The sequence below is a fragment of the Photobacterium sp. DNB23_23_1 genome, assembly GCF_052873815.1.
In genome coordinates, this window is record NZ_JBNNXT010000004.1 from 1 (window position 1) to 57671 (window position 57671).

Sequence of the window (57671 nt, forward strand, 5' to 3'; positions counted from 1 at the left end):
AAGTGGGCTTGGAGCATAAAAATTCCCTCCAGTTGCTGCCTACTTTAAGTGTAGCAACAACTTAAGGGAACATAGCGAAAGTAAAAGTACTCCCATTGAAAACCTGCTAGCAAACTTTCGGAGCAAAAAAAGCCAGGTACACAGCCAAAAAAAGGGGCCTAGCGGCCCCGACCAAAAAGTTACAACGGTTAATTCTAGTAAGGGAATAACTCGGTTAGCTTTTTGATAGTCCTTCAAGCCAACGAGTAAGTAGATTAATCGAAGCTTGCTGACGGTAAGCTGACGTTGAGCGCTGATCGTCAATTGGCTGGATGATTTCACGATAACAGTCAGTCACCTGAGCAATAAAGCCCGGTTTAGCGAGCGTATCCAGTGACAGGCCGATAACCAAGGACTCCAGCTCGCGGCTGCGAACCACTGTTGGCCCTACAGCGCCAAATGCCACCCGCCAATCTTCAAGTACGGGGGCTTTCTTCGGAAAACGCTTTATCCGCGCCAAACCAGCGACCGATAACTTACTGAGCGCATTGGCCGCCCGAGTTCCGACCTTGTGATAGAACACTTCGGGTAAATCCAGCTGTGGGATCACGATATGGGTGAGCATTTCATCCGGCTTCAAGGCAGTTACCCGTGGGGCCAAAATGAAGTCTTCCAATCGCATTTCCCTTTGTCCACGCATTGATGACAACACGACTCGTGCATCAAGCAAGTACAAGGCTGGCAAAGAGTCAGCCGCAGGTGAGGCATTACAGATATTACCAGCCAATGTTGCGCGATTTCGCAACGCTGGCGCGGCTATCTTGGCGACACTCTGCCGCAATACCGATGGCACTAATGCGTGCTGCTCAATATCCGACAATACGACCCCTGCACCAATATACAGGGCTTGCCCTGCATCACTGGCTTTGTCATTAGTGGCCCCTTCATGATCAGAAACCGTAATGTATTGCAGCTCTTCGATAGCATCGACAAACAGGACATCTTGCTCGAATTTTGGCGACATCCCCGCCCTCACACCATGTTGCACCATCAGATCAGTACCGCCGGAGAACAGCATCAGTTCGCCCATCGATAAGGTATCAAGTGCTTGTGCCAAAGATTCTGGCCGGTAGATATTTACCATAAGCCTTCTCCTTTCTCGGCTGCGATTCTGGCCGCTTCAACGATCATACCGTAGCCCGTACAGCGGCAGAGGTTGCCAGAAATAGCGGTGCGAATAGTGTGATCGGTGGGGTTAGGATCAACTTCAAGTAAAGCATAGAGCGCCAATACCATTCCCGGAGTACAGAACCCACATTGCACTCCTTTAGCCTCAAGCAGCGCATTGATCACGCACTGACCCTTTTCAGTCTGCCGTAAGCCTTCAAGGGTCATGACATCGCCGCCCTGAACTTGGCCTATAGGCATCATGCAAGCATTGACCAACCGTCCATTAAACAGCACAGAACATGCGCCGCACTCCCCTTCCCCGCAACCTTCTTTGGTCGCAGTATGAGCCATTGTGCCGCGTAGGGTATGAAGCAGCGACTGCATCGGTTCGACGTCGACAACGACAAGATGGCTATTGAGGTAGAATTCAATCTTCATTGATAGGCTCTCCTTTGCCAAAACCCGTTGCTTTGATTTGATTAGCTTTAAGCTGAGTCACCTTTAGCTGTGGTGTATTACCACTAGCAAGCGCCTCGCACACTTTTTCAGGCGTGACCGGTATCGACGAAAGTGGCATACCAATGGCATTCTCAACCGCTGCAGCAAATGCTGCCGCGCCGCCATTGTGAGTCAACTCGCCGCCCCCTTTTGCACCATTTGGCCCATATGGGTAGGGGTTATCGACAAGATCGCTACCAATGGCAGGAACATCGAGCGCTGTCGGGATCACATAGTCTGCCATTGAACGCTGGGCAAAGACGCCATCTTGGGTCATTTCTAGCTTCTCGCAACTGCCATAGCCCAACGCCTGCACCAAACCACCTTCGATCTGGCCTCTGAAGATCGTACTGTCGATTGCCTTGCCGATGTCATACACCGCCCAGGCACCAGTAATGTCAGCTTCACCCGTCGCCAAATCGACCTCAACCTCTACCACATTGGCCCCGTAGCTAGTTGCTTGGTAGGCATTTCCTTGATAGGTATCCTGATCCCACTGGTGATAATCAGGTTTGCAATAAACTTCTTCTATTTCTTGTGATTCACCTTCTATCCACGATTTTTTCAGCTTTTTCGCTGCTTTTTCGAGGATATAGCCAACAATCAATATAGAACGAGAAGCCACTGTCGGACCAGAGTCAGGCACGATGCCAGTATCGGGCACTGCGACTTGAACATGATCCAAAGGTTTATTGAGGGTATCTGCCACGATCTTGCGGAAAGTCAGGCTCAAACCTTGGCCAATATCGGTATTGGAGGCGAGGATCTGCACCGTACCGTCAGGCTCTTTAAGCAGTTTGACCTTCGCCCTGACTAAGGTGTCTTCCAAATCGCCAGCAAAACCACAACCGTGCTGGAATATTGCTAAGCCGATGCCTTTGCTTTTGCCTTTACGGCGCTCAGGGTGTGTTTGTTCTATCTGGCTAAACTCGGCGGATTTGCGCTGATAATCCGACATATCGAGCACTTTTTGCAGCATCTCATCCAGTACCAACTCACCAAATATTTCAGCACCAGTCAGAGAGTGGGATTGAGATGTCAGCATATGCTGCTGCTTGAAGGCTAGCGGATCAGCACCAAGCTGTTTGGCGACATGATGAATATGGGTTTCCATGCAGAAGCAATTTTGTGGCGAACCAAAGCCTCGGAATGCACCTGTTGGAACCGTACTGGTGGCCCAGGCATGGCCTTCTACCCGGACGTTGGGAATGTCATACACATTGGTTGCGGTCGTAATGGAGCGTTGCAGCACAATGCCCGACAAACTCAGGTATGCTCCGGCATTAACATCGAACTTGATATCCATAACAACTATGTTGCCATCGGCATCAACACCGGTTTTATAATGAAAAGTGACAGGGTGACGTTTTGAGGTGGTCGCAATGTCCTCGCCACGCTCAAAGATGAGCCTGATAGGTTGCTGTAGCTTCTCGACGGCGACGGCTAATGGCGCTGCCAGCACATCAGGAAAGTCTTCCTTACCGCCGAATCCACCACCGGTTGGACACTGAATAGCCCTGACATTGTCATGGCCCAGTACCACTGCCATAGTATGGTGAACATACCAAGGGCACTGCATCGACCCCTCCAAAACCACTTTGCCATCCTGCGGATAACAAACTGCTCCTTGGGTTTCGAGATAGATATGCTCCTGATAGCCCGTCGAGCAAGTCTCTTCAATGATAGTGACCGCATTGGCGAAGCCTGCTTGGATGTCACCCTTGGTCAGCGCATGGGTGTCCAATACATTGTCAGTTGCGTGGATGGCACCGTCTTTCAGCGCCTTGGATTGCTCTAGGGTATAGGCTGGTGCCAGTGGCTCATAATCGACCTCAATGTCATTGAGCAGTGAATCGACGACATCGGGATCAGGACCAACGACCAAAAAAATCACCTGACCGACAAACCGCACCTCTTGATCAGCAAAAGCCGGCCAGTCGATTTCGACAATCGGCAGCACATTCTGTCCGGGGACATCATCTGCGCCAAAAATATGGTAGCCGTCAGGCAGGGATGGAAGTGTTACCGATTTAATCCGCCCGCGAGGGCAAGAAGAGCGGTAAAACCGCCCTTCTAATAGTCCCTCGTAATGGCGATCGGCAATATATTTCGCAGCTCCTGTGGCTTCCTCCCACTTAAAGCGCGTATTGACCGTATCCATAACGGGATCTCACATTAGTCTAACTTATCCATTGTTTGCCATAAACGTTTGGCAACCTTTCGTGCCTCTGCGTAAATAGGCGCGACATCGAACGGGAAAGCACGATCTTCATAAACGAAACGTCCTTCAACCACTACGCTGTTCACATTGCCGGCATTGAAACCAAAGGCAATATGTCCTGCTAGGTTGTCCGCAACCAGAGGTGTCGGGCTGGTGTAATCAAGGATGGTTAAGTCCGCTTTATTTCCAGCATCTAGGCGACCGAATTTAGCGCCGAAGTTACGAGCCAGAATTTCATTACCGTTCCATAAATGACGTAGGAAACTATCAGGCCATAACGGACCACCCGCATCACGATGCTTGAAGAAGGCAAACTTCAATTCTTCAAACATGTCGGCACCAATACCATCAGTACCCAACGCGACATTCTGGAAGCGTGTCAGTTTGTCGTTATACCCCACGTTGTTGTTCATATTCGAACGGGAGTTATGGACCAAGAAACCGTTTTTACCATTCAGAATGGCAATGTCCTTCTCAGATAAGAACAAACCATGCGCCAGCAACGTCTTCTCGTTGATCAAGCCGAAGCTATCTAAACGCTCAACAATGTCTTGACTATAGTGGTGATGGCTATGGGTCACGTCATAGCGATCTTCTGCCACATGAACATGGATCCCACGACCCGTTGCCTGCACCGCTTCGGCCATCATAGACAAGCCGTCATTGGTTACGGTAAACGGAGCATGTGCACCGATATGGGCTTCGACCAAGTAAGGTTCCTCACCCTTCTCCTTAGCACTGTCAATCAACTGAGCAAACGCGATATTTTCTTCAACGCCGGCCACCATTTCTTTCATGCCGTGGTTACGGTCAGTCGTTTCGAAGCAGGTCATGCCACGCAAGCCAGCCTTCATGAACCCTTTGCGCAAGGTGTTCAGAGAGCCCGCGATATAGTTTGGCGATGCATGGTGATCAATGACCGCCGAACAACCGCACTTGATCGCTTCCAGTGAACAAATCAAGCCGCTGTAGTACACCGCTTCTTCATCCAATGCCCGATCCATTCGCCACCACAGGTTCTTCAGTATCGAAATGAAATCAGGACTTGGCTTGATATCCGCCATGATCCCGCGCGCCAATCCCGAGTAGAAGTGATTGTGGGAGCAAACAATACCCGGCATAACCAGTTTGCCGTTCATATCCTTGACTACGGCACCAGGGTAGTTGGCAGCTAAATTGGCCCCAACTTCCTTTATTTTGTCGCCATCAATAACAATATCGACGCCTTCTTTGATCAGTGCAGGCTCAAACTGCACCGCTGTTGCGTTTCTGAGTACTAACATTCCCTGGCTCCTCACTATACGTCTACTTTGCCTAGCAGGTAGCTGTAGTTGGCTATGACATAATTGATAATCGTTGCTTCATCAGCTAGCGATTCTGGCATGTCCACATTGCCCTGCTCATTAATACGGAAGGAATAAATCTCACTGTAACTGCGAACCAACACTTCCTCACCATCGACGAAGAATCCGGCATTGGTGCTGTTAGTGAAATCTTCACGCAAGTTGAATAGCGTGAACTTGTCTTTGTAAGGCTTGCTATCCCATGGGCAGAACTGAGCACAGTTACCACATTCATTACAGTATGCATCTAGGTGTAATGTCTGGAATTGGTCACGGAAGCCTGGAATTGGCAGCGAAATATTGGCGCGGTTCGGACAGACATCGACACACTTGCTACAAATGTACGAACACTCCAAACAGCGTTTTGCTTCTTGATCGATGAATTCCTCACGGTCCGCTTCTTCCAGCTGGTTTGCTGCAATCAACTTAACCTGGATATCACCTTTACGAGCGTATACCGCTTCAACCTGAACATCAGATTTAGCTTCAAGTTGTTCATCGGCCTGTACTTCACGGGCCAAGATAGCTGTTGCCGCTTTACGGCCGCCTGAGATTGCCGACACAATTGATGATGGGCCTGTATGGGCATCACCCATCAAGAACACATTTTCAACCTCTGTTTCACAGCTATCTCTGTCTACAACTGGCCAGCCGTCTTCACCCATAGGGATCCCCATGCGAGAAAGCACTTCGCAGTTAGACTGCTCACCAACCGCAGTGATCAAGGCATCAACCTGAAGTTCAACTGTCATGTCTGTAGCAACAGGGCGACGACGTCCCTTCTCATCGGGCTCACCAAGCTCCATCACACGCGCGGTCAACTTACCATTGGCCTCAAACTGCTCTGGGTTGGTCAAGAACATGAACTGCACGCCATCTTCCACGGCTTCTTCATATTCTTCTTTGTAGGCAGGCATTTCAGCGATAGTACGGCGATAAAGAATCGTCACCTTCTCAACACCCGGTACTTTCAATGCAGCACGGGCACTGTCCATTGCGGTGTTACCGGCACCCACAACGGCCACATGTTTACCTAACTGCTGCAGTTCGCCATCATTGAAGCTGCGTAGGAATTCCAGCGACTTGTAAATATTGGTGTTACCACCAGCCAGTGCAATTGGGTTGCCCTTATCAGCACCTATACCCAAGCAGACATATTTGAAGCCACTTTGCTTAAGTACATCCACCGTCAGATCTGGGTTACAACCGTATTCAATATTGACCCCGTGATCTTTCACGAACTGGATATCGTGTTCAATCGCTTCAGCAGGAATACGGAACTGAGGGATAATATTCTTCACCACCCCACCGGCATTTTTCTCTTTCTCAAACACGGTGACAGGGTGACCCGCACGTGCCATGAAGTAAGCGGCAGAAAGTCCTGCAGGACCGGCACCGATCACCGCAACAGGGTGTTTGGCAGTATCTAGGCTTGGCTCATGCCATTTCGCCTTGTACTCATCCCAGCCTTTGGACAATGCGATTTTCTTCATCTCACGGATATTCAGCGCACCTTCATAATCACGGCGGGTACAGTTGTACTGGCACTGGTGATCACAGATATGGCCGGTGATAGAAGGTAATGCATTGCGGGCGTAGATGACTTCTAGCGCTTCGGTGTACTTATGTTCGCCCATCAAACGGATATATTCAGGAATATCCTGACTGATAGGACATGCGGTTACACAAGGTGCGACATAGCAGTCAGTCAGCGGTACCGCTTTCTTAACACTGATTTCTTCAGGACCACGCCACTGTTTCTGGACATAATCAGCATCTAATGATTTTGCCGCTAATGCCTCTAGCTTGACCAAGTCCACCTTGCCCATGCCCCACTCATCGCTGCCTTCCAGCTCTTTGGCACAATCTGACAGACGAAGGTAACCACCAGGCTTAAGCAAATCAGTGGCCATAGTAATAGGACGGATCCCCGCTTCGAAGATCTCACGGATATTGAATTTGCTTGCACCACCGGAGTAAGAAATTGGCAAAGTACCGTTGAACTCGCGGGACAATTCTAGCGCCACATTGATAGACAGCGGGAACAAGGCACGGCCAGACATGTACATTTCTTTATCAGGCAGGCGACCTTTTTTATTTAGAGTGCCTAGGGTATTGGTGAGCTTGACACCAAAGCCGATGCCTTTCTCTTTACCTAGGTCAACCAAACGGTGCAGCATGGCTTTAGCCGCGTCGATTTGGAGATCGTGGCTGAAAGACGCTTCGCTCAGTGCGACATAATCAAAACCAGCGTTGTCGAGAATGCCACGGACACGCTCAAAGCCCAATAACGTTGGGTTAAGCTTAACGAACGTATTGATCCCCTTCTCTTCAATCATATAACGACAAATCGCTTCAATTTCATGAGGAGGACAACCGTGCATGGTTGAAAGGGTAACGCCACGGGTTAACTGGGCAGGAATAGAATCGACCATCGCATTCAAGCGATCTTGTCTTTCTTCTAGTTGATACTCACGAATGAATTCAGGCTGTTGGATGAAGGCTTTCAGCTCGCTGATATAACCACCAAAATTGGGGTGATCGCTAGAGTCGAGCATATCGTGGATATATTTCTGCATTGGGGGTGTCTGGATCCCAGACAAGTCATAGCCAACACTCATGTTGAAGATAAATGACTTAGCCTCACCATCAGCTCTTGGCGCGAACACTTCTTCCAATAAATGCAAGGCTATCCACGCCTTTAGATACTCATCATACGCTTTGATCAGCGTAAATTCTGTTGACCACTCGGTGTTGAAACACTCATCTTCTGCATCAATACATGGCTTGGCAATCTCAAGCTGATCGAGCTTCTGGACGGTCTTCAGTTCCATGAAGCGGCCACCGGCCAACCATGATGTAATAATATTCTGGGCAAGTTGGGTATGCGGCCCAGCTGCTGGGCCGACAGGGGTTTCACAATTCTCTCCCCATACCGACAAAGACGAGTCGATCGCTTTACGGTAGAACTGCTTTTCTGGAATACCAAAGATAGACTTACTTTGCTTGTATTCACTGAACATCCGGTTAAGTAGCTCAGCGAACGGAACGGGGCGCATGATGTCTCCCATGATGGATCTCCTTGATGCTTCTTGTTCTTCTTGGCACATTTATTTGCGCAATGTGTAGGGCTAAAAATGTGTAAATACGTTATTGGCTATGGAGCAACTACTGCGCCAAACTTTTCAGGCCCTGCCAAACCGGCGATTTTATTAATTAAATTCGTGAGCAAAGTCGAAAGTTATCTACATTTTGTGACGGAAAACCAATAAATAAATTCAATTAAATGAATAAAGCATCAAGGATTAATTTATCACAAATGAGGATGATTATTGATTAGAAACAATTTTCTATCATATTAATAGATAGCTATCAGTTTGATATCAACAATAATGATAGATTTTAACTGCCATGGAAAAATAAAAATTTAAAGAAGATATAAATAAACTGTGAGATAAATACATTAACTATATCAGATTGAGAATAACGCCTATCTCAGCTATCAAGTTGATAGCACTAATGTGACGCTGCACACAATTCCTCATACGCTTGTGGCGTATCAACATCTAAATATATTTCGTCGCAGTTAAGACCCAAATATTTAACCGGGTAGCGAAATATAATTTTCTTCATCGACGAATGAATACTGGCATTGATAACCATGTTCTTTAATCGACTAGGGATCAATACCGGATGGCCGGGGCGCACGGAGGTGCCAGGAAATACCGTCCCTCCCCCTCTGTTAAACCACACGTCTCGGAATATGTGTGGCGGGACACAAGGCATATCACCATGAGTAATAAAGAAATACTCACTTTCTACATGCTTTACTCCCTGCTGAATAGAGCTAAACATACCCGCTTGATAAGCGTCGTTAACCACTATTTTCACCCGTGGATCAAACCTATATTTTTCAATAAGTTCTGCGCCACGATAGCCCACAACCAAAATAACGCGACGGCAAAACGAGAGCGCATTTTCGATACTTGCATCAAGGATTGTGTACTGTTGGTAAGGTAGCATGAGCTTCCAGTCCCCCATCCTAGATGATAAGCCTGCTGCAGGCATAACGCAGTCTAAACGTTCGGGACGTATTGATTTATCAATCACTTAACCTACTCCTTAACTGAAATTCATGGCGGTCATATGGCATGTAATACCCACGTACGATTAATAGAGCAAACTCCAGACCAATTTATCTTATCGGAGTTATATCAACGCCATTTGGCCGCACAAAAAAAAACATTATTTATTACTCTTGTCGGTGGCGGAGGAAAGACATCAACCGCTTTCTGGTTGGCCAGGATATTCAAACAATGGGGACATGCTGTTTGCCTAACAACCACCACGAAAATGTATTTACCCGAGGCCCATCAAACGGATTATATTCTCCCGCTAGATGCCATGTACTGCAATGAAAAAGAAAATGGAAAAAAAGTAAAAACACCTAATAAGTCTTTAGCACAAGATCAATTCTGTTTTTCTGATCCATCTATCACTTTTTGCTATAAATCTTTATTTACCGACGTATTAAAAACCGACAGATTAAAGGTATTAGGATTATCTGAAAAAGAGATTAAAAATATTAAAAATGATTTCCCCTTCACAGTTTTTATTATTGAAGGCGATGGCTCACGTTCATTACCCATAAAAGCCCCTCACGGGCACGAGCCTTGCATTCCCAGTTATTCGGATATGGTGATTGGTGTCACCGGCGCAGAAGCAATTAACCATAGGGCGATCCCTGAACACATACATCGATGGCATGCTTTTTCAGCCCTTACTCAGTGCCAACCCGGTGATGTGATTGACGCCCAAGTGTTGCAACCGCTGATTTCTCATCCGTTGGGGCTATTTAAATCAACGCCAAAAATAGCAGAGCAGATCTGGCTGATAAACAAAATGGATAAGGCAAATAATGCCGAAATGATAAGCCAAATAGCTGAAGAGGTGTTGATCAACAGCCCGCAACTGGAAACAGTTTGGCTAGCGGAGATGCAGGCGGAAACACCAATCAAAAAAGTAATTTTGAAGGAACAAGTAGCTATTGCTACCTGACTTCGTCAGTACAGAGGTCATTGAAAATGAACATCTTTGCCAAGGCAGCCCAATTAGAACAAGACAACGTTCCATTCGCTCTAGCCAATATTATAGAAACTCGCGGCTCCGCGCCGCGCCATTCAGGCCAAATGATCGTCAAGGCCGATGGCACGATCATCGGTACCGTTGGCGGTGGGATGATTGAGCGCTATGTGATCGAGCAAGCCTTGGAAGCACTAAGAGAAAGAAAACCCCGTGTCGTTAAAGGGCGTATGACCCGCAATGGCCCTGATGCCATGGACATGGACTGCGGTGGCGCTATGACGGTGTTTATCGATGTCTACGGCCTGCGCCCTAGCTTAATTCTCATCGGTGCCGGGCACGTCAACCGTGCCGTCGCCCAAGCAGCCCATGTGCTAGGTTTTGATATTTCAGTCGCTGACGCCTACGCCGACAGCCTCGCCGAGGAGCATTTCCCGATCGGTACTAAGCGTTTACTGGGCGATACCATGGAAGGGGCCATCGAGCAGCTGGATATTAACAAAGACAGCTATATTGTCATCGCGACTAACCACCAAGACCAAGATGCCATCTCCAAGGTAGTGGACTGCGAAACCCGCTATACCGGCCTGATGGCCAGTCGCCGCAAGGTACAGACGCTGTTTACCCATTTACGCCAAAGCGGTGTCGATGAGACCCGGATCAAAAACATCCACTCACCTATCGGCTTCAATATCGGTGCCGAAACCCCGGAAGAAATTGCTATCAGCATCATGGCTGAGATCCTCAAGGTGAAACATGAATCGGTTGGCGGCCAGATGAAAGACGATACCCGCCTTAACCGTAACAAGCTGGTTTTGCTTCGCGGGGCCGGAGATATCTCGACTGGCGTCGCCGTTCGCCTATTCAATGCTGGCTACAAAGTGGTGATGACCGATATCGCCAAGCCAACCATGATTCGTTGCAGCGTATCGTTTGGCCAATGTCTTTATGGCGAACCGGTGCAAGTAGAGGGGATCACCGCCTGTAAAGCCAACAACAAAGACGAGGTGTTCGACATCATCGACCGCAACCAAATTCCGGTCGTGATTGACGAAGACTGTAGCTCGGCTGATACCCTCAAGCCGACTTTCTTGGTCGATGCCATTCTCGCCAAGCGCAACATTGGTACCCAGAAAGACATGGCCCCTATTACTGTCGCCCTTGGCCCTGGTTTTACCGCTGGCAGGGACTGTGATGCGGTGATCGAAACCAATCGAGGCCACCATTTGGGCCGGGTTATTTACCAAGGTTCAACTCAGCCAAATACTGGTGTTCCCGGCAATATTGCTGGCTATACCCACCAGCGAGTGCTACGAGCTCCATGTGCTGGTGTCATGCATAACCATGTCAAACTCGGTGATCTGGTTGAAGAAGGGGATGTCATTGCCCATATCGGCGACAGCCCGGTCGTGGCACCACTGACCGGTATGATGCGCGGGCTATTGAACAACGGTCTTACCGTTCGCGAAGGCTTCAAAATTGGTGATATTGACCCACGAGGCCCTGAAGCGGATTACACCACCGTATCGGATAAGGCACGGGCAATTGCCGGCAGTGTATTGGAAGCCATGTTACATCTGGAGCAAAGCAGAATGAGTTAAGGGCTAGGGCCACTTGCAGTCTGGCTTGATGGATTCAGGCCAGATATTTTTACCCAGGTTTGATTTTCAAAACTATATCAACACTGGGTTATACGACAGGAAGAGATATAATTATGAAAACGACAGGCTATTTACATCACTTTGTCACCTCCTTTGTATTGATGTGCGCAGCAGCGCTGACGGTAAAAGGCTTTTTATTACCTGAACAAACCGGGTTACTGCTGAGCGATACCGATATCGTCCCTGCAATGTACGTCGAACCTATCACGTTTGCCATACCGCTCGCCCTTGGCATCAGTGCACTCACCGCCTATTTGGGTATTACCACATTACTCCCTGTCGTTGCTGGCTTTGGCTTACATATTGCCTTGTCTGGACTCGCTCTGTACCAAGGCTTGCACTTTGATTGCGGCTGCTACCTGCCCGGTACAGTGCAATCTGATGTCTACAGCACCCTTGAGCCCCAATTTCTCATCATGCTGCTTGTACTTCTCGTTTCTGCAGCACTCTATTACTTCAACAACTTAACGACTCACCGCTCTGTTACACCAGCAGTTTGATTGACTAAACGTGTGACGCAGTGAAAGTAGTCTTTGATAAGGATACGATCATGATCAAGAACAAGGCTTCTCTGCACGCTCTTTCTTTCCGGCGAGTTGAGCGCATCTTTTGGCTCAACCTATTTATTCTCACCTGTGCATTACTCGTCCTGCCGTTTAGTGCAAACGCTGCACTGTTTGGCGGTAAATTCAAAGCTGAAGTGGAAACCGAGCAGGTTGCTATCAAACTCCATAACGATACGCTTGCCGGTGGCTACCAGCTTATTGATACCAATGGACTGAAAAAACTCATTGAACAAGAGGCCAATGTCATGATCGTCGATGCCATGCCTTTCAAAGACAGCTACAAAAAAGAGCATATTCCAAGTGCCAAACAGTTCGAGTTCCCTATTTCTGATATGCCCAAGTGGGATCCTGCATTAACCGATCAGCAAACCGTAGAGGAATTTACTCAGCTACTAGGCGAAGACAAAGCTAAAACCTTGGTTTTCTATTGCGGTTTTGTTAAGTGCGGCCGTAGCCATAATGCAGCAACATGGGCGGTAAAACTGGGGTATACCAATGTCTACCGTTACCCAGGCGGTATCTTTGCGTGGAAAGGTGCTGGGTTTAACACCTCATCACTATAATTCAGATTTAGCGTTATAAAATGGCTGTCTCTCATTTGAAGATACAGCCTTTTATTTTTCAAATCACTTATGGTTAATGCAAACAATAGTGAAATCCGCTGCATATTTTATATGTGGTGAAAACAACCTGTCATAAACCCCGAATACAATCTCACCAGATCAATCACTACGGCAAAGACTCAGCGTAAACTCTTATACATAAAGTTGAATGCATAAAATCGAGACATGACGTCGGGACATATATCATAGACATGAAAACCTCAGTAGCCCCTTTTGCAGATACGTTAAAATCCGCAATTACCACCATTTATCAAGCCTTTCCAAACTTGAGTTACCGGCCAAGACCCGACGACGTCAAATTGCTAGCCGCTTATATGAAAAGCCAAGGTGACGACTACCCCAGCCACTTAGATACCTTACTCGAGGTTGAGAATCCTCATATCGAATTGGCTTTAGTGAAATATCACAATATCAACAAATCACAACCAGCAAAAGTATCACCAGCGCTCGACCGTTTTGATATCAGTTTCTAAGAAATAGCTTTCGAGCTTAGGGACAGAAAATGTCAGTATCTTGCCTTCGCGTTCAGTGCCCGGACGGAAATATGTTTCTGGCATTCGCTTGATTGAAGTCCAAACAACGTGGTCGTCACGCTGAAGCACCTCACCTTTGTTATTGCGCAGTATGGTCGCGACTTCAACCAAGATCACTGAATCTGTACCTTCATTTCTCAGCGAAACCGGAATGGTTAGTTTCCCCTCCTGATAGCTGGCAGCTTGGGCAACGATCACAACACCGCTGCGTTGGTATTCACCGACAACTCGGCCAGTATTTGGGGCAACGAGATCACCGTTAGACTTAGCAGAGGCAGCCGATGATGTCCCCAAGACCGCAGCTCCCCCAACTACCGCAGCGCCACTCCCAGTCGCATCGGTTGTTACCGCTTTACCCGCAGTAGTCCCCGTCGTTAAAGGCGTTGTTGTTACTGCCTTAGCTGAACTTGTCGGTTGTGCTGCAATTTCTTGTTCACCTCCCACAAAGTGCCAGGTATTATCATCCAGTAATATGACTTCCCGGCCGTCAGGCAGTGTCGCTATCATCGATGCTGCTTGGACAAACTGAATAAATCCAAACAAAAGGCTAGCAATCGCAACCTTTATAAATACTTGCCGAGCTAAGCGCATAACTCTTTCCCCTCAACGTTTCTCTGTTGCCTTTCCTGCTTTAATGCTTCTGTTGGCATTCGAACGTATTATCGAACCACTTTATGGTGATCTCACCTTGATGTTCACCGTACTCCATGTTTTGCCCGGAATATTTAATACCACTTGCCATTGGCTCAGATAATGCAAAAACTTGGTCATTCCCCCGGGTTAATACCAAACTTGCCGGATCGGTCTGATTGTAAAAAACAGCTGTAAATGGCTGGCTATTATCGCCGCAATTGAGTGGCACGCTCTTTGGTGCCTCTAGCTGGCCACTGATGATCTGTAGCTCGACAATCCGGCTTCTATACGCAAAATCTGTACAATCACGTACATCGTTGACTTTCCAGCAGTCGTTACGTCCTTTTATCCACCCCCGCTGCATCGCCTTTTGTATTTTCACATCATCTGCAGGCAACTGGGCCATCGCCTTATCAAACACGTGCTGCATTTTTTGATCCAGTTCAGCTAAATGAGCATCTTGGCATATCAATGTTTCTACCGCCCCTTCTGCTTCTGTACAATCAAAAGCTGGATCACTAGCGACAGCACTGGTGGCGACCCAATAAGCAGCACCTAGCATCAGAGCTCGTTTACCCCATCGTGCTTTATTCACATGCCCCCCCCCCACATTGCCAACTAACATCAAAGAGCGCTTACTATATTATGAACTCACTAGCACCAGCGTGTTTTTTCATCTTTGAGCCTGAAACCTAAATTGCTAAATTAATCTCTTCGAGCCCGACTCAAGCGAGGCTGACTCGACTGGTTTATATAGCCTTGTATGGGGGAAGCCTCATTAACCAAGTAAGACTGGTGATAATCCCGTACTCTGGCTACTGACAAGCAATAGCCCCATCAATACCAGAATAATTCCGCCCACCAGTTGCAAGCTGTATCCCGCCCAGATCAAGCCAATGCGAGAGTCTGATTTCCCTACCTGTCCACTCCCTTGCTGTAAATAGTGATGGACAATACGCTTGCCAGACAAGGTCAACAAAGCCAAAGCCGAGGTCGTCAAGGCTGTTCCCAACGACATTACGACCGCACTGACCACACCCATCCAATATAAGCCGACCATATTAGCGAACAGTAAGACCATGATTGCTCCGGTACAAGGCCGAAGACCAATACTCATGATCACCCCAACGTATTCGCGCAAGCTCTTGGCATTGTCTACCTCTTCAGGCGAGGCGATATGACGGTGGCCGCAACCACACTCAGTCGAATGATGGTGGTCATGGTGGTCATGGTGGTCATGGTGGTCATGGTGGTCATGGTGGTCATGGTGGTCATGGTGGTGACCACATCCCACTTGTTGGGATTTGACAACACTGCGTCGAAACCCCTTGAACGCGCGCCAGCAGATCATCCCCCCCAACACACTGACAAGGGCACTGCTAATCGTCATAAACTTCTCTGCCTGTGAACTGACCTCGCGCATCGATGCATTGAACCCCCACAACAGTACACTAACCAAAACAACAGCCACCAAGGCCTGACAAACCGCCGACACGAGTGTCAGCACCAAACTGGTTTTCACCTTGGTCGGCTGAGTCGCTAAGTAAGTTGTGACTATCACTTTACCGTGTCCAGGGCCAAGGGCATGAAGTACGCCGTAGAGAAAACTGAAACCACCTAAGTAGCCGCCAGCCACCAATGGATTTTCTTTGGCATCGTAGAGTAAATCAGCCAGTTGGTTGTTCACTGTCCGCTGCCATTCAATACTTTTGAGCACCATACTTGGCCAAGCCAACCATAACTGGTATCCGCCAAACAGCATTGCTGCCATTAGGAGCGACAACATCAACCATTCTTTTTTAACCAAAGGATCCCTTGACGAACTCGAGGCTTGTAGCGTCGCTTGGTGTTTGGTGTTATCTGTCGGCGGGCATTGCTTATGTTGTGTCATTGGTTTGAGTCCTCGCTATCGTCGCCAACTTCTTTTTCCGCAATGGCTTGGCAGTGGAATCGCACGGATTGAGTAAACAGTTGGCCAAGCGCATTATCAGGATCAGCATCTGCTGGCAGTGATATGGCATAGCTCATCTGCTCCGGTGTCGGGTTAGGTGCAACCATCTCAAGCTCGCAATAGTCAGCAAGATCACCAGCCAAAATCACATCCCGTTGTGATAGCCAGGACATATCGACATAGTAACTTGGTTCAAAAACCAATAGCTTAAGTGAGTCAGCTGTCACTAGCTGTGGCTTTGCCAAGGGCAACTCGAAAGTAAGTACCAACCGCGCACGGTCTCGGTTGAGCTTGCCGTAACGGGCCAACTGGTATTTGATGGGCTTCTCACCGTCATAAAAATACGTGAAGTAATGCTCGTGCATCATATTATCAAGCACTGATGCCGCTACCTTAGTAAAGGTTTTTGCTTCCATTTCCGGAGAGGTATCCTCGCCATCCAGCATGTACGCCGATGTCATTGGGTCAAATGACCATTCCATTCGAAAACCGGTGATCATACCGTCTTTGCCATCGATATACGTTTTCATTTCAATCCAAGAATGAGGATGCGCTGAAGCAAACAGCGGGAAGATGAGAAAGAAGAGACCGGTAACTGCACGCTTGATTACAGCATTTGTCCGGTTGTTTGCCTTTTTGCGGTAAAACATTAAAAGCCTTGTGTATTGCGTTGCCTTCATTAATAAGCGTTATGTTATAACATCCGACAGTGTCACCACCAATTTTTTATTTATCAAAAAGTGATACCTTTATTCGATATTTACAATACCAGCCTAACACTAATTCTTGCGGGGCGAATTGGCGTTAAGCTATTTGTATTATTATTGACATGGCTCTGACATAAGCCCAACCCTCTGATTGGTAGCCTGCTGACTTTAGCTCTTAATTTGATTGTTTCTTATGCGCAAAATAATGTTACTAACCTTTGGCTTAATGGCTAGCAGCAGCTTCGCTGCAACCGACCTTCAACAATGGACTCTGAGCGTCCCCGTAGATACAACGGGAGAAGGTCGCTCTGACAATATTTCGGAAAATCAGTTAGCCGACGGTTATCAGCTTTCGCCGTATTTTGAGCAAAATGCAGAGGGTAACCTGATCTTTCTCGCTCCTATTGCGGGGCCGAAAACGTCAGAAAACACCAAATATACCCGTTCAGAGTTACGCGAAATGCTGCGGCGTGGCGATACAAAAATTCGCACCAAAGGTGTAACTGCGAATAACTGGGTCTTCTCTACTGCGCCTAAAGCTGACCAACAAGCCGCAGGCGGTATTGACGGTGTGTTGGAAGCCGATCTAGCGGTGAACCATGTTACGACAACAGGTGAGAAAAACCAGATTGGACGTGTCATTATTGGCCAGATCCACGCTAATGACGATGAGCCTATCCGTCTTTACTATCGCAAACTGTCGCATCACAACAAAGGATCAATTTATTTCGCTCACGAGCCATTATCCGATGATGAACAGTGGTATGAAATGATTGGTGGAAAGTCCAGTTCAATTGCCGAGCCAGAAGATGGTATCGAGCTAAATGAGCGCTTCTCATATCGCATTGAAGTGGTCGGCAATCAACTGAGCACTACCATCATTAGAGAAGGCAAGCCAGACATCAATAAAACCATTGATATGTCAAAAAGTGGATATGACCAGGGCGGCCAATACATGTATTTCAAAGCCGGTGTCTATAACCAAAATAGTACCGGCCTTGCAGAAGACTACGTGAAAGCGACGTTTTATCGCATTGATGTATCACACTAGCGTCTCATATTAATACTCAGCGAGACTTTAGGACATGATGCAGCAGTGAGACAGCCAAACGCGCCGTCTGGTTCTGATAATCATATTCCGGATTGAGGCCAGCAATATCGACTACCCTGACTTTGTTGCTGGCCATTGCTTGACTGAGCACCATTTCAACCACAGCCAAATTAACACCGAAGACCCGAGACAGGCTCACGCCGCCAGCAATCGATGAGGAAAATACTGATAGGTCGATACTCAGGTGGATATGATCGACATGATCAAGGTATTTCGCGACGGTCGCCTGAATTCGCTTACGATTTTTCATCCTCATTTCACTATCAAGCAACCACTGTGCCCCCAGTTCATTGGCATAGGCCATGGTCGCCTTGGTATTGATATGGTCGCACATCCCCAACCCCAAATAGTGAAAAGCACGGTTATGAGTATGGCAAAAAGCCGCAACAGAATGAAATGCAGAACCGGATTTCACCGCCAGTGAGCGCCGAAGCTGGAAGTTGGCATCGATATTAATGATGCCGATCCGGTTCCCTTCTAAAAATGGTAACATTTGACTCTCTTCGCCAGAGCTGTCATTACCCGTTTGATTCACAGTATCAGATAATGCCTGATAACTGCCGATAGCGACCTCATGTCCTCCGCCGAGCATCACAGGTAAGTGACCCAGCTTGAGCATGGCGCACAACTTGGCGTATTGGGCTGAACGCATGGTATCAAATTCATCTTCCTTGACACCAAAGTAGCTCTGAGCCTCTATCACACCCGCATCATAGATCGGCAATGCCCCTGTATACGGGACTTTTAATAGTATCTGCCTGATACTATCAGGTCCCTCTTTGGCTCCGCTGTAGATATCGTAATCACTCAAGCTCAAGTCACTGGCGAGCCCCAATATTACCGCTCCAACCTTTCGTTGCTCTGCATAAGGCTCAATCATGGCTCTAGGATGCGTATTAACGGGGTGACCTAGGAAGGGAAGTGGAAACCAACGTTTTACATGCAGCATGATTGCTCCTTATGTACGGTTATAAGTCCGGAGGCAACACCCTCGCCGCCTGAAGGACTGAGAAAATTATCGCGTTCTTACTCTTTTGAACCCGCTCTTGCGGTGCCATTACACTCACCGCCCCAACAACTTTGTTGCCGGTAAATACCGGGGCACTCACCCCGGAAACACCAACGTCGTATTCTGAAGTACTGATGGCGTAGCCGTCTTTTTTTATCTGCGTCAAATCTTGCAACCAATGGGTAACGTCATCGGGCTCTGTAATACCAAAATGATGTAATGTTGCCATTACCCTTTGTTCTGGCAGGTAAGCCAAAATCACCTTAGCCGAAGCACCACGGATCAACGGCTGGCTCTGACCTTCCTCATAGGCACAGCGCAATGCGTGGGGACTATCAACCCGAGCCGTACACAAGGCCCTGAAGCCTACCGGCACCAAATAAGCGGCCATCTCTCCAGTCTGTTGCTGGACCCGTTTAAGTACCTGATGTACCCCGCTCGAAAGCGGGGAGAACTGCTGGAAGTTTCGCAGCAGTTGTAACGCCGCCGGGCCAATGCTGTAACAACTTTGCCTCGGGCTCTCCTCAATTAGGTTCCAGTTCTTAAGGATCACCAAATAGCGGTAAACGCTACTTTGCGGCATACCTGTATGTTCACTTATTGCCTGTGCGGTTACAGGTTCATTTTCTGATGCAATGTGCATCAGTACCTGAAGCAGCTTCTCGTTGGCATTTAATTTATATTTATCGGCTTTCAAATCGTTTCCTGTCGATTTCATCTGGTTAGGCGACACGTTCAATAGCTACCATCGCGCCGACCCCTTTATTTACACGCAACACTAACCATGATTCAATCATCATTCTTACAGAGTGATAACTACTATAATAAAAAAGCAATTCATTATCACATTGTGATAATTAAATGAACGACAAAAAACGCCGACCAAGTGGCCGGCGCTTTAGCTATCTATTCAAGAGAGTAAGGCTCAATGCTTTTTACGCGTCAGATACCAGCAACTGAGCGAAGCCAGCGTCACCATCACCACACCTTGCCAAAATGTCATCCCCAAGCTGATGCCGAAAATCAGGGCTGAGAAAAAAGCGGATAGAATGGGCGTAAAATAAGACAGTGTGGCGAGCAGCACCATGTTTCCGCCGATAATGGCAATGTTCCACAACCCATAGCCACCCGCCATAGCAACCGCAGCCAATACCAAGTTCAGCAGCGCTTCGCTACTCCATACCATTGGCGGCTGATCGGTCAGTAAATATTTCACCCAAAGCGCGACCGCTGTGGCAATGAAGAACCAGGAAATCGCATTCTGACCATTTGCCAGACGCTTGGTGATATTACAGTAGATCGCCCAAATAAATGCACCGCTAAATGCCAAGGTATAGCTAACCGGGTTGGTTGCAACATTCTCTACCAGTCGGGTTAACGATAAGCCTTGATCGCCGGAAACAGTCCAAGCCACCCCAAAGAAAGCCATTGCCATCGCCGGATATAATAATTTACTGACAGGCTGCTTACTGACTACAACTGCCAGCATGACCGTCAAGGCTGGCCAGAGGTAGTTGATCACACTCATTTCGATGGTCTGTACCCTATCGTTAGCCATCCCCAACGCTAATGCCAGACACATCTCGTAGCTAACGAACAGTCCACCACCAATAACGAGATACCGAGGAGAAAACCGAGTGAGTTTTGGCGCACCCACCACTACCACCAGCAATACTGAGCTCAGAGTGTAAATCATTGCCGCGCCACCAACGGGTCCCAACTGTTCAGCAACATTTCGGATAAAGGCGACAATGGTGCTCCACAGCAGGATTGCGACACATCCAGCCAAGGTATATTTGTGTTGAGAAAACAAAAAAACCACCACAACTAAACAAAGGAAAGCGACTAGATTATCAAGCTTTTAGGCAAGGCCGCTAACCTATTTTGTTATCGATTCACATCAACACGTATACACGCATGATTATTGAGGTCTTTGTGTTTGATTTGTGACCGTATGAGCAATGCTGCAAGTGCAACTAGTGTAGCATTTAACTTATATACCCAAGTGACTTCAATCTACTGGATTCAGAGCCTCATCATTGTGTTCAGTTCAAGGTTATTCAACAAAGAAATGGGCGCATTGATGGACTCCCATAGGGCGAGTTTGCTTGGGTATATATAAGCATCAGTTGGTCATATCAAGCGCTATCACTCGTTTTATGTGATTTTTCACCAAAACGCTCTGAATGATAAGGTGCACAACGGCGTATCCGCCGTGACGTATTTTGGTGAACAGTAAAGTCCCCCCTTAAGGAAGTCGACCACAAATAATAAATCACATACCAAGGAGCTATGTTGTATGTCTACACTGACACAAAGGAGCAATACGTCCCAGGGCACACCAACTTACCCAGGCCAATCAACCGTAATTCATGGTAATGGTGCCGTCGCGCATGTCATGGATTATGTTTGTGGTGGTGTTATTGGATACCCCATCACCCCTTCGACTGAAATATCAGAATTATACGAAGCTTTCAGGGCGCAAGGTGGTTGCAATGTTTGGGGACAACACCCCTTTTTCTTCGAACCGGAAGGCGAGCATTCAGCACAAAGTGGTGCATTGGGGGCAGCTCTGACCGGCGGAAAATACATCTCTAATGCTTCATCCAGCCAAGGTATCCTTTATGCTTTGGAATCTCACTATGTCACGGTGGGTAAAAAAACTGCTGGCTTCGTGCTTCATGTTGCTGCGCGTTCGGTCTCTCGTCATTCATTGAATGTCATGGCCGGGCATGATGATGTTTACGCCCTGCTTTCTGCAGGCTACACCACCCTGTTCGCCAGCAACGCGCAGGAAGCTGCGGATCTCGCGGCGATTTCATACCGAGTCAGTGCACAATCGCTGATCCCGGTTGCCAATACCATGGATGGCTTTGCCACCAGCCATATCCAAAGTGAAGTGAAGCTTCCCGAGCCTGAATTACTCAAACAGTACCTTGGTGATCCGACCGACCGTATTGTGGCACCAACCGAAGCGCAGCGTATGCTTTACGGTGCCAAAGGACGAGTGTGGCAGCTAGGTCAATTTATCGACAAATACCAAGACCAGTTCTGGCCAGAAAAGCTGCGCGATTTACAAGGCTATATTGCCAGCAAAAGTGACGAGATTGAAAAAGACAGTGAAGGTCAACTCATCGACTCGACCAACACATACTTGCCTGACGGCCTACAAAAGAAATGGCAGCGAGCTTGGCTCAACGCCTATGAAAAAGACACCCGTCAACGTGTTCCTGCACTGGTTGATACCCACAATCCAGGCCTCACCGGTGGGGTACAAAACCAGCCTGATTATCAAGCAGGGATCGTCGATCATCGCAGCCACTTCCAGAATGATGTGCCCCAGTTCATCGAACAAGCAATGCAGGAATACGGCGAGCTAACCGGTCGCTTCTATGAGCCTGTGATGGACTTTATGTGCGACGATGCCGACTACGTGATTGTAGGCCTTGGCTCGGTCACCGATGATGCCGAAGCTGTCGCTGCGCATTTACGCAAGCAAGGACAGAAAGTCGGTGTCATTTCAATCAAACAACTACACCCATTCCCAGAAGCACAGATCGTCGAGAAACTCGCAGGTAAATTAGCGGTAACCGTTCTTGAGCGTTGCGATGAAACCCGCTTGACTGCACGTATTTCCCGCGCGCTATTCAAAGCACAAGAAAACGTGCAGAAGATTCGCCATCAAGGCATCAAACCGCTACAGCATATCCCGATGGTCAACACGGGTATCTTCGGACTTGGCGGTCACGACTTACAGCCGAATCACCTCATCGCCGCATTCGATAACATGCGTGAAGAAAACACCAAGCCATTCTTCTACCTGGGTAGCCAATTCTTTGATGCTAAGGCAACCGGCGAGCTTAAACTGATTCAGGATCGACTGCGCGAAGCTTACCCTGATACCGAGCTAATGGCATTGGAAACTGGCGAGAACCCTAACCTGCTGCCAGAATCGGCTATGCGGGTACGTTTCCACTCTGTCGGTGGCTACGGCACCATTGCAACCGGTAAGTTGTTGACCGATATCCTATCCGGTGCGTTGGGGCTGCATTCTAAATCGATGCCTAAATATGGTTCGGAGAAAAGTGGTGCGCCAACCAACTTCTTTATCACGCTATCGCCTGAGCCAATAAAGATCACCAATGCCGAGTTACAGCAAGTTGAAATTGTCCTGTCGCCAGACCACAAAGTGTTTATGCACACTAACCCACTGGCCGGCTTGACCCGCAACGGTACCTTCATTCTGCAAACCCACCACGAGCCAGAGCAGGTGTGGCATGAAATTCCTGCCAGTGCGCGCCAGTTCATTCGTGAAAACAATATCAACTTCTATATCGTTGATGCCTTTAAGGTCGCCAGAGAGCAAGCACCATCCGCTGACCTTGAAATCAGGATGATGGGCATTGCCTTTATCGGTGCGCTTTGTGGTCACGCTACTCAAGTCACCCAAGGTGCTGACGAGTCATCGATGCTCGAGCGTATCACCCAGCAAATTGCCAAGAAGTTTGGTGCCAAGGGTAAGAGAGTTGTTGACAGTAACATGGCGGTGATCCGTGAGGGGATCCACGCGACCCAGCAGGTTTGTTACGCCGATTTCAACGATGTTGAGGTTGAGGCAACCGCGGCATTAACTAGCGAAACACCAAAGCAGAAACAAGCCAGCTGTGGCCTGTTCGATCCATCCTACTTCAGTAATATCGCAGGTCAGCACTACGCTGATGGCACTATCGGTGAAGCCCCCGTCATTCCAGGCTCAGGCATGTTTATGCCACCAGCCAGCGCGATCACCAAAGATAAAGGCCTGTTCAGGCTCAATGCTCCTAAGTTCGACGCTGATAAGTGTACAGGGTGTATGGAATGTACCATTGCCTGTCCTGACGGCGCGATCCCAAATGCGGTACATGAACTGCACGATATCCTGTACGTGGCGATCGACAAGCTCAATATCCCGCCGATGCAGCGTGATGGCCTGAAAGCGAAAATGCCACCCATTTTGGATGCAGTGCGCCAGTACTACCGCACAGCACCTAAAAACGAATCACTGCCACTGCACCAAGTCGTTGCCAACGTGGTCGACACCATGACCTTCGACGACCCTGCTGTCACTCAGCAAATGGCCGGTATTTGTGTCACATTGGAGTCGCTACCTGTCAGCCGCACCAAACCGTTTTTCGACGCCATGGAGAAAGCGGTTCCCGGCAGCGGTGGGTTATTCTCAGTCGCCATTGACCCAAGCAAGTGTAGTGGTTGCATGGAGTGTGTTGATGTCTGCGGACCTAACGCCCTGCAAAAAGTACGTCAAACCACTGAAATGAATCAGCAAATGCACGAGCTGTTCACTACATTGGCTGACATGCCAAACACCCCAGCCCGCTTCTTGCAACAAGGCATCACCGATGCCAGCGAATCGAAGCGTCTGTTGCTTGATCGCAGTAACTACTATGCCATGAGTTCTGGCCACGGTGCGTGCCGTGGATGTGGTGAGGTCACAGCACTTCGCCTTGCAACCTCAATCAACCGCGCCTTGCAGCAACAACGTTATCAATCGCACATTGCTAGCCTTGAAGACATGATTGAGAAGCTGGAAGATAAGTGTGAATCACTGGTTAATATCGAGGCAGAACAACCACGTGCCGAACGTATTGCCCGTACCCTCAAAGTACTAGAGAAACGCTTGTTCCACTTCGAGCACGGCCCAACAGGTAACGGTCCATCAGATGCGCTGATTGCCAACGCGACCGGTTGTAGTAGTGTCTACGCATCCACTTTCCCGGCCAACCCATACAATGACCCATGGGTGAACAGCTTGTTCCAAGACACCCCAGCGGTTGCCAAAGGCTTATTCGAAGGTGAAGCAGCGAACCAACTTGAGCAGTTCAAGGCGCTACGTGCCGCCAAGCTTGAACTTGAAGATATGTACGATGCCAAGGTGCATGATAGCCAGCTTCGCTATCTGGAGTGGAGCCAACTATCCGATCAGGAGCTCGGGCTCTTACCGACCGTATTCAGTATCGGTGGTGACGGCGCGACCTATGACATCGGCTTCGGTGCTCTATCGCGTTTGCTGTCTACCAGCACCCCAATCAAGGTACTTGTACTCAATACCGGTAGCTACTCCAACACCGGTGGTCAGGCATCCACCTCCAGCTTCACCGCACAGGACTCCGACCTCAGCCGCTTTGGCAGTGCCCACAGTGGTAAGCAGGAATCGCGTAAAGAGCTGGGTATCATTGCGACCTTCCACCCGAAAGTCATGGTGGTACAAACCTCTACCGCCCTGCAGGGCCACTTCATGTCTAACTTGATGGAGTACCTGAACTATCAAGATGCCCCTGCGCTGTTTGATGTCTATACCCCATGTATGGGCGAACACGGTATTGCCGATGATGCCAGTACCCGTCATTCACGCTTGGCGGTTGAAAGCCGCATGAGTCCGGTCTTTGTTCATGACCCACGTAAGGGCGAAACTTTATCCGAGCGCTTCTGTATCGAAGGAAACCCTGAACTGCAACAGGATTGGGCAACCCATACCATCAGCTATATCGACAACGATGGTATGACCCAGTTGAAACAAGTGCCGTTCACCCCTGCTGACTTCTCACTCTATGAAGGACGCTTCAAGAAGCACTTCTCCCCTGTAACCGAAGATCACCACGCCATTGAAGTAGCTGAATACGTTGCAATGAGTGCAGATGAGCGCAATGGCAAAACGCCGTTTATCTGGGCAACCGACAAACAGCAGCACCTGATCAAACTGCAAGTTTCCAGCTCAATTGTCGCCTTGACCGAAGAGCGGTTACGCAACTGGCATATGCTGCAATACCTGAGCGGCCAGCATGTCACCAACATTGACCAACAATACCAACGGCAAATCAATGAGTGGAAACAGCGTTACCAAAGCGCGATGGATAGCAACGAGCAAACCATCGAATCTATCGCCAATGGTTTGGCTGAGTTGGCTATGGCTGCGTCACCGAATGTCACCAACGCTATTCCGGTCACCCAGATAGAGTCAGGTTCCACGGCTCCACAAGCATCCAGCCATGCTGACGGTGCCCTGCCGCTCGTTGTCATCAATGAGGATGACAAGGGTCAATGTACCGACTGCAAGACCTGTTATCAGCAATTAGGTGAGTTGTTCGAGAAGACCACGATTGTTGATAACGGTGAAGCCAAGATCATCAGCCAGGTGATCCCTAACGCACTGGAAACCGTTCAGCTCAGCGATGAGATAGTGAAGCGTGCCTCTCGCATTGCCGATGAGTGTGATGCCGAGATCATTCACTTCAACGCACCTGCATCGGTGGAGGTGTAGCTATGAGCGAACTAGTGACTAAGTCGGAGTCGACAAAAGCTGAGTCGACTCCATCTAGGGTGTCGCAATCCCAACGGGAGCTGATGCTAAAGCGCATGGAGCAAAACCCACAGCGTTTCCAGCAGATGGTGATCGAGGAGAGTATGCAGCTCATCCGCGAGACACTGAAACAAGGCAAACTCTCTGCTGAGTTTACCGAGAAACTGTGGCAACTATTGCTTGCTAACAATGAACTCAGTGTCGCGTTACAACGCTATTTATGGCGTATTCCACTCAAACAAAAGCGTGCTTTTGTTCAGGCATTGGATACCCATCTATCTGGCCGCTACCCTATGTTCAAAGGGCTTTCCGTCGGATGGCCCGGGAGCAACAACATACCGCCATACGTGCGCCCTGCCGAAGAGCGCAACAAAGACTTTGACTTGGTAAGCCAAGGCTACCTAGGCTACATGGGACTGGGTTATAGCCTGCGCGAAGTCGAATTATTCGTATGGCTAGAAGTGATCCGCGATAAGCAGTGCGAAGATCGTCCATGTGAAATCGGCGTTCCGCAGTGCGACCGTAACGGTAACCCAGCAGAAGAAAATGACGGAGGGTGTCCGGTCAAGATCCACATTCCCCAGGTGCTCAACCTGATGGGTGAAGGCCGCTTTAAAGCCGCATTCGAGCTGGTTCGCGACGCTAACCCGCTGCCGAATGTCACCGGCCGGGTCTGTCCGCAAGAGCTACAGTGTCAAGGGGTGTGTACCCATAATGACCGACCAATCGAAATTGGCCAGTTAGAATGGTTCCTCCCCCAGCGAGAGCGCGAGCTATCCAACGGCGAGCCCCCCAAACCGGCTGACATCAACCCTTGGGTTGCCGCGACCAAGCCACCGGTCGCCATTGTCGGCTCAGGGCCTTCAGGGCTGATCAATGCCTACCTGCTCGCCAAAGCGGGCTACCCCGTCACGGTGTTCGAGGCATTCCATGTCTTAGGCGGCGTGCTGAGGTACGGGATCCCTGAATTCCGTTTGCCTAACCAATTGATTGATGATGTGGTCGAGAAAATTAAAGCGCTCGGCGGCCGCTTTGTGGCCAACTACATAGTCGGTAAAACAGCGACGCTTGAAGATCTGAAACGCGCAGGCTTTACACGTATTTTCGTCGGTACTGGGGCGGGTTTACCGCGCTTTATGAATGTACCCGGCGAGCATTTGCTGAACATTATGTCGGCCAATGAGTTCCTGACTCGTGTCAACCTAATGCATGCAAACGAACCTGACTACGAAACGCCAATGCCGGATATGAACGGTAAGGAAGTGATGATCATCGGTGGTGGTAACACCGCAATGGATGCCGCCCGAACCGCCTGCCGATTGGGTGCTAATGTCACCATTGTCTACCGCCGTACCCAGCAAGAAATGCCAGCTCGTGTCGAGGAGCAACACCACGCGCTCGAAGAAGGAGTTGTGCTCAAAGAGCTACGCTCACCTTGCGAATTCAATGGCGATAAGAACCATACCCTGGCCAGTGCCAAACTTGATGTGATGGCGCTCGGTGAGCCTGACGCCTCAGGCCGGAGACGCCCACAGTCTACCGGTGAATTTGAGCTGATGAAGGTTGATTTTGCCATTATGGCTTTGGGCAACAGCTCGAACCCAATCGTAAAAGACGCCAACCCAGACTTGAACACCTCCAAGTGGGGCACATTACTGCTCAACAAAGGCTCGCAAGAGACATCACTAAGCGGTGTCTATAGCGGCGGTGATGCTACCCGTGGTGGTTCTACCGCCATCAAAGCAGCCGGGGACGGACAGGCAGCGGCAAGAGAGATCATGGGGCAACTTGATTTCAACACCAAAGAAGTTGAGGGTCTGGTGGCACAAGCCAGTCGATATACTGACATTGGCCAAGCCGCACCTAAAATCGTCAAACGTCGTCAATTGACCGATGAAATTGTCGAGTTTACCATCACCTCACCGCTGATCGCCCAGTCGGCTAAAGCGGGACAATTTGTCCGGGTACTCGCGGATGAAAAAGGTGAATTGATCCCGTTAACCCTCGCAGATTGGGATGCCGAAGCCGGAACCATCGAACTGGTTATTCAGGGGCTGGGTACCAGCTCCAAGCTGATCAACCAAATGCAAGAAGGTGACTGTTTCGAGGCCATTGCCGGTCCTTTGGGACAAGCAAGCCATGTGGTGAAACACCCTGACAACCAGAGTGTGATTTTCACCGCTGGCGGGGTTGGCTTACCAGCAGTGTACCCAATAATGCGTGCCCATCTGGAAATCGGTAATAAGGTCACCCTTATCTCTGGTTTCAGAAGCCAAACCCATAGCTTCTGGACTGCAGAAGGTGACAAGGTGGAGAACCTTCGTGCGGCCTACCCAGAACAACTGGAGGTCGTTTACGCCAGTAATGATGGAACATTAGGTATCGAAGGGTTTGTGACCAATCCGTTGGAAGAGCGCTTGATACAACATCGAGAAGCGAATGACGCGAATGCCGAGCAAACTATTGCAGAAGTGATCACCATAGGTCCGCCTATGATGATGCGCGCGGTGAGTGATCAGACCCTAGGCTATGAAGTGCCCTGTGTTGCGAGCCTTAACTCCATCATGGTGGATGCTACCGGTATGTGTGGCGCGTGTATGGTGCCTGTCATGGAAAATGGCAAGCTGATCCGTAAACACGCCTGTATCGATGGTCCTGAAATCAACAGCCATGTCATCGACTGGGACAAGTTCTTGCCAAGGTTTAATCAATTTAAACCTCAAGAACGCCAAAGTCAGATAGCACATAAATTGATTGAGGAATAAGCGCCCTATCGGTTTCCTATAACCTCGAAAGGATCTCACTGTTTTAAGTGAGATCCTTTTTTATATTGAGTATGGTCGCCTCACCCCTAAAATAAAGCTGTTCATTATCCAAACAACCTGTATAGTGTATGAAGTTCTTGTAAATAAGCTGTTAAAGAACAGTCTACTGCAAACCACCTCTCAGTTATCTTTAGATGCCCTTCGTTTAGCGCCTGTGATTGCTTCATTTATTGTTTTTTAGTGGCATCTCATGCTTGCCAATTGCGTTAATGAAGACTATGAACGACTTAAACAACGGTAACTTTGAAATGGTTTTATGAGGCTAAAAGCTGCGGTTTAATATCACAAGATAATGTCGGTAATGCTGTGTTTTTCCATAATAAATTTAAGTGCGATGGGGAGATTACACCATTTCTATATTTCACCTTTTGTCATTACCATATTACACGAAAGACTTAGGAGTCTGATGTCTAGAAGAACAAGTCGCCAGAGATTCTGGTACAAAAAATCATGTGATGAAAAATCACAAATAACCAAAAGAAAGTATGTTTAAAATAGAATTTTATTTAGAGAGCGAAAAAAAATATTGGTCAACAGAAATACACCAATTGAATAGCGATATCTTACGCCGTCACATTTATCCAAAGATAGACGCTAACCTGTATGACCTCCAGTTCTCATACTCTGAGCCCGATAACCAAGGAAACATCTTGTCAGAGCATGGCATCAAACTGGGAACCTTTAAAATCACGTAGTAATCACTTTTTAATGATGGGGTCAAAATGAAAAAAAGTCAGAAGAAATCATCCAACAAGAAAAACATACCGGTTGAAAACCAGAATAAAAGCGCGAATATGACACGAAGAAAAATTGAAGATATCCTTGATAAGCGCGAGTTTGATAAATTATTCAATATGTAATTACGCTGTCAAATTCCCCCTGCAAAAGGGTTAAAATCACCAACACCAAAACTAATGTCTTTGCATGCAGGCAGACGTTGTCGGTGATCGGAACCCAACCAAGACAAACAGATCGGCATTTGCTAGGAACTGCAGCTCAAGCCACTCTGTACTTCAGGATAAGTAAAACTAGAACAGACTACACTTAATACCAACCTACATAAATATTTGATCAGTCTTGCTGGTTAAAATCGCTGTTCTCTGCATTAGATATTTTGTAATTAGAGCCACTAGTTACTGCAATATCTGCCTTGATAACAACGATTTTTCCAGTGTAAATACTTGATCAACTACTTATCCAGATTGGTATAACAGCATTATCCACCTCAGGAGAATGTTTATAAGTGGTTCGAACCATCAACCTCATCTATATGCTCAATGCATGTCTCGCGTTTTATTTGTTTAGAATAACAACCAATGACGCAAGGTGCGGAGTGCGCGCTCGGAAAAATCCATTTCCTCAATGACTAACTTGGCATCCAAAGCAAGCTTAGGTTCATCGGTAATAATGCCATCCACACCGAGCAAAAACAGCCGCTGCATGGCCGCGGAATTGTTAACAGTCCAAACCAATACCTCTTGCTCTCTCTGTTGGATTTCTATAATTCGCCATGCATTTAGCCATTGATCGCTTATCATCAACATATCAACGTCTCTTTCAAGCTCTGACTCACCAACACTTGCTGCATAGATAAGCGCATAGCGAAGATGTTCAGGGCGAGTAGCCTCCATCTTGCTCATCAGCTTTGCCAGTAACTCTGTATCCAGACTCGATACAATCATTGCTTGCTGATAGCTCGGCAGCAATTCAGCCATCGCACTGGCAAGTTCAAAGCGTTGGTTGTAGCGTTTTAATTCAATATTGAATTCGATTTCATCAGCATAGTCATCTAATAACCGCGTTAGCAAGGGCGGCGGTATGCGGTTGTTTTCCTGATAAGCGGCGACAATTTCTGAATAATTTGCGTCTTCAACCACCAAAGGCACACCCAGCTTACGGCCTAAATCACGGTCATGAAACACCACGACTTGACCATCTTTGGTGATCTGTACATCAATTTCGGTGCTTTGGATCCCTAATGAAATAGAATACTGAATGCCCGCTTCACTATTTTCAGGTTGCTCAAAACCACCACCGCGATGGGCGGTGACGTAGCCCGATGTATTTGTTTGTAGGTGCCCAACAAAATGGCGGACATCTGAATAACCATTAAAAGCTGCAAATACAATGATCAGTGCCATAACACAGCTAAGCAAAATGCGCCGCTCTGTACTTTGCATCAGCCCAGCAAAACGATCTTCTTCGTTGACCAATTTAAGGCGTTTGGTTTGCAAGCGCAGCACATAATATTGGCAACTAGCGTAAATAAATCGGTCAACAAAACTAAGCAGAAACCCGACGCCAATCAGCAGGATTGTAGCAAGCATTAACCAAGGGTATCGCTCAGGATCATAAGTCGCCCAGTGCAGTACTGGCTCAAGAACAAACAAAATACTCTTCGCGATAATGGCAATGATGGCCGCCCGACTCAATAGCCAAACAATATGCCCCACCACAATATGCGGATAAACCCCTTGGCTTAAGCGCTGAGATTGTTTGAACAGTTTCCATTGGGAGCAGTTTTGAAAAAGGCTCAACGGTAATGCAAGCCACCAACTTGCCCAGTAGCGAAGAACCAATAAAACACACGGCAAAGTGAGTAAAACCAGTAAGCCAACAGCAAGCCACAATGAGCTCATTTGATGGCTGAGATAATAATTGATATCCCAATCATTAAGCATCAGCCCGAAGATCCAGCGCCCGCACCAAACCAAGGTAGAAAGCAGTAAACTAATCCCTATCGATTGTGCGAGCACGACTTTCGCCACCCGAAAACAGCGTTGAAGGATCAGCCCAAAAGTATCCATGATCGACCGCTTACCTACATCTTGCTGGGCAAGCAAGATGCTAATGGTTGAGTGCTCGACGAAAAAAGCAAAACTCAGCTGAGTAATAAACCATAAACTGAGTAAGAAACCAGCTGGGGAGAGAAAGAAAGCCAGTAACTCCTGATTAGCAATCGCACTCACGCCATGAAGCGCCATCAGCTTGGAACTGATCCATATATCAAGAGGAACAAACAGAGTAAGCAGTGCGCACCGCACAAAGAGAAAGCTGGCCAGCATCTGCAAGCCACTGGTTTTAAGCCGATGCCATATAAAATATAAAATATGCCGGCCACGATGAAAAATTACGTTACTCAAGAGTCTGTTTCGCCAAGATTGAATTCTGATCCTATGGGTCATGATAACACCTGAGTTACCCGGATGCTCAGCATAGAAAAATGAGGCGAGGATAGAACACATAAATATTTAGCAGCGTATCACCATGTTTTCGCACTTTTCCATAGCCTTTTCTCTTGTGCCGATAGAGGAACCCTAAAGCTACTGGCTAATATCTAATCAGGGAGCGCTATTTTATGTTACAATACGCCGCTTGGGATTGAGCAAAAAGCCATTAATCGCCACAACGGTGTTTTTTATCATATTTGTTTATGTGATGTGGCTAGCCAATCAAGTAGTAATTGGATATGGAGTTGGTCCTTATATTCGTTCATTCGGATATGTGAACATAATAATTTATGGGATTTAAATCAAAAAAATACAGTATTGATTCTACTGATTATCAAGTTGGTCAAGATAACATCAGTAAATGGGGCATGGATGTCCATAACACAGTTTTCGTAGCCTCACTTGGCTTATCTATTCTCTTCATTGTCACCCTTCTCGCGTTACCGCCAGCAGATGCAAAAGCAGCTATTGATTCCATTAAGGGTGCAGCGCTGTCAAATTTTGATTTCCTCTTTATGTGGGGAGCCAACATCTTGTTAGTTTTTGCCATTATTTTAGCGTTTTCACCTTTAGGGAACATTCGCTTAGGTGGTGAACACACTACTCCAGATTATTCAAAAACATCTTGGATTGCGATGTTATTTGCTGCAGGTATGGGTATTGGACTCATTTTCTGGGGGGTTGCAGAGCCAACGGCGTTCTTTACCAACTGGTTTGGAACACCACTGAATGCAGAACCTTATACAGAAGCGGGCCGTGAACTAGCATTAGGTGCAACAATCTTCCACTGGGGCTTACATGCGTGGGCTATCTATGGCATGACCGCACTTAGCCTTGCCTACTTTGTTTACAATAAAGGGTTACCACTCTCAATGCGCTCTGTGTTCTACCCATTGTTGGGTGATCGAGTTTGGGGCAAAGCGGGTGACGTGATTGATGTATTAACGGTATTGGTTACCTTGTTTGGCCTAGCGACATCTCTTGGTTTAGGGGGCGCACAAGCGGCGAGTGGTATCAGCCATGTTTTCGGCATGGAAAATACCCTCTACCTTCAGCAGTCCATTATCGTGTTGATTATGGGCCTAGCGATTGTTTCTGTTATGCGTGGCATGGATGGAGGCGTTAAGTTTCTTAGTAATCTGAATATGGTCATTGCATTTGTATTCCTTGGCCTTATTGCTGTTTTGAATTTCACCACAGTGTTGGATTCTTTGGTTACCGCTGTGACGGGTTATGTGAAAAACATTCTTCCGTTAAGTCAAACCTCTGGCCGTGATGATACAACGTGGTTGCACGGTTGGACGGTGTTCTATTGGGCATGGTGGGTAGCGTATGCTCCTCTCTTTGGTATGTTCGTAGCACGTATATCTAAAGGGCGTACCGTTCGCGAATTTATTCTTTGTGTATTGCTGATCCCGACGATGGTAACAACGGCTTGGATGTCAATCTTCGGTGGCGTTGCTATCCAGCAGGTGATCGATAAGGTGGGGCAATTAGGCCTTGATCAAGGCATTGCAGATGTCTCTCTAAGCTTATTCTATATGTTAGATGCATACCCGTTCGGTAATGCCCTATCCATCATCGCTGTAGTATTGATTATCGTTTTCTTTGTGACAACGTTAGACTCAGGCTCTATCGTTGTTGATGGCATGACCGCAGGTGGTAAGTTAGATGTACCAGTCAAACAGAAAGTGGTTTGGGCTGTTATCTCTGGTTCTATTGCAATGCTTATGTTGTGGATTGGCGGTACTGAATCTGTTCAAACTCTGCAATCAATCACCATTATTGCTGCATTGCCGTTTACGATTATTCTTCTCTTTGGCAGTATAAGCCTGATTAAAGGATTACTGACGGAAGTTGATAAACCTCAGGTATCGACCAACCAAGTTAAATAACCTCCAGCTTAACTAATCACGTTAGTTAATTGCTGAACTAGGTTTACAGTAAAACTCTCTGGTACTGAGTGCTGGAGAGTTTTAGCTTTTTGCCCAATAATACCTACACACTCACACAGGTTCCCGCCTTCTCAGCCAAGACATCTAGCCCTTCTTCCAAGGCGCCAATATAGGCTTTGCCGCCAAACAGAGCAAAGTCTGCTGCCGCTTCGACTTTCGGCCCCATTGACCCTGCCGGGAATTGGTATTCGCTCAACTGTGTTGGGGTTGCCGCTCGCAGCGCACGCTGGTTCTCAGTGCCCCAATCAAGGTAGACGGCATCGGCATCAGTCAGGATCAGCAGCTTGTCGGCGTTAAGCTGTTTCGCTAACAAAGTGGCAGACAAATCCTTGTCGATCACCCCTTCTACCCCAGTAAAACCAAAATCTGTTTTACGCACAGGGATCCCACCGCCACCGCAGCAAATGACTATCTCACCGGCATTCAACAAGGTTTCTATCGATTTCTTATCAAGAATATTCAGCGGTTTAGGCGATGGAACAACACGGCGAACGAACTCACCATCACGTTTCATGGTCCAGTTATTCGCTTCAGCTAAGATACCCGCTTCTTCTTCGTTATATACTGGGCCGACGAACTTGGTTGGATCCAGCATACTCGGATCGTTTGGATCAACTTCGATGCGGGTCAGCAAGCTGGTGACTTCTTTTTCCGGCATTAAGTTTTGCAGCTCTTGCGCTAACATATAGCCTATCATGCCTTCACTTTCAGCACCCAGTACATCCAACGGGTAAGGTTGCACCTTATCATAAGCCAGATTTTGTAGTGCCAATAGGCCCACCTGAGGACCATTACCATGGACAATTGCCACCTGGTATTCCTTGGCAATTTCCGCAATCGCTTTGGCGGCGATCTTAATATTGGCAAGCTGGTTAGTAAAACTTGGTGCATCGCCACGACGTAACAGCGCATTTCCCCCTAAGGCGACGACGGCAGTACTCTTTTGGGTTGGGGTGTTCATAGTAACTCCTTGAATTATCGTTGTTGTGGGGCTATCACCCCTCCTCGTTCGGCTATTGTCTAAAACTGGCTCTTCTCTTGAGCTATTTCTCTTGAGCTAATTAGGTTTATAGCGCACTGGCATCGAACGGTTTTCGGCGAATAAAGCGGCCATTCCCGGCTTTCCCCATAAATTCGCCATTACACGCAACAACGTCCCCACAGCTAATGGTCATCACAGGCCAGCCTTGGGTGGGGATATTTTCAAACGGGGTATAATCTGCGTTGTCGTGCAATAAATCGTGAGTAATCGTGACATTCTGCTCTGGATCAAAAAGCACCAAATCAGCATCCGATCCTGCCTGTAGCGCCCCTTTCTGCGGATAGAGACCAAACAGTTTGGCAGGTAAATAACTGGTTAGCTCCACAAAGCGGCTCGGACTGATCCGGCTTTTCATTACGCCTTCCGAAAACAGTAGCGGCATTCGAGTCTCGACACCGGGCATACCATTAGGGCACGCACTGAAGTTGTCTTTGCCACGCTGTTTCTGTTCGTGATAGGTAAACGAGCAGTGATCGGTCGCAACGGTATCAATACTGCCATCCACCAGCCCCAACCACAGCTTTTCGCGTTCGACGGCCGGGCGTAATGGCGGACTAAGAATATACTTCAGCGCATCTTCGCGCTCGTAACAGCTCTCATCCAACATCAGGTATTGTGGGCAGGTTTCTACCCATACCGGTTGGTGATTGTCACGAGCAAGGCGGGTGTAATCCAATCCCAATCCATTAGAAAGGTGAACTATATACAGAGGTGCATCACCGGCAAGTTTGGCCAGGTTGATCATTCTGGCAATGGCTTCAGCTTCACATTCAAGCGGGCGGCTTACTGCATGGTATTTAGGTTCTGTTTTACCCTGCTCAAGCAACTGTGTACGTCGCATGGCAATCGCAGCATCGTTTTCGGGGTGGACCGTTGCCAACGCACCAACTTGTTTAAGCTGGCTCAACGCCTTCAGCACTTCTTCGTCATCAAGCTTGTAGCCATAGGTTAGGTACAACTTGAAGCTGGATATCCCCTCTTCTTCGACCATCGATGCCATTTCACCGAGGATGTCGTCATTTACATGCTGAATCACACCATGGAAGCTGTAATCAATGACTGCTGTTTCCTTGGCGTACTGTTGGTAGACATTGAGCTGGTGATGGAGACTACACCCTTTAGGACCAAACCCCATATGATCGACCACCATAGTGGTACCACCACAAGCGGCTGATCGGGTGCCAGAATAAAAATCATCGCAGCTACGGGCAATACCAACATCAATATTGAAATGGGTGTGGACATCAATTCCCCCTGGCATCACATACAAGCCAGCAGCTTCGATAATTTCACACTGCTTGGGAATGATGTGAATTTCAGGCGCAATGTCGGCGATTTTGCCATCAACAATGAGGATATCGGCTTTTTGAGCTTGTAGGTGATCAACGACTATCCCTTGTCGGATCAACATGGTCGCCGGGCGGGGCTGATTCAAGGTGGCCGCTTGAGATTCTGATGATTTTTTCGAAGCCGCTGAAAACATATTCCTATTCCTTCGATTTATTCTCTGCCTTGCTGCAAACCCATTCGAGGGGTTTATTTTCACTAACTATTTATTTTGCCCATTAATACCAATCTGGATAAGTAATTGATCTATGTATTACGCAGGAAAAATGGTTGTTACCAAGGCAGAGATTGCAGCGATTTTAACCAGTAAAACGGATCAAATACTTATTTAGGTTGGTATAAGATCTTCAACTCGAATTAATGGACAAAAGAAACAGCTATAAACAAGAAATCCATCCTGGGGGGGATATGTGGCCAACGTTAGGCAGAGCAGTCGGCGCCCCCAGGACGGAAAGGGTGAATGAGCAGGGCCTTATATTAGTGCCCTGTCATTGCAATACTTACTTCTTTAACTCTTTCAAATACATCTGCGGGATAACAGCGTACATCGCTGCACAAGTCACTAGGTGGTCTTTCCAAGTCTTCTCGTTTGGCGCGTGAGCTTCTGGCTCTTTACCTGGGCCAAAGCCGATGACAGGGATACCGTAGCGGCCCATGATAGAAACGCCATTGGTAGAGAAAGTCCACTTATCAACGGTTGGTTTCTTGTCGAACAGAAGTTCGTAAGAGGCTTCTAATGTTTTAGTTGCGACATGCTTTTCATCGATAACCCAAGCAGGGAAGTAACACTCAGTTGGGTAAACCAAACCAGTGTAGGCTGGGCGGTCGTAGTCATACATAGTCACTTTACCGCCAAACTTCTTAACGGATTCTAGCTCTTCAATTTCCTTGATTGCGCCTTCCCATGTTTCACCCCAAGTTAAACGGCGGTCAATGGAAACAGCACAGCTATCGGCTACCGCACAACGGCTTGGCGACGTGAAGAACACTTCTGAAACGGTCAGTGTGCCTTTGCCTAGGAATGAGTCATCACCAAGATTGGCAGACAGGGTCTCGATATCGCTTAGCATATGGCCCATTTTGAAGATGGCGTTGTCACCACGCTCTGGCGCAGAGCCATGACAGCTCACACCTGCAACCTCAACACGGATTTCCATACGGCCACGCTGACCACGGTAAATCTGGCAATCTGTTGGCTCAGTGGATACCACGAACTCAGGACGGATATTGCTTTCTTGAATAATGTACTGCCAGCAAAGGCCGTCACAGTCTTCTTCTTGTACTGTACCGGTAACAAGCAAGGTGTACTCATCTTCCAGACCAAGATCTTTAATTATCTTACCGGCGTAAACCATAGACGCCATACCGCCTTCTTGGTCCGACGCACCACGACCACCGATCACTTCGTCATCTTCCATACCTTCGTATGGGTCAAAGTCCCAGTTATCCATGTTACCGACACCCACGGTATCTATGTGTGCATCCATCGCAATAAGATGAGGACCGTGACCAATCCAACCCAGTACGTTGCCCATTGGGTCGATTTCTACTTTGTCAAAACCGACTTTTTCCATTTCTTCTTTAATGCGCAGTACTACTTTTTCTTCGTCACAACTTTCACTCGGAATAGCAATCATGTCACGTAGGAAGCGGGTCATATCCGCTTTGTATTCTTGGGCTTTATCCAGTACTTGGGCGAATGGGATGTTCATTATAATTCTCCTTGAACCGAGCGGTGGTCATCACACCCGGTATGATCGATTTTCACGGCACCCTGCCTTATTGATGACGCTAACACGGCGCAAAATTTAAAATTTTTGGTTTTGAGCTAATTATTTTTGGCATGTAGTAACGCTAGTTAGGACAAGGGCAAGCACTCTCAAAACACACATTGTGCTAACTAGCAAAACTAAATACTTAAATGGTTTGGTGTTTACCGCCCCACACTACTTCACGGTAATGGACTGGGTCAGTATCCCCTTCGGTGCTAATCAGCAATACCACTGAGTGTTTGTTCAGACCCAGTTTTTCCATCAGTTTTTCTTTCTCTGGATGGAAGTGCACCGCGGCAAGCAAACCTGCACCAACGGCACCGGATTCACCAGAAACAACCCTTGGGTCACTGCCTTGCGGGTTGCCCAGCACACGCATACCGAGAGCCGCAACACTGTCTTGGCAGGAAACAAACTGGGTAGAGCAATCGCGAAGCACTGGCCAGCCAATAGGGTTTGGCTCACCGCAGGCCAAGCCGACCATGATGGTGGCAAGATCGCCATCGACATTGATCATTTCGCCTTTTTCGCTAATGCCAGAACGGTAGATACAGTCAGCCTGATCAGGTTCAACGACGACAGAGTGCAATTGATCAGGTCCGTACTGGTCACACAGATAGCCAAGCACGCCACCGGCCATCGCACCAACGCCAGCTTGAAGGAAAACGTGAGTCGGACGTTCAACAGCCATGGCTTTCATTTGATCAACGGCTTCTGCCGCCATGGTGGTGTAGCCCTGCATGATCCAGGTAGGAATTTCGGTATACCCTTCCCATGCTGTGTCTTGCACCACTTTCCAACCGTTTTCATCAGCGGTTTTAATGGCAAGGCGCACGGTATCGTCATAGTTCATATCGGTGACAATACATTCGGCACCCAAGGCACGAATATTCTTCACACGCTCATCAGCCGCGCCTTTTGGCATGTACACCACGGCATTCTGACCGAGCTTATCAGCAGCCCACGCAACACCACGACCATGGTTACCATCGGTTGCAGTTGCGAACGTCATTTTTTCTGTGATGTCGTTTTTCAGCTTGTCGAAATCAAAGGCATTGATATCGAGATTGAACTCATCACACAGCAGGCGGGCAATCGCATACGCGCCCCCCAGCATTTTGAAAGCATTCAAATTGAAGCGGTAGGCTTCATCTTTGACTAGGATTTTTCCAACACCGATTGCTTTGGCCAGACAGTCGAGTGAATGTAATGGTGTCGGTTGGTAACCCTCCACAGCTTGGTGGAAGGCACGGGCTTTTTCAGCCTCGGCGGCAGTAAATAATGGAGAAAGCTGACCGTTATAGTGGCGGTTATCGGCGATCTCCATTTTTAGAGTGAAAGTAGACACGACCAGACCTCGTAAAAATAAGAGAAAGAAAAATGCGGGGGGTAACAAATATCCCAAGGGCAGTTCCCCCCGCTAGTGGGCTAGCATGACCCAAGCATAAAGATACAGATAGATCGACTAGGTTCACCCTGCCCTGCTAACACCAAAAAGTATCGTCATGGCAGGTGAAAGTGAGTAACGCGACAACGTTATTTAACACGCTTCTTCGCATCGTCCAGCAGCTCTTGCAGAATAAGTCCTGGCTCCTGGTATTTACGGTTCAAGATCATTGCCGCAATCACATATGGCTTCCAGCTGGCTTCCTTGTATGTCGCAATACGGTATTTCTCAAATACCGACTCTTCCACTTCGCCTTCCTCACAAGACACGCCCGTGATATCAGCTGGTAAGCAGTGCATGTATAACGCTTCGCCTGCTTTGGTCAGCTTCATCATTTCTTCGGTGCAGTGCCAATCTTTGTGATTGGCATTCTGTGCCAGACATTCTTGCTCTAGCACTTTCAGGCCGTCATGATCGTTAGCACGTAGCAGTTCGGTTCGACGGCCCATGACCTGGTAAGGCGCCCAAGATTTTGGATACACGATGTCGGCACCTTCGAATGCTTCTTCCATGCTGGCAACTTGAGTAAAACTACCGCCAGAGGCTTCAGCATTCTTACGCGCTTCTTCAACCACTTCAGGGATCAGGTCATAGCCTTCAGGGTGAGCCAGTGTCACATCCATACCAAAACGGGTCATCAGACCGATGATGCCCTGAGGCACTGACAGTGGTTTACCGTAGCTTGGCGAGTAAGCCCAAGTCATGGCAATTTTCTTGCCTTTCAGCTTATCCAAGCCACCGAAGTGTTCTTCCAGCCATGCCAGGTCAGCCATAGACTGGGTTGGGTGGTCGATATCACACTGTAGGTTAACCAAGGCAGGACGATGAGGTAGCACACCTTCCTTCACACCGTCATCCAGTGCTGCACCGACTTCACGCATGTAGGCATTACCCGCACCTAAGTACATGTCATCACGGATCCCGATAGCATCAGCACAGAAAGAGATCATGTTGGCCGTTTCACGGACCGTTTCGCCGTGAGCGATTTGAGATTTGCCCTCATCCAAATCCTGCTGAGCAAGGCCTAGCATGTTGATAGCTGAAGCATATGAGAAACGGGTACGTGTTGAGTTATCGCGGAACAGGGAAATTCCGAGGCCATTATTAAACACGTTAGTGGCAATATTTTCCTGACGCATCGCTTTTAGAGCTTGGGCCGTTTTCAATACACGTTCAAGCTCTTCCGGGGTTTGCTCCCACGTCAACAAGAAATCTTTGTCGTGTAGTTCAGATTTTAGCTCGTTAATTTCCTTGATCAGTTCGTTGATGCTCTTCATGATTTTCATCCCGGTTTCAATTGTTATTCTTCCCTGGCAGCACATTACATCACTAGCCAGCGACTTAATGGGTTATGACAGCCTTTAGCTAGCATTGCTCAATCAGCAGTCATTCTTTGGTTTTTTATTTAAAACATTGAGATTGCAAGAAAAAGGTATAATGTCTATTAATCTTCAGGCTTAAATTAAGGGTTAACAAAATGAGTTGATTTCGTACTTAATGAACTAACAATCAATAACTGTGCCAAAAAACGTTTTACGGTAAATAAATTATCATCTCTCGTCTACAGACCGCATTCATAAAGGGTTTAACTCTTCATGTTATTTTTTTTAAGCCATGATAAGACACGTTGTTATAAGTACGCTATCACCGAGGTATCATACCTTTAGACCAAAATGATAGTGATAAAAAAGGGGGATTATCATATTGATATTCCCGTGTGACATTGCTTGCAAAATATTTCTTTTCAAAATGTTCATTTGAAAAACCCTGATACATATCAAACAGCATGATAAGGTTTTTCTTTATGTTAGCTCGGTCATTAAAGAAATAAGCCAGTCAATATGCTTAACACACCAAGACCATCAGAATTAATGCAATTACAACCAACGATCCTCCGTTTCACGCAGATGCTGTCGGCGGTGTTGAAAATCGATGCCGAAGTGGTAGATGCCGATTTGGTACGAATTGCAGGCACTGGTCCGTATAGTAAGTTTTTTGGAAAAAAGCAAAATACCAGCTCAAGGATATTCAGATATATTCTTGAAACACATGAGGAAAAAGTTGTCGTCAAGTCACGTACCGACCCTCTATGTGAAGGCTGTACCAACAAAAACGGATGTCGTGAAATGGCCTTTTTGGGTGTACCAATCATGATTGAAGATCGTTGTTTGGGTGTGATCAGCTTGGTGGCATTTACCGAAGAATCTCGCGAACGAATCAAAGATAATGTTCAGCTTTTCTCCGATTACATCAAACATATTGCTCAAATAGTGGTGTCTAAGGTTGTCGAGAAAAATAATAATAGTGAAGGTCTCGATGAAGTGTTTACCAATCTTATTGAAAACATGGACCAGGGCGTATTAATTCTCGATGAAAACAACCGAGTTAAATACGGTAATCAGCATGCACTGACCAACTTAAATATTACAAAAGAAGTGTTGCATAGCCTTGAAATAAATATTCAACCGCTTTCTCTTCATAACAATGAAATGAAAGGTCATCAGCAGCATATTATTTCACTGGGAGGTCGGCAGGAGTTATTGGTTGGGCAGTTTTACAACACCCACGGCCATCAACTTTTCCTCATGGCTTACCACCAGCCAAATAGCACATTGATGATCCCCGATCACGAACCACAATTCGCCACGGTCATTGGTGAGTGTACCAAGATGCGCCAATTGAAAAAGTTGCTTACCCGGATTGCCAACAGTCCTTCAAGCGTATTGATCAACGGTGAAAGCGGTACCGGTAAGGAAGTGATCGCCAATGCGGTGCATAACCTCAGCGATCGCAGCCCATCCCCGTTCATTGCCATCAACTGTGCAGCCATCCCCGACCAACTATTGGAAAGCGAACTGTTTGGTTATGTAAAAGGGGCCTTTACGGGTGCTTCGAGCAAAGGTAAAACCGGTCTGATCCAAGCTGCCAACAAGGGGACTCTGTTCCTTGATGAAATTGGTGATATGTCGATGACCCTGCAGGCCAAACTGTTGCGGGTACTGGAAGAACGAGAAGTGATGCCAATCGGCTCAAACAAAGCCGTGCCGGTGGACATCCGTATTATTTCGGCCACCAACCGGAATTTTCAGGAAATGATTGCGACCAATAAATTCCGTGAGGATCTCTACTACCGCCTAAACGTGATCCCCATTAATTTACCACCACTCAAGGAGCGTGAAGGGGATATTGCGCTATTGATTAATTACTTCCTTGAGCACCACACCCAAAAAATCGGTGTGACGTATCCGGGGATCAGTGCCGAGGCCATGTGTCGTCTCAATGCCTACCACTGGCCGGGTAACGTGCGAGAACTAAGCAACTTAGTGGAGTATCTTGTCAATGTTGTACCTGAAGGCGACCAGATCGACGTCGATTTACTTCCTCCTTACTTTGAACAAACACCTGAGTGCGCCATCACACAGGAAGTCTTGAGTGACGATTGCTCAATGAGTTTGGAAGAGATGGAAAAGATACGTATCGAAGAGGCGATATTCCGACTGGGCAACCGCAAGATGGTGGCAGATGAACTAGGGATCGGTATTGCGACCTTATACCGTAAAATCAAGAAATTCGGGCTCAGTAACCACCGCCCGGCATAACAACCATCCAGCTTTCTGATGACTAAAAAGGGCCGCAACAAATGCGGCCCTTTTCGTATTAGTTGACATCGTTCTCGCTGGGACTTAAAAGCTGATTGGCTTACGGCCCGTCGCTTTATCCGCGGGCCCTTTGGCTTTAGTCTCTTTTGCCACATTACCTCTACGGCCTTTATTAGCCTTCGCTGCTTGGTTGCGAGAACCTTTAGCTTTAGTGCCCTGCTCTTTGCTTTTTGTCGCTTTTGAGCCTGGCTTAGCGTGTGAGGCTGCCTTAGGTTCAGTTTCCTTCTTCGGCCTTTCGGCCACTTCGGTCACAGGCTGATCGCAAAGAACCAAATAAAACTCGTTATTGAATTCAACCACGTCACCATCGTATACCTTGCGGCGCTTACGCTGCTCCAACTCACCGTTAACAGCCACATAGCCTTCGGAAATAGCAAATTTTGCTTCACCGCCACCACTTACTGCATTGGCAATTTTCAACACCTTATAAAGCTCAATAGGCTGAGCACTCACCTCAACGCCAAGGGCTTCAACTTCATATTCTTCGTGTTCTTCAGACATTTTTTCAACCAGTGGTGACTTCAATTATTCAGCTCACGCTGACGTTCTTACTGAATTTTAACCTATTCCGGCTTGGCATTCACGGGTTAGCTACGTTATTCTCGCCGCTTGTCTTTTCAGCTAACTTTTCTAAAGGAAGCCACATGTACTGTCCTTCTTGCGGACAAGCTTCACTAGCACGCACTGACGACAAAGCTTTTCGCTGTGAACACTGCCAATTTATCTATTTTCACAATACCGCATCAGCAATACTGGCCGTTATCTGCTTTGAGGACGAAATATTAGTGGCAGAACGAGGCCGCGAGCCTTGCAAAGGTATGCTCGATTTTCCCGGCGGCTTTGTTGATTATGATGAATCTTTGGAGCAAGCATTGTACCGGGAGCTGCAAGAAGAGCTCGGCTTTCAACCTAGCGAGGTTCACTACATTGGTTCGGCACCTAATACTTATGTTTACCGAGACATCGAATACAAAACCTGCGATGCCTTCTATCACATAACACTTGAGAATAAACCCACAATGCAAGCAAATGATGATGTTGCTGCAATACGCTGGGTCAAGCGCGATGACATTGTTCCGATTAATTTTGCCTTCGACTCAGCCAGAAGCGCACTTAGACTTTTAGGTATAGAATAGCGACCTTTAGGTCGTTCTACGCCTACGAGGATGAAAAAAGTGTGAACTACGCCTTTTTCCTCCTCCCCAAAATAATTAATCAGGGATGATGGTTTTTTAACCAAATAGAGACAGGATGTAAGCCGTAAACAACATGATGACTTGAGGGTAAAACGTCATGCTGACTTTTAATAAAGATTATGTTTTTTCAAACAATACAGAAACCAGCTTCGAAGAAGCCAACAACGTGCATTGCCAGCAAGAAGCCGACAAAGAGCTGAAGCGCAAAGCCATGTTGGCCTCAGTACAACAAGAAGGTGGTTTGGTAGAATAATTTAACTGCCAAAGCAATCCTAATTCGACGTCTCTCCAGCGCTGGTGGTAACCAAGGTTTTGGCCGCCAACCAATTTCTTCCTGTGCCTCGTTGTTAGTAAGCAATCAACATACTCAGGCCGTCAGCGCTATTCTCTTACATCCATTTCCCATCAAAATCACATTCCTTTAGACTACTATTCCTTAAAGTATTTTTTGTTCAAGGAAGTTCCTATGTTCTTACGTTATCTCCTCTTATTCGTCGCCTTTGCTCTATCGGCCTCTGCCAATGCCGAGATGCAACAAGCAGAAGATAAAATACTGGAACGCCCCTTAATGGAAAGGTATGTCCTTGATGAACTGAAATCCCTTCGTACTGATCAGCAAGATCTCGAGCGCCGCATGGTCATTGAGATCACCGACCGAGAACTGGCCGTTGCCGATAAATCAATGAATTATGCCAACGTCACCGTTACCTACTTCTTCTATCTCATCGCCGGTGCCGCTTCGCTGTTTGCTTTCGTTGGCTGGCAATCACTACGTGAACTTCGTGACAACACCAAGAAGGCTGCAGACCAACAGCTTCAATCTATCGCCCAACAATACGAAAAGAAATTCCAGCGCCTCGAACAAGATCTCAAACGCAAAACTCGAATCATTGCGCAAAACAACAAAGAGATTGAAACCATCAATGAGATCCACAATCTGTGGCTACGCTCGCAGGGGCTACAGACCCCTGAGCAAAAAATCGAAGTGTATGACGATATATTAAAGATTCGCCCTGGTGACTTGGAAGCCTTGATCTATAAAGCTGATGCCATCATCGAAATCCGCGAGTTTCATTGGGGGCTTAGCCTATGTAACCGAGTACTGGAACTTGATCCTCATAATGCCCACGCCCTCTACCAACGCGCATGTGCATACGCCTGCCTCGGCTCAGAAGAATTAGCAATGGATGATTTGGAGAAAGCCGTGACTGACAGTGCGTCGTTGCGAGAATTAGCCGCCGAAGAAAAAGATTTTGAATCCCTGCGTGGCAACGAACGGTTTGAGCTTCTTATTGCGCCCATTGAGAACTGACAGCACACAAACTGTATCGGCAACATGACGATACTGTATTAAGGCAGCAACATATTGAGACTATTGCCGCAAACTTCAAACGCATAGAATTAGGACTTTTCTCGATCCTGCTGTAAGCTAGCCGGCTTGCTGCCTATGTGAGGCAGATCAAACTTTTCTTCCGAATGAGAATTATCTATGAGTTTTGCCTCTTTGGGCCTTTGTACCCCAATCCTTGAAGCTGTTGCCAACCAAGGCTATGAAACCCCGTCTCCTATCCAAGCTCAGGCTATCCCTGCGGTATTGGAAGGCCGTGACGTCATGGCTGCTGCACAGACAGGAACAGGTAAAACTGCAGGTTTCACCCTGCCAATTCTCGAGCTTTTGTCTAAAGGCCCTGTAGTACGTGCAAACCAAGTGCGCGCACTGGTACTGACCCCAACCCGCGAGCTTGCCGCTCAGGTGGGCGAAAATGTAGCGACTTACTCGAAGCATCTACCACTGAGCTCTGCCGTTGTTTTCGGTGGTGTGAAAATTAATCCTCAGATGATGCGCATGCGCCAAGGCGCTGACGTATTGGTTGCGACTCCTGGCCGCTTGCTGGATCTTATGGGTCAGAACGCCGTTAAGTTCAACCAACTTGAAGTTCTGGTACTGGACGAAGCCGACCGTATGCTGGATATGGGCTTTATCCGTGACATCAAAAAAATTCTGGCGAAGCTACCTGCTAAACGCCAGAACTTACTGTTCTCTGCCACCTTCTCTGAAGAAATTCGTGAATTGGCTCGTGATCTGACCAACAACCCGGTTGAGATTTCGGTGACCCCGCGCAACAGCACGGCAACAACCGTAGAGCAATGGATTTATCCAACGGATAAAAAGAAAAAACCCGCCCTACTGACCAAGCTTATCCAAGAGAAAAAGTGGCAACAGGCGCTTGTCTTCACTCGTACCAAGCATGGTGCTAACCGATTGGCAAAATACCTTGAAGAGCGTGATATCACAGCAGCGGCGATTCACGGCAACAAGAGCCAAGGGGCACGTACCAAAGCATTGGCACATTTCAAAACTGGTGAAGTTCGCATTTTGGTTGCAACGGACATAGCCGCGCGTGGTATTGATATCGATCAGTTACCGCAAGTTGTGAATTTTGACCTGCCGAATATTGCAGAGGATTATGTTCACCGTATTGGCCGTACAGGCCGCGCTGGTGCTAACGGTCATGCTGTTTCTCTAGTATGTTCAGAAGAAGTCAAAGAACTGAATGCCATAGAGCAACTGATTCAAAAACACCTTGAGCGTAAAGATGTGGTGGGCTTCAAGCCAACAGCTGCACTGCCTAAATCACTAGCAATCAAGCCGCTTAAAGCGAAAAAGCCTAAGAAACCGAAAAAGGTGGATGAGTCATCAGAAAACAATTCTGAAAAGCGCACTGACAGCCGCAGCAAGCCAAAACGTCCATCTGGCCCACGTAAAGGTAGCCAGTCAGCACAAGGCGACAGAAAGCCGCGCAATGCTAATGGCTCACAGCGCAAACGTCAGGACAGCGGCAATGGCAATGGCAATGGCAATGGCAATGGCAATGGCAATGGCAATGGCAATGGCAATGGCAATGGCAAAAATACACGTAGCAGCGATGCAAAGCCACGCGGCCAAAAGCCGGGCCAACGTAGCCGTAAACCTAATGGTAATAATGTGAGCCGCTCGAGAAATACGGCAGCACCAGCCAATTAAGCAGCTGAAACGTTACTTATATCAATAAAATACCTAGCCAGCATTATATAATGCTGGCTTTGTTGTTTACGCCGGGTATTTCATATGAAATTCATGAAGTGGACACTACTTTTCACCGCCATAATTATCAGTCCCCAACTCATGGCGGCAACTTTTGACCAGTTAGCCGCCGATAATAACCAAGACTTCCAAGTCATCGATTGTCGGTCGAGTAATCACTATAACGGCTGGCCTGAAGCCAACCAAACACGTGGTGGCCACTTCCCCGGCGCTATCAATTTCGATGCCGACTGGCTATCAACGCTCCGCCCTCAGGTTGTCCGTGCCGAGTTAGAAAACCGTGGCATTGACCTTACCAAGCCAACATACCTCTACTGTCAGCCTGAGAAAGCCGACATTTTACAGTCTCAGCTTGAAGCCCTAGGCAGCAAAAACATTAAGTCAATCGACCAATCCATTGCCAACTATTCAAGGCAATTGACTGCGCTAGAAAACTACCAGCAGCTCGTACCTGCGCAATGGCTTAATCAGCTGATTAATGACGAGGAGGTGATCCACCCGCCAGTCAAAGGCTTTAAAATCGTCGAAGTGGCATGGGGACCGCCAACGAAATACCTAGCAGCCCATATTCCCTCAGCCCTTTACCTCAATACCAACACCATAGAGTCTGAGCCTTGGTGGAACCGCGTTGATAATAAAAAGCTGGAAGCCGTTATCAGAGAGCTGGGGGTTTCCCACGATACGACAGTGATCCTGTATGGCCGCGACAATACCGCTGCAGCCCGCGTCGCAAGTTTGTTGATGTACGCCGGTGTCGATGATGTTCGCCTGCTCAATGGCGGCTGGCAGTCTTGGGTCAATGCAGGGCTATCGACCCAACCGCTACGCAACCGCGCCGAGCCGGTAGAATTCGGCCGATCGATTCCGGCCAACCCGCAATATATTGTCGATGTCCCGCAAGCCAGAGACATTCTGGCTGATCCTCAGCACCAATCTTTGGTTAGTATCCGAAGTTGGGCGGAATACACCGGTGAGACCAGCGGTTACCGCTACATCGAACCCAAAGGCCGGATCAAAGGCTCTAAGTGGGGCCACGGTGGTTCGGATGCTTATCATCTGGAAGACTTCCGCAACCCAGATGACACCATGATGAGCCCAAGTATCATGACCCAGTTCTGGAAGGATTGGGGGATCAACGCATCGCAGACCGTCTCGTTCTATTGCGGAACAGGCTGGCGGGCGTCAGAAGTCTTTTTCTACGCCCATGTGATGGGGTGGAAAGACATCAGTGTCTATGATGGTGGCTGGTTTGAATGGAGCGGGGATCCTAGCAACCCGACCGAAACCGGTGACATCCCCAACGCACCAAAATCAGCGTTCTACAGCGAAAAATAATAAAAAGGCTGCGAAATCGCAGCCTTTTTTCTATCGGTTATCTCAGGACGGGACAAACGTTACTTTTGCTCAGAAGCAAAAGTCACAGCCAGCACTCTGATTGATTCCTGATGAATAGACTCCAACGCTTTGGCTGCCTCCTTCTCGACAATACCTTCCTTCGCTAACTTCTCTACCTCCAAGCAAATCTGATGTAACTGGCGCAGCCCCATGGTGCCTGCCGCGCCTTTGAGGTTGTGGGATAAGCTGGATACAGAAGTCAGATCGCCGCTCTCCATCGCAGGAAGCAATTTCGCCATTGTCTCTTTCGACGACTCTGCAAACAGGGATATCATTTTCTCGACCATTGCCTGGCCCAGGACTTGAAGATCGCTTCCCAATACAGACTCATCCAATATCGGTATTTGCTCATCCATACTAATTATTACCTTTTCGCTCTGCTCTTCTTGATGAGAAACACTTGCCTGAATATTCTCTACTTCAGCGGTTCCTACTCTCTCTGCGCCACCAAGAATACTTTTCAGGACATCGACCAGTTGGTGCTCTACCAGCGGTTTTGGCAAGAATCCGGCAAAGCCCGCCGCCAAATATTGTTCAACTTCTTCATTGAAGACATGGGCAGAAAAAGCGACAAACGGGGTGTTGTTTCCCTCCCCTTCGCGATCACTCGCTGCTTTCAGCTGCTTGAGATCTCCCAGAAGAGTAACCCCATCGGTATCCGGTAGGTTGATATCCAATAACACAATATCAAAGTCATTTTCAGCATAGAGCTCTTTTGCTTGGTGACCATTTTCCGCGATCAATGTTTGATGACCCAAACGTCGCAAGAAGCCTTCGGCAACCAAACTATTGATGGGATTATCTTCCACCAGCAGTACCTTCGCCGCAGGTAAGCTTGACCCCATATTCAACCTCTGGCTCTCTGTTTGCTCCCCGGGCTCAAGCGTTAAGGTAAACCAAAAACAGCTCCCCTCACCCGGCGCAGAACTAAGACCAATTTCTCCACCCATGGCTTCAACAATACGCTTACTGATGGCCAATCCTAGCCCTGTCCCACCAACGGCCTGACGGCCTTCGCTGGACTGCTGGAAGGCATCAAATATCACTTGCTGTTCATTATGTGGAATCCCCATACCTGTATCTTCCACTTCAATATGCAGGCGTGATAGGTTGTGTGCAGAGGCCGAAACCAGCACTGTTACTTGGCCATCTTCGGTAAACTTGATGGCATTACCCACTAGGTTTGCCAAAATTTGGCGAATACGGGTTGCATCCCCCACCCAATATTCTGCGACGTTGTCATCAATCTCTGTCAGTAATCGAATATTTTTACCCTGTGCTCGTCCGGCAAACAGGCTGTAAACATCCTTGACCAAGGTATGGAGTGAGAAATTCGCAGGCCTGATATCCAAGTGACCCGCTTCGATTTTCGAATAATCCAGTACATCATTAAGGATATCGAGAAGGGTTTCACCGCTCCGGTTAATCACCTTCAAATATTCCGCCTGCTTATCATCCAACCCAGTATCAGCCAGCAAGGATGCCGTTCCAAGCACGCCATTCATCGGGGTGCGGATCTCGTGGCTCATCGTGGCTAAGAATGCTGATTTCGCCCGGTTGGCTTGTTCCGCTTCAGAACGGGCTTTAGCATGGTTATACACCTCTTGGTTAAGCTTCTCGTTGGCTTTTTCCAACTGGCTAGTGCGTTCTGCGACTAATTGCTCAAGACTGTTTTTATGCTGTTGCAGCTCATAGCGGATTTTAGATTCTACCTGTGCCAACCGGTGTCGTTCGTAGGCGGTATCGCGGGCAACCATAATAGCGCGTCCCATTAGCGCCAACTCATCATCACCTTGCATGGTCAAACGAATTTCCAAATCGCCCCGTGCCAGTGCCATCAGAGCCTTGCTGTAATCATTGATTCGACGGATCACCCGTGCATACACGTAGCGCCACATGATCAGCACCAGTGCCACCAACCCCAAAGCAGAAATAGCAATCAGACTATTTCTTGCGATGGTCAGTGTCTCGTCAACTTGGGTCACCGCCTTCTGTGTACCGACATTGGCCGCCTGGATAATACCATCTACCGTTTGGTTCAACTGCTGGAACAGCACCACGTTTTGCTGCTCCATCCTCTCGACATCCTGATGAGCATGGATTAACGCTTCCATAGCCACGAAGAACTCACCATCATTATTGAGCGCCTTTACCTGCTCCAATAATTGTTCAGAACGGCTTGGGTCTTCGACCGATTTCACCCGCTGCTGGATAACACTTACCGCATACTCAAAACGTTGCTTTAGTTTGTTCAGATCATTGATGGTGCTTACTTGCTCGCTGTCATCAAGCATATTGATAACCTGCAGTGACAGAAAACGCAGTTCAAAGAGACGCTCACTGAGATCCATATCCACCTCAACCAAGCTATCAAGGGCATTAAACACCGCCTCTTTGTTACCTCTTTCAACCAAGTCATAGATGCGGGAAACATTCGCAACGGCAATGGTATTGGCATTGGACACTTGTGACTGGGACAGTTCATCGATCTGTTTGGTTGCCACCGTCATGGTGTCATTAAGTGTCCGCACTTGATCAGTTAGCTCCAGCTTTCTACCGACCAACATCCCCAGCATGGCCAAGTTATTGACAATGTTCTTCACATCCGTTTCTAGCTGTGTCATCAACTCTGGCTCGAACGCATATTGATCAAGGGAGTTTAGGCTGTTGTTGAGTGCGCGAATATGAAGGGTCAACGACTTCCCCTGCTGCTCCCGCTCTTTTTCATCTTTCGACTTCGCCAATACCTGAGCATTAAAGATAATACGAGTACTAAGATCTGATAATTGACGGGCTTCAACCAAGGCCGGAACGGCAGTATTGATCACCGTCCGCTCGGTTTTAGCCACCAGGGAAAAACCGGCAACACCAATCACCACTGCAATAATCATCAAGCCAGCCATCATGGAAAAAGCAATCAGCAGTTTCTGGCCAATGCTACTGGGAGTAAGGGTCATAGAAATAAACCGTGGCAGAGATAAGTAGGTCTGCAGCTCAATCCACCATCACAACATGGGGAACAGGCAGGCACACCTAACAGGAAACAGTAAAAATGCTATTATACCAGCTAAATATACCCAAATAGCCCTATTTCCTGACGGTTACAACATGATCAAGACCATAGCGATGACATTGCTGGCAATTGCCTGTATCAGCCAAACCGCCTATGCCGCGGAGGTTATCGCCTACCCCCCTTCTTTTGAGACAGACAAACAAGCTAAACACATCCAATACCAACCGTTAGAGAAAGCCCGCAAACCTTGGAAGCTCTGTGCCGTATACCCGCACCTAAAGGATTCCTATTGGTTGTCCGTGAATTATGGCATGGTAGAGCATGCCAAAAAGCTGGGTGTTGAGCTTAAAGTGCTCGAAGCAGGTGGTTATCCGAACCTCGAAAAGCAACAGAGCCAACTTACTGACTGCCGAGAATGGCAAGCTGACGCCATCATTTTGGGCACTGTTGATAGCCTAGCCTATGATAATAGGCTAACCCAGTTAACTGATGACATTCCGGTTTTTGCCACCATCAACTACCTCGATACCAGCAAACAAAACAGCAGTGACAACGTTATCGCCCGTGTGGGAGTGGATTGGTATCAAATGGGCTACCGTACCGGTGAGTTTTTAGCTAACCGCCATCCCAGTGGCAGTGGTATGGTCAATGTTGCCCTACTTCCTGGCCCACAGAAACGTGGTGGCACCAAGCCCGTAGTGCAAGGCTTTTATGATGCCACTGAAAGTAGCGATATCCATATTGTCACGACGTTGTGGGCTGATCATAGCAAAGAGCTGCAACGTAACTTGATCCAGCAACTGCTGGCATCCGATCAACACTTCGACTACATCGTCGGTGGCGCCGTATCAGCAGAAGTGGCGATCAGTGAACTACGGGCCAAAGACTTAACTACAGAGACCAAAATCCTATCGACCTACCTCAGTCATGGGGTATACCGTGGGCTGCTTCGCGGCAAGATCCTCTTCGCCCCAACCGACAAAATGGCCCAGCAGGCGATGCTTTCAGTCGATCAAGCTGTCAGGTATCTTGAAGGTAAACCGTTGAAAAAAGATCTCGCCCCGATCCTGGCTCTACTGACCCCAGAAAACCTAGACAGTAAGGTGATCGCCGAGTCCCTTTCCCCTGCAGCATTTCGTCCCGTATTTCATGTAGAGGCACCGTAATATCAATCTCAGTAATATTCAGTTTGCTGCAATTCTATTCAGATACCAGCAGATGCTGGCCACTGATTCTGGATTTCTGTTATCGAAGCTATGATTTTAAAAGATTTATTTGTACTTCCCTTACAAGCTCTGGTACTTATACTCAATGCCTCAAATTGAGTTGCACAAGCTTTCTCACACCAAGTGCAATCCATTACATATGGCTGAAAGATAGTACCACACAGCTGTCACACTCTAGCAATACACTTTGCCCGATAGCTGTTATCAATTTTGTCTCTGTGGAGTAGTAGATGCACGTCACAACCCGAACAATGGAAGAATCCAAGCATATCGCGCTTGTCGCTCATGACAACTGTAAAACCCACCTTCTGCGCTGGGTCAGTGAGCACAAAGATAAATTAAAAAATCATGTCTTGTATGCCACAGGCACTACCGGCCATATGATTGCGCGTGAATCGGGTCTTGAAGTCAACTGCTTGCTGAGCGGCCCGATGGGCGGTGACCAACAGCTTGGTGCACTGATTTCCGAAGGCAAGATCGATATGATGATTTTCTTCTGGGATCCACTCAATGCCGTACCGCATGATCCAGATGTCAAAGCACTGCTTCGTATTTCTGCAGTATGGAACATTCCGGTTGCCACCAACCGCGCCAGTGCCAACTTTATGATTTCATCACCAAGATTGGCGGAAAAAGTAGAAATCGAAATCCCAGATTACGAAGCTTACTTAAACGAGCGTCTAGGCTAAGACTAACCTCGACACCGTACATATTCTTCAAACGCCTCTTGATCAAGAGGCGTTTTTTATTGCCTTTATTTGCCTCTTAACAACCGCCATCACAAGTTTGGAGCGCTGGCACTCTTCTCTCGCCCATTAATACCAACCAACATAAATGCTTGATCAACGACTTATCCAGATTGGTATAACGCTGACGTGGCAGCCAAAAATCGAAAATTTGGTTTATGGTTAATAAAGGATAAAAAATACAATAAAGATTACAGTGGTGGCCAATGAAAGCATGGAAATTAAACCAGCCGGAAGGTATCGACCAATTGGTACTGACAACGGCCTCGACACCAGCTCCATCAGCTGATGATGTCTGTATCCAGGTTGAAGCTGTTGGTATAAACCCTATCGACTATAAGCTTGCCCATTGGGGCTACGCGACCTGGAACTACCCACAAATTATCGGGTTGGATATAGCCGGTACAGTTACCGAAGTCGGCGTTGATGTTCACCACCTCCAACCGGGCGATCGGGTAATGACGTTTATCGATCCACGCGACGGCGGTGGCTTCGCCCAATACGCCAAAGCCAAAGCCTATGCAATTAGCCGGTTGCCTGATGATATTAGCTTTACTCAAGCCGCCGCTCTTCCTTGTGCTGGCTACTCAGCTTGGATTGCGATTCATGACAAATTGCGGCTTGAAGCAGGCCAAAGCATTGCCATCACCGGCGCTGGGGGTGGCGTGGGTGGATTCGCGGTCCAACTGGCAAAACAGTTAGGCGCCACCGTTTATGCCATCGCCGACAGCCAGCACCACCAACGGCTTCTTTCTTATGGCGCTGATGAAGTCATTGACCCACAAACTGAAAATATCGCCATGCGGCTCATTGAATACACCGAGGACAAACTGGTACACGGGGTGATTGATTGCGTATCGGCCAGGTCTGGCAGCACCATGAGTGCCTTGGTTCGCTACAACGGCCATATTGTGATGATCGCCGACCAGTTCAATCAGATCCCTCTATTAGCCACCACCAAAGCACTCAGCTTACATGAGGTCGCGCTTCACGGCACCTACGCCCACGGCCAAATCGAACATATACAGCACCTTGCCGATATCGGTAATCAGCTCGCGAACTTAGTGAGTGAAGGACGGCTCGATCCTATGGTGGAGCACATCTATGCGTTCGACCAGCTTCCCGAGGCTCTCAAGCACCTTAAAGAGCAGCAACACAGCGGTAAGCTTGTGATGCAAGTAAGTGAATAACAGCCTTGCTGTAGTCACTGAAAGCCAACGCAGAATAACCCCAGCCTGGCTCCATTCATTGCGTTTATGGACTTCTCCATGTATATTTATGAGCCATTACATCAAGTGAGCTTAATTTTGCTTTATGGCGAAATACATCTATTCGCGCTATTCCCCCAAAAATACTGATCACCAACAACAGCTTGATGCCCTGCTTTCCGCCGAACCAGAAGCTGAACAGGTACAAGATCGTGTGCGCGGCGATATCGCACCGATGGATCGGCATGGCTTCCGCCATATGTTCGACAATCTCGAACCGGGCGATCGGGTGTGGGTATGGTGGCTGACCACTTTCGGGCATGACTTCAATCAGGTTCAGGCAACCGTATCAGCACTGCTCGACAAAGGCGTAATACTAAAAACACTGTCCGAGCCACTGACCTTTATCCCTGACTCAGAATCTAGCCGAGTACTGCTATCACTGCTCAGTGGCTATGGCACCGTACAAACCCGTCGCAGACTGCTTGCTGCCGAGCATAGCCGTAAAGCCATGAAACAAGATCCTAAACTGTGGCAGCAAAAATTCCGAGGCCGCCCAGCGGATCGCGAGAAGCACCAACAAATAGCCGCCTTGTTACTCGAAGGCCACAAGCTCCAGCATGTTGCAGACAGCTGTGAGGTCAGTATTTCCACCGTCAAACGTGTGAAAAGCAAATTAAGCCAGTTCGATGATGAAGGCGCATTGCGTACCCGGCACAAAAATACTCGCCACAAGGATAAAAAACTGTAATGACCGACCGTAATTTCTGGAAAGCCTTAGGGCTAGTGTGCCTGATCATCAGCGTCGGCCAATTGAGCATGGGCTTGGTATTCCCTTCTCTGCCTTGGATTGCCAAAGATTTTGATATATCCCTCGACCAAGCGCAGCTTCTCGTCAGTGTCTATTTACTCGGCTTTGGTCCTTCTCAGTTTCTTTATGGCCCGGTCTCGGATGCCTTAGGCCGCAAGAAAGTTTTGATGACCGGTTTGTTGATTGCCCTATGCGGGTTGTTGATGATCATTTCGCTAAGCCATTCATTTACCGGGATGGTAATGGGGCGTTTTCTCCAAGGTCTGGGAACCGGTTGCTGCGCTGTACTTGCTCGTGCTTCGACCCGTGACCGATTCAATGGTGCGGAGCTCCCATTAGCGATGTCTTACATCGCAATGGCCGCTTCACTGACCCCCTTAATGGCACCTGTCATTGGCGGCTTCATTAACTTCCATTTTGGCTGGACCATGGTTTTTACCTCTCTGCTTGGCTATGTCAGCCTTGTTTGGGTGGTAATTGCTTTTCGTTTCAAGGAAACCATGCAGCAAACCTCGAAAGTACCGACACCAAGGAAAATGGCTCAACAGTATTGGCAACTGCTTACTTCAAGCTACTTCATGAGCTTTGCCAGTATTAGCTGGCTCAACTTCAGCCTGATGATCACCACCGTGTCGGTCATGCCTTTTATCATGCAGAACCAGATCGGCATGACATCCGATGAATACGCCATGTGGGCACTGATCCCAGCTCTGGGTATGTTGATGGGAACAACGTTGACGAACAGAGTAAGACCGAAAATCGGCACACAGAAAATGCTTTACTTCACACCTGTTTTGCATACTGGCGCAGCGCTGTGGTTGTTCTTCTGTCCTGTCGAACCACTATATCTGATGCTGGGACAATTTCTGATGATATTGGGTAACGGTATCGCCCTGCCATGTTCACAAGCAATGGTAATGCAGCCATATAAGAAACAAGCCGGTGCCGCAGCAGCCATGTCAGGAGGCGGCCAGATGATCGCTTCTTCAATTGTCAGTATGGGGTTGGTGACATTGGGTCTTAGCCAACCGTGGCATTTATCGATTGTGATCGTTGTTTTTGCCCTGATCACCCTGAGCAATATCACCCGAGGGTTCAAGGTGAGCCCACAAGTCCAAACAGCTTAATTTATTTTAGAGATATCACCATGCTTCAAACATCTTGGCTCTTTTGGGCGGCCTTGTCCGCTGTATTTGCATCGCTCACGGCTATTTTAACCAAGCTCGGAGTAAGCAACATAAATTCCGACTTTGCCACTTTTATCCGTACCTGC

General features: G+C 47.9%; 43 protein-coding genes (1 of these 43 running past the window's edge). 22 read left to right on the forward strand and 21 right to left on the reverse strand.

Features of this window, described 5'->3' with window-relative positions; genetic code table 11:
• Positions 1-214: 214 nt before the first annotated feature.
• The 6 genes from ACVA53_RS03915 to ACVA53_RS03940 form a co-directional block, all read right to left on the reverse strand.
• Positions 215-1123 (reverse strand): FAD binding domain-containing protein, encoded by a 909-nt coding sequence (locus ACVA53_RS03915; RefSeq protein WP_446504529.1) that lies wholly within the window; start codon positions 1121-1123, stop codon positions 215-217.
• On the reverse strand, positions 1117-1587 hold the full coding sequence (locus tag ACVA53_RS03920; RefSeq protein ID WP_446504530.1) for a (2Fe-2S)-binding protein: 471 nt from the start codon (positions 1585-1587) through the stop codon (positions 1117-1119). The genes ACVA53_RS03915 and ACVA53_RS03920 overlap by 7 nt, the downstream gene beginning before the upstream one ends.
• Positions 1577-3808 carry a xanthine dehydrogenase family protein molybdopterin-binding subunit gene (locus ACVA53_RS03925; RefSeq protein WP_446504531.1) on the reverse strand — a complete coding sequence of 744 codons (2232 nt, stop codon included), beginning with the start codon at positions 3806-3808 and terminating at the stop codon, positions 1577-1579. The genes ACVA53_RS03920 and ACVA53_RS03925 overlap by 11 nt, the downstream gene beginning before the upstream one ends.
• Before the next feature lie 14 nt (positions 3809-3822).
• Complete coding sequence (gene ssnA / locus ACVA53_RS03930) at positions 3823-5151, reverse strand: putative aminohydrolase SsnA (protein ID WP_446504532.1); 1329 nt, start codon at positions 5149-5151, stop codon at positions 3823-3825.
• 14 nt (positions 5152-5165) lie between these two features.
• Positions 5166-8282, reverse strand: a complete 3117-nt coding sequence (gene ygfK, locus ACVA53_RS03935) for a putative selenate reductase subunit YgfK (RefSeq protein ID WP_446504533.1) — start codon at positions 8280-8282, stop codon at positions 5166-5168.
• A gap of 445 nt (positions 8283-8727) precedes the next feature.
• On the reverse strand, positions 8728-9321 hold the full coding sequence (locus tag ACVA53_RS03940) for an NTP transferase domain-containing protein (protein ID WP_255041717.1): 594 nt from the start codon (positions 9319-9321) through the stop codon (positions 8728-8730).
• Positions 9322-9357: 36 nt separating this feature from the next.
• Here ACVA53_RS03940 and yqeC point away from each other — a divergent pair, with 36 nt between their 5' ends.
• The 5 genes from yqeC (at position 9358) to ACVA53_RS03965 (ending at position 13616) form a co-directional block, all read left to right on the forward strand.
• Positions 9358-10269, forward strand: a complete 912-nt coding sequence (gene yqeC, locus ACVA53_RS03945; protein ID WP_446504534.1) for a selenium cofactor biosynthesis protein YqeC — start codon at positions 9358-9360, stop codon at positions 10267-10269.
• Positions 10270-10295: 26 nt separating this feature from the next.
• Positions 10296-11894 carry a selenium-dependent molybdenum cofactor biosynthesis protein YqeB gene (gene yqeB, locus ACVA53_RS03950; RefSeq protein WP_446504535.1) on the forward strand — a complete coding sequence of 533 codons (1599 nt, stop codon included), beginning with the start codon at positions 10296-10298 and terminating at the stop codon, positions 11892-11894.
• Between the two features lie 113 nt (positions 11895-12007).
• Positions 12008-12454 carry a MauE/DoxX family redox-associated membrane protein gene (locus tag ACVA53_RS03955; RefSeq protein ID WP_446504536.1) on the forward strand — a complete coding sequence of 149 codons (447 nt, stop codon included), beginning with the start codon at positions 12008-12010 and terminating at the stop codon, positions 12452-12454.
• A 50-nt stretch (positions 12455-12504) separates the two neighbouring features.
• The gene (locus tag ACVA53_RS03960) at positions 12505-13083 is read left to right on the forward strand and encodes a rhodanese-like domain-containing protein (protein WP_446504537.1); all 579 of its coding nucleotides are present in this window, start codon (positions 12505-12507) and stop codon (positions 13081-13083) included.
• 251 nt (positions 13084-13334) lie between these two features.
• Positions 13335-13616, forward strand: a complete 282-nt coding sequence (locus tag ACVA53_RS03965) for a hypothetical protein (RefSeq protein ID WP_274126255.1) — start codon at positions 13335-13337, stop codon at positions 13614-13616.
• On the opposite strand, the gene ACVA53_RS03970 is transcribed toward ACVA53_RS03965, so the two are convergent.
• From ACVA53_RS03970 to ACVA53_RS03985, 4 genes are all read right to left on the reverse strand, one after another.
• Positions 13581-14267, reverse strand: coding sequence for a DUF3157 family protein (locus tag ACVA53_RS03970; RefSeq protein WP_446504538.1), 687 nt, complete (start codon positions 14265-14267; stop codon positions 13581-13583). The genes ACVA53_RS03965 and ACVA53_RS03970 overlap by 36 nt on opposite strands.
• Positions 14268-14307: 40 nt before the next feature.
• Complete coding sequence (locus ACVA53_RS03975) at positions 14308-14904, reverse strand: MliC family protein (RefSeq protein ID WP_446504539.1); 597 nt, start codon at positions 14902-14904, stop codon at positions 14308-14310.
• Positions 14905-15087: 183 nt separating this feature from the next.
• Entirely contained in the window at positions 15088-16095 is a 1008-nt protein-coding gene (locus ACVA53_RS03980; protein ID WP_446504609.1) for a nickel/cobalt transporter, read from the reverse strand.
• Between the two features lie 101 nt (positions 16096-16196).
• Entirely contained in the window at positions 16197-16910 is a 714-nt protein-coding gene (locus ACVA53_RS03985; protein WP_446504540.1) for a DUF1007 family protein, read from the reverse strand.
• A 262-nt stretch (positions 16911-17172) separates the two neighbouring features.
• On the opposite strand from ACVA53_RS03985, the gene ACVA53_RS03990 reads away from it, so the two are divergent.
• The gene (locus tag ACVA53_RS03990; protein ID WP_446504541.1) at positions 17173-18018 is read left to right on the forward strand and encodes a polysaccharide lyase family 7 protein; all 846 of its coding nucleotides are present in this window, start codon (positions 17173-17175) and stop codon (positions 18016-18018) included.
• Between the two features lie 16 nt (positions 18019-18034).
• Here ACVA53_RS03990 and ACVA53_RS03995 read toward each other — a convergent pair whose 3' ends face one another.
• The 3 genes from ACVA53_RS03995 to yddG all read right to left on the reverse strand — a co-directional run bounded on the left by ACVA53_RS03995 (position 18035) and on the right by yddG (position 20900).
• On the reverse strand, positions 18035-19027 hold the full coding sequence (locus ACVA53_RS03995) for an arginase family protein (RefSeq protein ID WP_446504542.1): 993 nt from the start codon (positions 19025-19027) through the stop codon (positions 18035-18037).
• Between the two features lie 19 nt (positions 19028-19046).
• Positions 19047-19805: an IclR family transcriptional regulator gene (locus tag ACVA53_RS04000; RefSeq protein WP_446504543.1), complete on the reverse strand. Its 759-nt coding sequence runs from the start codon at positions 19803-19805 to the stop codon at positions 19047-19049.
• Between the two features lie 207 nt (positions 19806-20012).
• A complete protein-coding gene (gene yddG, locus ACVA53_RS04005) occupies positions 20013-20900 on the reverse strand; it encodes an aromatic amino acid DMT transporter YddG (protein WP_255041730.1) in 888 nt (295 codons plus the stop codon).
• Between the two features lie 486 nt (positions 20901-21386).
• Between yddG and ACVA53_RS04010 the strand changes: the two genes are divergently transcribed.
• The 3 genes from ACVA53_RS04010 to ACVA53_RS04020 all read left to right on the forward strand — a co-directional run bounded on the left by ACVA53_RS04010 (position 21387) and on the right by ACVA53_RS04020 (position 30126).
• Entirely contained in the window at positions 21387-26402 is a 5016-nt protein-coding gene (locus tag ACVA53_RS04010) for a 2-oxoacid:acceptor oxidoreductase family protein (RefSeq protein ID WP_255041731.1), read from the forward strand.
• Positions 26403-26404: 2 nt separating this feature from the next.
• Positions 26405-29206, forward strand: a complete 2802-nt coding sequence (locus ACVA53_RS04015) for a sulfide/dihydroorotate dehydrogenase-like FAD/NAD-binding protein (RefSeq protein ID WP_446504544.1) — start codon at positions 26405-26407, stop codon at positions 29204-29206.
• A 782-nt stretch (positions 29207-29988) separates the two neighbouring features.
• Entirely contained in the window at positions 29989-30126 is a 138-nt protein-coding gene (locus ACVA53_RS04020) for an adenosine deaminase (RefSeq protein WP_255041738.1), read from the forward strand.
• 441 nt (positions 30127-30567) lie between these two features.
• Here the strand turns inward: ACVA53_RS04020 and ACVA53_RS04025 are convergent, their stop codons facing one another.
• Positions 30568-32331 carry a glycerophosphodiester phosphodiesterase gene (locus tag ACVA53_RS04025; RefSeq protein WP_373689550.1) on the reverse strand — a complete coding sequence of 588 codons (1764 nt, stop codon included), beginning with the start codon at positions 32329-32331 and terminating at the stop codon, positions 30568-30570.
• A 455-nt stretch (positions 32332-32786) separates the two neighbouring features.
• Between ACVA53_RS04025 and ACVA53_RS04030 the strand changes: the two genes are divergently transcribed.
• Complete coding sequence (locus tag ACVA53_RS04030) at positions 32787-34391, forward strand: BCCT family transporter (protein WP_446504545.1); 1605 nt, start codon at positions 32787-32789, stop codon at positions 34389-34391.
• Between the two features lie 103 nt (positions 34392-34494).
• Here ACVA53_RS04030 and arcC read toward each other — a convergent pair whose 3' ends face one another.
• The 5 genes from arcC to ygeW all read right to left on the reverse strand — a co-directional run bounded on the left by arcC (position 34495) and on the right by ygeW (position 41336).
• Positions 34495-35412 (reverse strand): carbamate kinase, encoded by a 918-nt coding sequence (arcC, locus tag ACVA53_RS04035; RefSeq protein ID WP_255041742.1) that lies wholly within the window; start codon positions 35410-35412, stop codon positions 34495-34497.
• A gap of 106 nt (positions 35413-35518) precedes the next feature.
• Positions 35519-36976: a dihydropyrimidinase gene (gene hydA, locus ACVA53_RS04040; protein ID WP_274126256.1), complete on the reverse strand. Its 1458-nt coding sequence runs from the start codon at positions 36974-36976 to the stop codon at positions 35519-35521.
• A 364-nt stretch (positions 36977-37340) separates the two neighbouring features.
• Positions 37341-38552, reverse strand: coding sequence for a YgeY family selenium metabolism-linked hydrolase (locus ACVA53_RS04045; RefSeq protein WP_255041743.1), 1212 nt, complete (start codon positions 38550-38552; stop codon positions 37341-37343).
• A gap of 205 nt (positions 38553-38757) precedes the next feature.
• Positions 38758-39960, reverse strand: a complete 1203-nt coding sequence (gene dpaL / locus ACVA53_RS04050) for a diaminopropionate ammonia-lyase (protein ID WP_255041744.1) — start codon at positions 39958-39960, stop codon at positions 38758-38760.
• A 188-nt stretch (positions 39961-40148) separates the two neighbouring features.
• Positions 40149-41336, reverse strand: coding sequence for a knotted carbamoyltransferase YgeW (gene ygeW, locus ACVA53_RS04055; protein WP_255041745.1), 1188 nt, complete (start codon positions 41334-41336; stop codon positions 40149-40151).
• Between the two features lie 594 nt (positions 41337-41930).
• Here ygeW and ACVA53_RS04060 point away from each other — a divergent pair.
• On the forward strand, positions 41931-43658 hold the full coding sequence (locus ACVA53_RS04060) for a sigma 54-interacting transcriptional regulator (RefSeq protein WP_255041746.1): 1728 nt from the start codon (positions 41931-41933) through the stop codon (positions 43656-43658).
• Between the two features lie 84 nt (positions 43659-43742).
• Here ACVA53_RS04060 and ACVA53_RS04065 read toward each other — a convergent pair whose 3' ends face one another.
• Positions 43743-44219, reverse strand: a complete 477-nt coding sequence (locus tag ACVA53_RS04065; RefSeq protein ID WP_255041747.1) for an RNA-binding S4 domain-containing protein — start codon at positions 44217-44219, stop codon at positions 43743-43745.
• Positions 44220-44362: 143 nt separating this feature from the next.
• Here ACVA53_RS04065 and ACVA53_RS04070 point away from each other — a divergent pair, with 143 nt between their 5' ends.
• The 5 genes from ACVA53_RS04070 (at position 44363) to ACVA53_RS04090 (ending at position 49334) form a co-directional block, all read left to right on the forward strand.
• Complete coding sequence (locus ACVA53_RS04070) at positions 44363-44854, forward strand: NUDIX hydrolase (protein WP_255041748.1); 492 nt, start codon at positions 44363-44365, stop codon at positions 44852-44854.
• A 157-nt stretch (positions 44855-45011) separates the two neighbouring features.
• Positions 45012-45167 (forward strand): hypothetical protein, encoded by a 156-nt coding sequence (locus ACVA53_RS04075; RefSeq protein ID WP_255041750.1) that lies wholly within the window; start codon positions 45012-45014, stop codon positions 45165-45167.
• A 213-nt stretch (positions 45168-45380) separates the two neighbouring features.
• Positions 45381-46226, forward strand: a complete 846-nt coding sequence (locus ACVA53_RS04080) for a TPR end-of-group domain-containing protein (protein ID WP_373689551.1) — start codon at positions 45381-45383, stop codon at positions 46224-46226.
• A 177-nt stretch (positions 46227-46403) separates the two neighbouring features.
• Positions 46404-47939, forward strand: coding sequence for a DEAD/DEAH box helicase (locus ACVA53_RS04085; RefSeq protein ID WP_446504546.1), 1536 nt, complete (start codon positions 46404-46406; stop codon positions 47937-47939).
• Positions 47940-48023: 84 nt separating this feature from the next.
• Positions 48024-49334, forward strand: coding sequence for a rhodanese-like domain-containing protein (locus tag ACVA53_RS04090; RefSeq protein WP_446504547.1), 1311 nt, complete (start codon positions 48024-48026; stop codon positions 49332-49334).
• A gap of 59 nt (positions 49335-49393) precedes the next feature.
• Here ACVA53_RS04090 and torS read toward each other — a convergent pair whose 3' ends face one another.
• Positions 49394-52351, reverse strand: a complete 2958-nt coding sequence (gene torS, locus ACVA53_RS04095) for a TMAO reductase system sensor histidine kinase/response regulator TorS (RefSeq protein WP_446504548.1) — start codon at positions 52349-52351, stop codon at positions 49394-49396.
• A 151-nt stretch (positions 52352-52502) separates the two neighbouring features.
• On the opposite strand from torS, the gene torT reads away from it, so the two are divergent.
• The 6 genes from torT to ACVA53_RS04125 form a co-directional block, all read left to right on the forward strand.
• Positions 52503-53573: a TMAO reductase system periplasmic protein TorT gene (torT, locus tag ACVA53_RS04100; protein ID WP_255041755.1), complete on the forward strand. Its 1071-nt coding sequence runs from the start codon at positions 52503-52505 to the stop codon at positions 53571-53573.
• Positions 53574-53863: 290 nt separating this feature from the next.
• Positions 53864-54322, forward strand: coding sequence for a methylglyoxal synthase (locus ACVA53_RS04105; protein WP_255041757.1), 459 nt, complete (start codon positions 53864-53866; stop codon positions 54320-54322).
• Between the two features lie 263 nt (positions 54323-54585).
• Positions 54586-55569 (forward strand): zinc-binding dehydrogenase, encoded by a 984-nt coding sequence (locus ACVA53_RS04110; RefSeq protein ID WP_446504549.1) that lies wholly within the window; start codon positions 54586-54588, stop codon positions 55567-55569.
• Positions 55570-55693: 124 nt separating this feature from the next.
• Positions 55694-56338: a recombinase family protein gene (locus tag ACVA53_RS04115; RefSeq protein ID WP_255041759.1), complete on the forward strand. Its 645-nt coding sequence runs from the start codon at positions 55694-55696 to the stop codon at positions 56336-56338.
• Complete coding sequence (locus tag ACVA53_RS04120; RefSeq protein WP_255041760.1) at positions 56338-57525, forward strand: multidrug effflux MFS transporter; 1188 nt, start codon at positions 56338-56340, stop codon at positions 57523-57525. Before ACVA53_RS04115 ends, ACVA53_RS04120 begins: the two co-directional genes overlap by 1 nt.
• Before the next feature lie 20 nt (positions 57526-57545).
• Positions 57546-57671, forward strand: partial view of an EamA family transporter gene (locus tag ACVA53_RS04125; protein WP_255041762.1) — the start only. 306 nt of this gene lie beyond the right edge of the window; 126 of the gene's 432 nt are visible here — the first part of the coding sequence; it begins with the start codon at positions 57546-57548; the stop codon falls past the right edge of the window.

Excerpts from the sequence above, each read along its gene's own strand:
- ACVA53_RS03915 (WP_446504529.1), bottom strand. The coding sequence starts at position 1,123 with ATGGTAAATATCTACCGGCCAGAATCTTTGGCACAAGCACTTGATACC.
- ACVA53_RS03920 (WP_446504530.1), bottom strand. The coding sequence starts at position 1,587 with ATGAAGATTGAATTCTACCTCAATAGCCATCTTGTCGTTGTCGACGTC.
- ACVA53_RS03925 (WP_446504531.1), bottom strand. The coding sequence starts at position 3,808 with ATGGATACGGTCAATACGCGCTTTAAGTGGGAGGAAGCCACAGGAGCT.
- ssnA (WP_446504532.1), bottom strand. The coding sequence starts at position 5,151 with ATGTTAGTACTCAGAAACGCAACAGCGGTGCAGTTTGAGCCTGCACTG.
- ygfK (WP_446504533.1), bottom strand. The coding sequence starts at position 8,282 with ATGGGAGACATCATGCGCCCCGTTCCGTTCGCTGAGCTACTTAACCGG.
- yqeC (WP_446504534.1), top strand. The coding sequence starts at position 9,358 with ATGGCATGTAATACCCACGTACGATTAATAGAGCAAACTCCAGACCAA.
- yqeB (WP_446504535.1), top strand. The coding sequence starts at position 10,296 with ATGAACATCTTTGCCAAGGCAGCCCAATTAGAACAAGACAACGTTCCA.
- ACVA53_RS03955 (WP_446504536.1), top strand. The coding sequence starts at position 12,008 with ATGAAAACGACAGGCTATTTACATCACTTTGTCACCTCCTTTGTATTG.
- ACVA53_RS03960 (WP_446504537.1), top strand. The coding sequence starts at position 12,505 with ATGATCAAGAACAAGGCTTCTCTGCACGCTCTTTCTTTCCGGCGAGTT.
- ACVA53_RS03965 (WP_274126255.1), top strand. The coding sequence starts at position 13,335 with ATGAAAACCTCAGTAGCCCCTTTTGCAGATACGTTAAAATCCGCAATT.
- ACVA53_RS03970 (WP_446504538.1), bottom strand. The coding sequence starts at position 14,267 with ATGCGCTTAGCTCGGCAAGTATTTATAAAGGTTGCGATTGCTAGCCTT.
- ACVA53_RS03980 (WP_446504609.1), bottom strand. The coding sequence starts at position 16,095 with ATGTTGTCGCTCCTAATGGCAGCAATGCTGTTTGGCGGATACCAGTTA.
- ACVA53_RS03985 (WP_446504540.1), bottom strand. The coding sequence starts at position 16,910 with ATGTTTTACCGCAAAAAGGCAAACAACCGGACAAATGCTGTAATCAAG.
- ACVA53_RS03990 (WP_446504541.1), top strand. The coding sequence starts at position 17,173 with ATGTTACTAACCTTTGGCTTAATGGCTAGCAGCAGCTTCGCTGCAACC.
- ACVA53_RS03995 (WP_446504542.1), bottom strand. The coding sequence starts at position 19,027 with ATGCTGCATGTAAAACGTTGGTTTCCACTTCCCTTCCTAGGTCACCCC.
- ACVA53_RS04000 (WP_446504543.1), bottom strand. The coding sequence starts at position 19,805 with ATGAAATCGACAGGAAACGATTTGAAAGCCGATAAATATAAATTAAAT.
- ACVA53_RS04010 (WP_255041731.1), top strand. The coding sequence starts at position 21,387 with ATGTCTACACTGACACAAAGGAGCAATACGTCCCAGGGCACACCAACT.
- ACVA53_RS04015 (WP_446504544.1), top strand. The coding sequence starts at position 26,405 with ATGAGCGAACTAGTGACTAAGTCGGAGTCGACAAAAGCTGAGTCGACT.
- ACVA53_RS04020 (WP_255041738.1), top strand. The coding sequence starts at position 29,989 with ATGAAAAAAAGTCAGAAGAAATCATCCAACAAGAAAAACATACCGGTT.
- ACVA53_RS04025 (WP_373689550.1), bottom strand. The coding sequence starts at position 32,331 with ATGCTGGCCAGCTTTCTCTTTGTGCGGTGCGCACTGCTTACTCTGTTT.
- ACVA53_RS04030 (WP_446504545.1), top strand. The coding sequence starts at position 32,787 with ATGGGATTTAAATCAAAAAAATACAGTATTGATTCTACTGATTATCAA.
- arcC (WP_255041742.1), bottom strand. The coding sequence starts at position 35,412 with ATGAACACCCCAACCCAAAAGAGTACTGCCGTCGTCGCCTTAGGGGGA.
- hydA (WP_274126256.1), bottom strand. The coding sequence starts at position 36,976 with ATGTTTTCAGCGGCTTCGAAAAAATCATCAGAATCTCAAGCGGCCACC.
- ACVA53_RS04045 (WP_255041743.1), bottom strand. The coding sequence starts at position 38,552 with ATGAACATCCCATTCGCCCAAGTACTGGATAAAGCCCAAGAATACAAA.
- ygeW (WP_255041745.1), bottom strand. The coding sequence starts at position 41,336 with ATGAAGAGCATCAACGAACTGATCAAGGAAATTAACGAGCTAAAATCT.
- ACVA53_RS04060 (WP_255041746.1), top strand. The coding sequence starts at position 41,931 with ATGCAATTACAACCAACGATCCTCCGTTTCACGCAGATGCTGTCGGCG.
- ACVA53_RS04065 (WP_255041747.1), bottom strand. The coding sequence starts at position 44,219 with ATGTCTGAAGAACACGAAGAATATGAAGTTGAAGCCCTTGGCGTTGAG.
- ACVA53_RS04070 (WP_255041748.1), top strand. The coding sequence starts at position 44,363 with ATGTACTGTCCTTCTTGCGGACAAGCTTCACTAGCACGCACTGACGAC.
- ACVA53_RS04075 (WP_255041750.1), top strand. The coding sequence starts at position 45,012 with ATGCTGACTTTTAATAAAGATTATGTTTTTTCAAACAATACAGAAACC.
- ACVA53_RS04080 (WP_373689551.1), top strand. The coding sequence starts at position 45,381 with ATGTTCTTACGTTATCTCCTCTTATTCGTCGCCTTTGCTCTATCGGCC.
- ACVA53_RS04085 (WP_446504546.1), top strand. The coding sequence starts at position 46,404 with ATGAGTTTTGCCTCTTTGGGCCTTTGTACCCCAATCCTTGAAGCTGTT.
- ACVA53_RS04090 (WP_446504547.1), top strand. The coding sequence starts at position 48,024 with ATGAAATTCATGAAGTGGACACTACTTTTCACCGCCATAATTATCAGT.
- torS (WP_446504548.1), bottom strand. The coding sequence starts at position 52,351 with ATGACCCTTACTCCCAGTAGCATTGGCCAGAAACTGCTGATTGCTTTT.
- torT (WP_255041755.1), top strand. The coding sequence starts at position 52,503 with ATGATCAAGACCATAGCGATGACATTGCTGGCAATTGCCTGTATCAGC.
- ACVA53_RS04105 (WP_255041757.1), top strand. The coding sequence starts at position 53,864 with ATGCACGTCACAACCCGAACAATGGAAGAATCCAAGCATATCGCGCTT.
- ACVA53_RS04110 (WP_446504549.1), top strand. The coding sequence starts at position 54,586 with ATGAAAGCATGGAAATTAAACCAGCCGGAAGGTATCGACCAATTGGTA.
- ACVA53_RS04115 (WP_255041759.1), top strand. The coding sequence starts at position 55,694 with ATGGCGAAATACATCTATTCGCGCTATTCCCCCAAAAATACTGATCAC.
- ACVA53_RS04120 (WP_255041760.1), top strand. The coding sequence starts at position 56,338 with ATGACCGACCGTAATTTCTGGAAAGCCTTAGGGCTAGTGTGCCTGATC.